We start from the raw sequence: 57,671 nt of genomic DNA, 5'->3' as shown, positions 1-57,671 counted from the left end.
CGCCAGCGACCATGCCGATGTTCACATGCGGGTCGGCGATATAGGTGTCATCGGCGATAAAGCTGATGTCGGATAACACGGCAATTGTCGCTCCGAGGCCAACGGCCGGACCATTTATCTTGGCGATGATCGGCTTTTCGCAATCAATCATTCCATAGACGATCTGCTTCGCTTCCCGTACCGTTTGCTCGAACATGAAGGGCCGACGGGCGGCGTCTTCCTGCCAATCAAGGTCGCCGCCCGCGCTGAATGCCCGCCCGGCGCCCGTCAGGATGATCAGATCGCTTTCCGCGTCATGGGTGGCCAGCGAGATTGCGTGTGGGAGCTCCGTATGCATCTGCGCATCGAACGCATTCAGACGGTCTGGCCGGTTGAGCGTGATCGTCAGCGTCCGGTCGCGCCGGGTCATCAGCAGCGTATCAAAATTCATGGTGATGCCTTTCGTTGTGATCGAATGTATACCAAACGGTAAAATCACACAGTCAAATCGTCTTTTCGCTTTAAAAGGAGATTTTGTTGCGTAAAGAGATGTTCCATCCTGCTCGCTCGGTTTGGCCGGGATGCGACCATGTCAGGGAATGAATGGACCCCAATGCCCAAGGCAGCCCCCACGGAGATTGCAACTTTAGACCGCCCAGCCTTCGAGGCCAAAAGGATGCAAATTCTGCACAAGGTCGCACTCGCATTTGCTGCGGATGGTTACCACCAGACGTCCGTCAACAGCCTCGCAGAGCGGATCGGCGTTTCGAAGCCTGTCCTCTATTATTATGCTAAAAACAAAGATGACCTGCTGTTTCAGTGCATGATGGTTACCCATGTCGAGCTGATGGAGGTTATCGAAAGTGCGCGCCGCACAAAGATGAGTGCGGTTGGCAGGATTGCGAGCTTTTTCGTGTCCTATACGGAAGTGATGTGCGGGGATTTTGGCCGTTGCGTCGCGTTGGTTGATCATAAGGCGCTGAGCCCCGATACGGGTGCCAAGGTGGTTACAATGCTGCGCAAGATCGAGCGGGCGGTGGCGGACATGATCAGCGAAGGACACACGGATGGGTCGGTCGCACCGTGTGATCCGCTCTTGGCTGCAAGGGCGCTGTTCGGAGCGTTCAACGGAATACCGCGGTGGTTCAACAACGAAGGGTCTCTTCGTCCACGCGAAGTGGCAGAGGCCTATCTCGACATTGTTTTGCGCGGCCTTCAACGAAGCTAGCTCTTCGCCGTCAGTATAGGCTCACGTGCGGCGGTATAAGCGCTGATTACGACAATCGGAATCGGTTGACAGCCCCAGTTCGCGCATTTATTGAAGACCCTACCGAACGGTAGATATAGGGTTCTGTATTTGTCAAAAGTCTCATGGATTGGCGAAGATCTTGTCATGCTACAAGACAGCGTCGCGCGATTTATCGCGACCGAGCTTCTGCCAAAGGCGGAGCAGTGGGAGCGTGAGCGGCAAATAGACAGGGCGTCCTGGGCAAAGGCGGGGCAGGCGGGCCTTCTGGGCGCCAGTATCCCCGAAGAATTTGGGGGAAGTGGCGGTACGCTGGCGCATGAAGCGGTGATCCAGCATGAGCTCGCCCGGGCCGGTCTGGCGGGCAGTTTCGGGATCGCGCATGGCATCCATTCGGCCATCGTGGCCCATTATATTCTGAGTTACGCTACCCCGGCGCAAAAGGAGCGCTGGCTGCCCGATATGGCAAGCGGGCGCAGCGTCGCCGCCATCGCGATGACGGAACCCGGCGCGGGGTCGGATCTGCAAGCGATCCGCACGAAGGCGGTGGCCGAAGGCAATGGCTATCGCCTGAACGGGCAGAAGACCTTCATCAGTAACGGTCAGACGGCGAATCTCATCTGCGTCGTCGCGAAGACGGACAATGCCAAGGGTACCGGGAGCATGTCTCTGCTCATGGTCGAGGCGGACAAGGTCGACGGATTTCGGCGCGGGCGCAATCTGGAAAAGCTGGGGTTGCACGGTCAGGACACATCGGAGCTGTTCTTCGATGACGTGTTCGTCCCCGCCGACAATCTGCTGGGCGGAGAGCCGGGGCAGGGCTTCGGACAACTCATGTCCCAGCTGGCGTGGGAGCGGCTGATGATCGCGCTGAATGCCCAGACCAATATGGAGCGGGCAGTCGAATTGACGATCGAATATGTCAAGGATCGCAGCGTTTTTGGCGGGCGGCTGATGGACCAGCAGAACACGCAGTTTGTGCTTGCGGATGCCAAGACACAGGCCGCGGTGGGGCGTGAATTCGTGGACGCGCTCATGGTGCGGCTGCTCGACGGCGAGCTGGACGCAACGACGGCGGCGATGGCGAAGCTCTGGACCACCGACACGGCGTTCCGGGTGATCGACGGCTGTCAGCAGATGTTCGGCGGATATGGATATATGCAGGAATATCCCATCGCGCGGCTGTTCGCCGACGCACGTGTGGCCCGCATTTACGGCGGTGCCAATGAAATCATGAAACGGATCATCGGGCGCTCCCTCTGAGCGGGGCGGCAAGGAGAAAGTCGTGAATATCAAAGCCAGAGTAGCGGGTGTCGGCATGATACCCTTCAAGAAACCCGGCCAGTGCGAAGACTGGGATGTCATGGCCGAAAAAGCCACACGGCTCGCGCTGGAAGATGCAGGCTTGTCCTACGACCAGATCCAACAGGCCTATGTCGGCTATGTGTACGGCGATTCTACAGCGGGCCAGTCTGCCCTTTATCGTGTCGGGATCACGGGCATTCCGATCGTCAATGTCAACAACAACTGCTCGACGGGATCGACCGCCCTGTATCTGGCCCGCCAGATGGTGGCTGCCGGTGTTGCGGACTGTGTGCTGGCGCTGGGTTTCGAGCAGATGGTGCCTGGAGCACTGGGCATGATTTTCAATGACCGGAAGCGCACGCTCGATTTCCATCTGACGAAGCAAACGGAAATTCAGGGGTGGGACGATGCGGCGCCGATGGCGGCGCAGCAGTTCGGCGGCGGTGGGGTGGATCACCAGCAACGCTATGGAACGAAGAACGAAACCTTTGGCATGATTTCGGTCAAGGCCCGCAGGCATGCCGCCAACAACCCGTTGGCCATCTTTCGCGATCCGCTGACGCTGGAAGAGGTGATGGAATCCAAGCCGCTTTATGGGCCGCTGACCCGCTTTCAGGCGTGCCCGCCGACATGTGGCGCGGCGGCGGCCGTACTGGTGTCGCCCGCCTTCGCCAAGAAGCATGGGCTGGATGCGTCGGTGGAGATCGTCGCCCAGTCGATGACGACCGACTATGCGCAGACATTCGAGGGCCGCTCCATGATGAGCGTCATCGGGTTCGACATGGCCAAGGAAGCCGCGCGGCAGGTGTATGAGGAAGCGGGCGTCGGTCCCGATGATGTTCAGGTCGTTGAGCTTCATGACTGCTTCACGGCGAACGAGCTGATCACCTATGAGTCGCTCGGCCTTTGCCCCGAGGGTGGAGCGGAAGCCTACATCCTCGACGGGCAGAATACCTATGGTGGGAAACACGTCACCAACCCCTCCGGCGGCCTACTGTCCAAGGGGCATCCGCTTGGCGCGACCGGACTGGCGCAATGCTATGAACTGACTCATCAGCTTCGCGGCTCGGCGGACAAGCGGCAGGTCGACAAAGTACAGCATGCGCTTCAGCATAATCTGGGCTTGGGCGGCGCGTGCGTCGTCACTATGTACGGCAAAGCGAACTGACCATGGCCATCGATCGCAGCCATATCGGCGTGGTGTCGGAGCCGAGGGAAATCGATGTGGAGAAAGGGCAGCTACGCTTCTTCGCGAAGGCGACGGGCGAAATTAACCCCGTTTATTTCGATGAAGAGGCCGCTCGTGCCGCCGGTCATCCGACCATCCCCGCTCCACCGACGTTTCTCTTTTCGTTGCAGCTTGGCGCACCCGCCAAGCGAGGCGATATCTTTGACCCCGAAAACGGGATTGGCGTCGATGTCCGTCGCATTCTGCACGGCGAGCAGCGCTTTACCTATCACCGGCCCATCTACGCTGGGGATCGGATGACGCTTACGACCACGACCACCGACATTTACGACAAGAAGGGCGGGGCGCTGGAGTTCATCACGCAAAAGACGCAGGGCGTGAATGCTGCGGGTCAATTATGCGTGGAAATGCAGGTCGTGACGGTGGTGCGCAATGGTTAGCCCCGTTCAATATGTCGACACGGCCGCGTTGGCAGTCGGTGATCGTTTGCCCGACCATGCGATGGGGCCTCTCAACCGTGGAACCTTGGCGCTCTTCGCCGGTGCCTCGAACGATCATGTGCCGCTGCATATCGACAGCGACTTCGCAAAAGCCGCCGGGATGCCCGATGTGTTCGGGCACGGAATGCTCTCGATGGCGTACCTTGCCCAGATGATCACGCACTGGGTACCGCAGGAGCGCCTCCGAACGTGGAATGTGCGCTTCATGGCCATCACGCCGCTGTATGCCACGGTCATATGTCGCGGCGAGGTGACGGAGATATTTACCGACAATGGCGAGCGGCTCGCGCGCCTGTCGATAGGCTCCTGGATCGATGACGCCACGCAAACGCTGGGCGGCGAAGCCATCATTGCTCTGGATTAATACGAGGATAAAAATGGGTAAGCTCGACAAGAAAGTGGCGCTGATATCGGGTTCGGGCCGGGGGATCGGCAGAGCGCTTGCGCTCAAGCTGGCGTCAGATGGTGCGAAGATTGTGGTGAATGATCTGGATGACGCCCCGGCTGCCGAGGTCGTTGCCGCGATCAAGGCTGCGGGCGGCGATGCGGTCGCGTGTGTCGGCAATGTCACCGCACCGGACTTTGGCGAGCGCTTCGTTCAGACGGCATTGGACACGTTCGGGGGACTCGACATCATTGTCAATAACGCCGGGTATACGCGTGATGGCGTGATCCAGAAGCAGACCGACGAGCAGTTTCAGGCCATGCTCGATGTGCATGTCGTGGCTCCCTTCCGAATACTGCGCGCGGCGTCCGAATATCTTCGCGTACAAGCCAAAGTGGAGGCCGCTGAGGGGCGAGAGGTTATCCGCAAGGTCGTCAACATCTCTTCAATGGCGGGCACCCATGGCAATGCGGGCCAGATCAACTATTCGTCTGCGAAGGCAGCACTTGTCGGCATGACCAAGACCATGTCGAAGGAGTGGGGGCGCTACAAGGTCTGCGTGAATTGCGTGGCCTTCGGGTTCATCGAGACCCGGCTCACCAAGGCGATGGATAATCCCGAAACAAAAATCGAGATCGAGGGCAAGGCCATTCAGGCAGGCGTACCGGGGGCTGTTCTCGAAAATCTCAAGCACATGGTTCCGCTGGGCAGGGCTGGCCATGCAGAGGAGGCGGCGGGCGGCGTCTATCTGATGTGTATCCCGGAAAGCGATTACATCAGCGGTCAGGTCCTCATTGTTGGCGGCGGCATCAGCATATGACGGCTGTGCGGCCCGGCAGAGACGTCCGGCTGTGTACTCCATGCCGGGGATGACGATCGACCTGAAGGGAAAGGTCGCGCTTGTCACCGGCGCGGGCAGTGGCATCGGACTTGGTATTGCGCGTGGATTACTGGCGGCGGGTGCTACGGTCGCGATCAACGATATCGTCGTCGAGTCCGCCGAGGCGCGGGCGGAAGAACTGGGCGACCGAGCGTTCGCGCTGCCCGGTGACGTTACGTCCGAAGCAAGCGTGGCGGAAATGATGGGGCGGATCGAGCGCTCTCATGGTCTCGATTGCCTGATTAACAATGCAGGCATTCCCGAGCCTCTTATGGCCATCACACGACAAAACCCTCAAGACTGGCAACGCGTGATGGATGTCAATCTCAAAGGGGCGTATCTCATGAGCCGGGCCGCAGCGGAAAGTTTCAAAAAGCGGCGGTCGGGGAATATTGTCAACATAGCGTCGATCGCCGGGATGACAGGTTTTCCTGGCTCGCACGCCTACGGCGTTTCGAAGGCAGCTCTCATCATGTTGACCAAGACTTTGGCTTGTGAACTTGCCCGCTACACCGTGCGCGTCAACGCTGTTGCGCCAGGGGTGATTGAAGCGCCGATGCTGGGGCATATGACCGGATCAGGCGGCACAACCGACAGTGTTGCGGCGCGCGTGCCGCTGGGGCGGGTTGGGAAGCCGGAGGATATTGCGAACGCGGTCGCCTTTTTGTGCTCGGATTTCGCGGCCTACATTACCGGAGCGGTCCTGCCGGTTGATGGCGGCTGGACCGCCTTTGGCGGCGTCGGCGATGCGGCGAGGCTCTCATGACCTTCGCGGCGTCCTCCGATAGCAGCGCTGGACCCCTCACCGGTTTGCGCGTTGTGGAGTTGACCGGAATCGGGCCGGGTCCGCATTGCGCAATGCTGCTTGCCGATCTCGGTGCCGAGGTTCTCAGGATCGACCGTCCGGGCGGCAATGGATGGCCGAACCCGGTTGTCGACAGGGGACGGCATTCCATTGAACTGGATCTCCATGCCCCGGCTGGCCGGGAGCGATGCCTTGCCGCTCTGGATAAGGCCGACATACTGATCGAAGGCTATCGCCCCTGTGTCATGGAACGGCTCGGGCTGGGGCCGGATGTCGTGCTCGCCCGTAATCCCAAACTCGTTTACGGACGAATGACCGGCTGGGGACAGACTGGCCCCCGGTCCGCCAGAGTGGGGCATGATATCAACTTCATTGCCCTGACGGGCGCTCTTGCGGCCATGGGGAAAGCCGACGAACCGCCGTTGCCGCCCTTGAACCTGGTGGGCGATTTCGGAGGCGGATCGATGATGCTCGCCTTCGGCATCATGGCGGCTCTGTGGGAACGCGAGCGATCGGGCCTGGGCCAGGTTATCGATGCCGCGATCATCGACGGGACATCTTCGCTGATGGCGTTGTTGGTCGGTGCCCATGCTGCCGGTGCCATCTCGCTGGAACGCGATCGCAACCTGCTTGCCGGAGTGGCTCCCTTCTACCGCTGTTATCGTTGTGCGGACGGCAAGGACGTGGCCATCGGTGCAATCGAGCCGCCCTTCTATGCCGAACTGATCCGCCGCATGGGAGCGCCGTCGCACCTTGTAGATGAACAGGGCGCAACGGAGAAATGGGGAGCGCACTGCCAAATTCTGGAAGCGATTTTTCTCCAGCGAACGCGAGCCGAATGGCAGGAGTTGCTGGACGATCACGACGTCTGTTTTACGCCCGTGCTGACGGTGGGAGAGGCCATGGTTGATCCGCATATTGTGTCTCGTGGTGGGTATAGGGATGTCGGTCCTTGCACCCAGAACGCACCGGTCCCGCGATTTTCCCGAACGCCCGGTGCGATCGGCAAAGCCGGCGATGGCGAAAAGCTTTTGCAGAAGTGGAGCCAGGGATGAGCGGCAAGGGTGCCCAGTCCACACATCATAACGACGGCGCGGACCGGACGGCGCACGATGACGTTCTCCTCCTTACGGAGGGCGATCTCTCGATCATCCGACTCAACCGGCCTCATGCACGAAATGCGTTCGGAGCCCGTTTTCGTCACCAGCTCGCCGACGCGGTCAACCGGGCCAATGACGATGCCGATACCCGCGTGGTCATCATCGAGGCAGCAGGTGCGGGTTTCTCGGCGGGCGCCGATTTATTAGAAGACCTGCCCGAGGATTTCGATGCCGGCCGGGAAATTGAAGAGCGGATAAAGCCGACCTTCATGGCAATTATGAACGCGCCAAAGCCATATATAGCGGCGGTAAACGGGGGTGCCGTGGGCGTCGGCTGCGGGCTTGCGATGGCATGTGACCTCACGCTCATGGCGTCCGATGGATTTTTTCTGTTTGCCTTTGCTGGCCTCGGGCTTGCGCCGGATGGGGGAACGAGCTGGCACCTCGTCCGGCAGATAGGCCGTAAGAGGGCGTTCGATATCTTGACCGGCGGTCAGCGCATAACTGCGCAAGAGTGCCATGCTTTGGGTCTCGTAAATGCGGTTGTGGCCCCCGACGAGCTGTCGAAAGCCGCCAGGGAGCGCGCGCGCAATCTCGCCGACAAGCCGTGGCGGGGAGTGGCCTTTGCGAAACAGGCTGTCGGGCAAGCCGCATTGTTGAGCGTGGGCGACCTGATGTCCCTTGAAGCTCGATTGCAAAGCGAGGCTTTTGCCAGCGAGGAATTCAGGGCGGCGGCGCAAGCATTTCGTTCCGCCCGGCCATGAAGTGATCTGGTTACGCTTACGACACGAACACGGCGGATAAGACAAAGGAGATGGCGATGCAATTGACACAGGGATTGCGCCGAAGTGCGCGCCTTTATGGTGAGCGGCCAGCGACCATCTTTGGCGAACGCACAACATCCTGGAGCGAACTGGCGCAGCAAGTGGCCCCCCTAGCGGGGGCCTTGCGGGCCAAGGGAGCCAAAAAAGGCGACCGTATCGCTATCCTTGCTCTGAACAGTGACCGCTATATCCTAGCTTATTACGCCATTGCCTGGGCCGGCTGTGTGGCGGTGCCGTTCAACACCCGCTGGGCACCAGCAGAACTCGATGAAGCCATTCGCGACAGTCTTCCGTCCATCATAATAGTGGATCGGGTTTTCGCCGAACAGGGCAGGATGCTGGCTGCCACGGGAATGACGGTCATCGGCCTGGAAGACGATCTGGAGTTTCCCTCCGTCACGTCGCTCCTCGGCACGCATGAGGCTATCGAAGACGCATGTGGTCACGGAGACGATCTCGCCGCCATCTTCTATACGGGCGGAACGACGGGGCAATCGAAGGGGGTCATGCTCAGCCACACCAATCTTCTGACCAACTTCCTGCTGGTAAACGCCGCGGAGCCCTATGGTACCAATGCCGTTTTCCTGCACATCCCCCCCATGTTCCATCTGGCGGATGCTTTTCATATCTTCGGGATGAGCCTGATAGGCGCGACCCATGCCGTACTTCCGAGCTTTGATCCGGACGCGGCCATTGATGCCATGGAAACATATAATGTGACGGCGCTCGTGTTGGTGCCGACCATGATTGGCATGATCTGCGAGAAACTGCGGGAGCGGAAAACCAATCTCGCGGGCATTCGCAGACTGACCTATGGTGCCTCGCCGATTTCCGACACGCTTCTCAAGCAGGCGCTGGCAGCCTTCCCCAACGCCACGCTGTGCCAGAGCTACGGGCAGACGGAGCTATCGCCCTGTGTCACGGTGCTGGACCACGCCGACCATATGAAAGGACTGTTGCGGTCGGCCGGGCGGCAATTGCCTGGCGTCGATCTGAAGATTGCCGACGCAGACGGAATGGAGCTCGAAGCGGGCCAGGTCGGAGAGATCGTTGCACGCGGCCCATGCGTCATGAAGGGCTATTGGGGCAAGCCGGAGCTGACCAGCGAAGTATTGGTGAACGGCTGGATACGGACGGGCGATGCCGGATATCTGGATGCAAACGGCTATTTGTTTCTCGTCGATCGCGTAAAGGACATGATCGTTTCGGGTGGCGAGAACATCTATTCGGTCGAAGTCGAAAATGCGATCATGCGCCATGAAAATGTCGTGCAATGCGCGGTTATTGGGGTGCCCGATCCGGTATGGGGCGAGAAGGTGCACGCCATCGTGCAGCTAAGAGAGGGCAGCGTCCTGACCGATGCCGAGCTTGTGAGCCACTGCGCGCCTCTTATTGCGAATTACAAGAGGCCCAAGTCGTGCGAGTTCCGCTATACGTCGTTGCCTCTGTCGCCGGTCGGCAAGATTCTGAAAACGGAACTGCGCAAGCCTTTCTGGGAGGGGCATTCGCGCAGCATCGGCTAGCGGTTCTGCGCCTCGGAGGCGAAATGTGCCGGGCGGCTCAGAGCGCCGCCCCAATATTCGACAAGCGCGTCGTATAACTCCTGGTCGAAAAGTCCGGGGTCGGCACCGCTCCAGGTGCAATGGTCCGACATATCGGCCGATCGAATGCCCACGCCCGATTGCCATAACCCGCGCATCAGCGCGTAGGAACGCATCAATATCTGTAGTCCGCGTGGGGAAACGAGAGAAAAAGCGCTGTCGATCAGCGCTCCAGACTGCCCCAGTCGCTGCAGAAACGTGTGCTTGAGGCGCTCAGAGATCTCCCGGTCCAAATTCCGATCGAGCATTCCATAGCCGAGGGCATCCAGTTCCAGAAGCTTTCTGCGCTCGCTCAAGGCACCGATCCAGGCTCGCAGAAATACGTCTATCTTATCCTGCCGGGACCCCGCCGCCTTACTCCAGGCGGCATCGATTTCGTCCGCGACGCTCGTCCATCCGTTTAGCAGGAGGGTGGCGAATATTTCTTCCTTGGTCTCGAAATACAGGTAGACCGTCCCTTTGGCGAGCCCGGCGGCCTCCGCTATTTCCTTTGCGGTCGGCAGGGCGCCGCTTTCTTCAAAAAGGCGCGCGGCCGCCGCCAGAATAGTCTGGCGACGCGCCAATTTGTCCTCGTTGCCATACGCCCATTTCGTCATGTATTCAGCGATTTTTGTGCCATTCTGTACGTACCTTTGGCTGACACGTGACGCGGAAGCAAGCGGCTGCTGAACACGATGGCCTTGTTCATTCGGCCCGCAATGACGGTCGGTTTTCCGGCAAACAAGGCATCGAGGCCTATCTCCGCCACCCTGTCCGTGCTGAGAATGGTTGCCCGAAGCGAAGCCGGAGTCTGATATCCCGATACGTCGTTGAATTCCGTCTCCATCAGACCGGGCGACAGCACCGTCACTCCCACTTTGGGTGCGAGTTCGACGTTCAGTGCTTCGCCCAGCGACAATACATACGCCTTGGCCGCAGCATAGGCCGCCATGAGGGGAGCGGGTTGGTAGGAGGCAAGGCTCCCCACGAGCAAAATATGCCCGCTGCCCTGTTCGCGCATGTCCCGACCGAAGATCTGCGTGAGTTCCGTCAGGGCGACGATATCGAGTTGCAACATGGATTGAAGACGGGCCGGATCTTCGTCCAGAAAGGGATGGTTCAGGCCGAACCCGGCATTATTGACCAGCACCTTGGGCGAAATGCCCTGCTTCCCGAGGCGGGCATGCAACTCCGCCGCACTGCCGATCTGGGCCAGGTCCAAGGCCTCGATCACGCTGGACGTTCCGAAGGTATCGCGCAGCCGATCCGCCAGCTCCTGCATGGGCTTTTCCCGGCGGGCGACCATCACCAGATCATAACCGCGCCGTGCCAGCTCCGTCGCCAGCGATACCCCCAGTCCGCTCGAAGCGCCCGTCACCACAGCATAATCGCGTCTCATCGTCCGTACTCCTAAATGACCAATGGTCATATATAATGACTATTGGTCATTGTCTAGGGTTGTCGGGCGGGACGCCATTCGCAGGGCGGGGAGGGTTTCATGAAGGCGATCACCAACGCACGCGAAGCAGGAAGCTCCGCCAGCGCGCAGGAACCACGATCTCAGAAGGTTACGACCGAGCGGATTCCTTCGTGGCGCCGCATCATGTCGAAGCCGGTGTTGATATTCTCGAGGGTAAGGTGGGACGAGATAAGATCCCTCACGTTGATTTTGCCGTCCATCATCCAGTCGACCAGCTGGGGGATCTGGGTGCGGCCCTTTACATCGCCCGCCGGAGATCCCTGGATCTTGCGCCCGGCCAAGAGGCTGTAAGCGGGGACTTCCACAGACGCTCCGTCTTCGGCGAGACCCACCACGGTACAGACGCCCCATCCGTAGCGCGCGGCTTCGAATGCCTGCCGCATCAGGGCGGTGCTTCCCACGGCTTCGAACGTGAAATCGGCCCCGCCGCCCGTCAGTTCATTGAGATGTCCGACGATGTCGCCGGCTATTGTCTTGGGATTGACGAAATGGGTGGCGCCCATGAGCATGGCGATCGACTTCTTGTCGTCGTTGATATCGACGGCGATGATTTGCCGCGCACCCGCGAGGCGCGCGCCCTGGACAATATTCAGTCCCACGCCACCCATACCAAACACGATGACGCTGCTGCCCGGCTCCACTTTCGCCGTGAATAATGCCGCGCCGATTCCGGTGCTCGCCGCGCAGCCAAAATAAGACAACTGGTCAAACGGTGCATCTTTGCGCACTTTGGCCAGGCACACTTCCCGGATGACGGAATATTGGGTGTAGGTGCCGAGACCCTGAAAAGGGAATGCTCGCTGACCGTTTACCGAAAATCGCGACCGCGCGACAAAGTCATCTATCACGACCTGATCACACAGGTTGCTTTTGCCCGACAGGCAGGTGGGGCAGACTTTGCATTCCGCGAGAAACGAGACGACATGGTCGCCCGGTGCAACACTTGTCACGCCCGGCCCGACTTCGCGCACAATGCCGGCGCCCTCATGACCAGGTATGCCCGGAAACGCGATCCCGGCGGTAGATTTCCCCTCCATGGCGTGAAGATCCGTGTGACAAAGGCCGGTCGCCTTCATCTCGACCAACACTTCCCCAGCCTGCGGTGCATCGACATCAATCAGTTCTATTTTGAGCGCCTCATGGGGTTGGAAGGCGACCGCGGCCATACTCTTAATTGACATACACTCTCCATTTGCGCCGCCGACGACCCTGCGCAGCGCTATCGTCCTAACCGCAGCTGTGCGCAGGCCTCTTCGAAGCCCTGAAACCGTTTCAATCCGGCCTTTTATTTAGCAAGAAGCTATAGCAGCGTCAGTCGCCTTGCTCACATAGATTATATGGCGTTCGTTTATCGAACGCATAAGGTCCGCATTCGCGGATCAGAAATATCCCGGATGTGGGTCGTCATTGTGCCCGCAACGCGCTCCAACGCCAAAGCGCTGCGATCCGACGCCCCGAAAAGCGCATTTTCCGGCGTGGCGCGATCAGTTTCGTGGATGAAGTGATCGTTTTGAGAATGCGCCCGTCTATTATGTTCAGGGTTACCTCGTGGTAGATCCTGAGCATCGCTTTGGGCGCGCTCTATCCGTTTGGCGCCTATCACAACCGAAAACAACGTAAGGGGAGGACTAACGAAATGAAAAAAATAGTAATGGCACTCATGGCTTCAGGCAGCTGTCTGATTTCAGTGACGCCGGTTCACGCGCAACAGGCCGCCGCGGCCTCTACGGCAGCGGACGATGGCTACCAGATCGAGGACATCGTCGTGACCGCGCAAAAGCGCGCACAGAATTTGCAGGACATTCCACTGGCTATCTCGGCGTTCAGCGGCGAAGATCTGGCTGACAGGGGAATCAAGGAAATCGCTGATCTCACGAAGATCACTCCGGGCCTTCAGATCGGCAACCAGAATGGCATCGCCACGCCGTTTCTTCGCGGCATTGGCAACGCCTCTGTGGCCGTGGGCAATGAACCGAGCGTCGCAACCTATATCGACGGGGTGTATTACGCCACTGTGGCGTCTGGCTTCTTTTCCATGGGCAATGTTGACCGGGTCGAGGTGCTCAAGGGGCCGCAGGGCACTCTGTTCGGCCGTAATTCCAGCGGTGGTGTGATCCATATCATCACCAAGGATCCCGGCAAGGACCCTGGGTTCGAAGGCAATTTCTCCTATGGAAATTACGACATCAAGGAAGGGTCGGTCTATGGCCACACCGGTCTTGGCGACAACTTGGCTGTTGGCGTTTCGCTTAACGGTCGTCGTCAGGGCAATGGCTACGGCAGGTCGATCACCAACGGTCATCGCCACAGTTATAACGACTATTTCACGGCTCGGGCGAAGCTGGTGTATGAGCCGAGTGATCTGACCAAGGTTACCTTGTCGGGGACTTATGGCTGGTCAAAGGCCAGTGTGCAGGCCAACATCTATCCTGGTACAACGCGTAGCTATGTGTTCAACACGCCCGTCGGTACGCCTGTTGGGACGAACCCACGCACCGTTCAGGTCGCCCCTGCCGGCTTTTACGATTCCCGCAATAATCGCGATAGCTACACCCAGTACAGCCTCTGGGGTACGTCGCTACGGATCGACCAGGAACTTCCGTTTGCAACTCTCTCCAGCATAACGGCATATTCCACGACCAACTCTTATGCTTCCATTGACGTCGATTTCACCGAGTTCGACGATTTTTATGTGCTTCAGCCCGCCAAGATCAAGCAGTTCACGCAAGAATTTCAGCTGACGTCCTTGAAAGGAAGTTCGGTTGATTGGGTCGTGGGTGCTTTCTATTATGATGTGAAGCAGACTTACGAGAGCGTCAAATTCCGCGGCCCGGCCGTGGGTGGCGGCTTTGATGGCTATTTCCAGCAGAAGCCGAAATCCTACGCAGCTTATGGCCAGGCGAGCTATGAATTCTTGCCGAAACTGACCTTTACCGGCGGCCTGCGGTTTTCGCACGACAAGGTATCTGCGGATGGTTTCCTGACGTTGCCGGGTAATGCCGCGGTGGTTATTGCTCCACGAAACCCCCAGTCTAAGTCAGGTGACAAGCTGACCTTCAAGGCGGCGCTGGACTACAAGGTGACGGACGACGTGCTGGCCTACGGCTCCTTCAGCCGCGGCTACAAATCGCAATCATTCAACTTGCTGGTTTACAGTGGCATTGCAAACAAGCCTGAGGTTATCGATGCTTATGAAATCGGCATCAAGAGCGACCTCTTCGATCGTCGCGTTCGCCTCAACCTCTCAGGCTTCTATTATGATATCACCGATCCGCAGATTCAGCTGCTCCGTGTCGGATCCATCGTTTTGTCCAACGCTGACAGCGCGCGCGTATATGGTCTGGACGTCGACTTCACGGCCGTCCTCACGGAAGGCCTGACCCTCCGGGCAAGCGGAACCTTCCTGGATTCGAAGTACAGCAAATATGGAGAAAATTGTGGTACAGCGCAGGCTGTGAACTGCGCGCCGAGCGGTCCGCCGCTTTTTGGCCCGCAATTTGGTGCGCAATCTCCGTTGCTAGGCATCGATGCGGCTGGAAACTACACCACGCGCGCGCCGAAATTCTCGGGCAATATCGGAATTGACTATGTCATTCCTGTTGGGGACGGAAAACTCACTCTGTCTGGCGATTATTACTATAACGACGGTTACTATTTCGAGCCGGACAATATCATCAGGCAGCCTAAATATGGCCTGCTGAACGGCCAGATTAAGTATGCCCCGACTGAAAATGTTTCTGTCGCGGTTTGGGGCAAGAACCTGAACGACAAGAAATATGCGGTCTACTCCGGCACGCAAGCGGGCGCGGCGGGCAGTCCCTACATCGCAGGGGCACCGCGGACCTACGGTGTGTCGGTCGGGTTTAATTTCTAAACCGGTCGCTGTGAAAACGGAAATGGGTCACCCGTCTGGGTGGCCCATTTTATTGGTGCTCTGGGGCGGTTAGTATTGAAGGACGGAGAAAATCGGGTGCCTTATTTTGACAGAAGAACTACCCTGGCAGGGGTTGCATCTCTGCCGTTCTCGATGATGATCTCCCACGTCGCCAGGAGCGCTACTCAGATGAAAACCATCGATAAAACGAGACTTGCTCAGATTCCTGCTGCCCTTCAACCGTTCATCGACAGGCGAGAGCTTGCCGGAATTGTCCTCCAGACATGGCATCGCGGCGAGCTGGTGCAGGCCGAAAATCTCGGTTTCCGCAATCTGGAAACCCAAACGCCGATGACATCGGACACGCTGTTCCGCATCGCGTCGATGTCCCGCGTGCCCACCTCCGTTGCCGTCATGATGCTGGTCGAAGAGGGCAAACTGGCGCTGCAGGACCCGGTCAAGCGCTGGCTTCCCGAATTGGCGAACCGGCAGGTCCTGCGGAACGCCGAAGGTCCGGTGGATGACACGGTGCCCGCCAACCGGGATATCACCATCGATGATTTGCTGACCCACCGGTCGGGCCTCGCCTACGGCATTTTTTCCCAAGGCCCGATCGCGGGCGCCTATTTCGCTGCGCTGGGCGATCCCCGGGTCATGGGACTGCCATCGGACAAGTGGATTGCCGCGCTCGGCACGCTACCCCTGAGTTATCAGCCGGGAGAGCGCATGAACTATGGCCATTCGACCGACGTCCTGGGCGTCCTGCTGGAGCGCATCGAGGGCAAGCGGCTGGGCGTGATTTTGAACGAGCGCATTTTTGCACCGCTGGGAATGAAGGACACTGGCTTTTTCGTGCCGGAAGGCGCGCAAGGCCGGATCGCAACAACCTATGGGTTCGACAAGGCAGCCGGAAAGCTTGTCCCTTCCGCTATGCCGGTGTCGGCTACTCCTCCGGTTTTCGATGCAGGAGGCACCGGGCTTGTTTCATCCGCGCCCGATTACGCCAGACTGGCGCGGATGCTTCTGAACGAGGGCACACTGGACAAGGTGCGCGTGCTGCGCCCGGAGACGGTGCGCACTATGGCATCCAATCACTTGACGGCACAGCAGCGCACATATCCCTTCATCGGCAGACCGATCTGGGACGGCATGGGATTTGGGCTGGGGCTGGGGGTCGTCGACATCCCTGAAAAGAGCCTGCTGGGCTATGGGAGCCGGGGGGCGTTCGGCTGGCCGGGTGCATGGGGCACGTGGTGGCAGAGCGATCCCGCCAACGACCTTGCGATGGTCTATATGATCCAGCATGAAATGCCATTGAGTCCCGACGCGGGCGATGTAATCGCCGGTGGCCAGGGAATGGCCGGACGCATGGCGCTGCCCGTCTACCAAAAGCTGACGTACGGAGCGTTATCGGGTTAATCGTGCTCTTGGGAAAGCAGTGGCCGTTGAAGCGAGCCCACGGAATAATCTGACCATTGCCGGAGGGCGTCGCGCTGGCGGTTCTTCAATCCCCTGTCGGAATGACGAGATGCAGAAGCGTTGATCGGGCGGATGGGGATTCCAGCGGCCGCGGTCACGAGCCGATGGGGTATGCCATCGACAGGCGGTAAGATAGGCCTTCGCGCAAACAAGAGGCAGCCGCCTGCCACTCTATTCGGCGTTCGCATACGCGGTTCTCAACTCATGCTTCAGGATCTTCCCCCCGGCGTTGCGAGGGAGCGGGGCCAGTGCAACATGATAGGCGGCGGGTGCTTTCTGGCGACCGACCGTCGAATGCATATACAGGGCGACGCCGTCGACGTTGGTTATCCCATCCCTCAGTACGAGGATCGCGATCGGTTCTTCACCCAGACTGGGGTGGGTGCGTCCGATGACCGCACAGTCAAGCACGTCGGGATGCGCAAGAAGCGCGTCTTCGATTTCAACGCTCGAGAGGTTTTCGCCTCCCCGGATAATGATGTCCTTGAGGCGGTCGACGATCGTGACGAAACCGTCTGCATCCCTGATGGCGACGTCACCTGTGCGGAACCAATTGCCATCGAAGGCGGCTTTGGTCGCTTCCGGGTTGCGCCAATATCCCAGCGTGATGTTGGAGCCGGAGACTTGTAACTCTCCGGGTTCGCCTGGTGGCAGTGCCTTGCCATCCCGATCAACAACGCGCGCACCATTGACGAGGGACGCCACGCCGCAACTGGTCGGATTACGAAGATAGTCTGCGCCGCCATTGTACAGGAATGTCGCGGATGTCTCGGTCATTCCCCAACCCGTCGCCGCGATCGCGCCGAGGCGTGAACGAATGCTCTCCGGCAAATGGGTGGGCGGTGGGGCGCCTCCATAGAGTACCCCGCACAATGACGCGAGGTCGCGTGTATCAAGATCGCCTTGTTGAAGAAGCTGCAGCGGTAAAGTGGGAACACCGCCCAGGCTCGTCGCGCGCTCTTTTTCGATGATGTCCAGCGCCTGTGCGGGATCCCATTTGTGCATCAGAACCAGCTTGTCTCCCATTCCCGCAAACAGGACGACACCCGCAACGGCGCCCGTGACATGAAAGAAAGGGATAGGGTATAATCCCACCTGCTGCCCCGCCGCGTTCATGCCGATGATCGAAGGGAAGGTGGGGTAGCGTAACTGCATCCGGCTGATCTGAAAATCGGCATTGCGTACGGCGTTTGCCATAGACCTGTGGGATAGCATGGCCCCCTTGGGCTCCCCGGTCGTACCCGAAGTGTAGAATATGGCTGCCAGATCATCAGGATCGGGCGCAGCGAGCTTCATGCTCGGGACAGCAAGGGTATCCCACCTGTCATGAGGCGGTAAGGGAACCGTTCCGCGGTAGCTGGGCTCGGAAATGCTCCAGACGGTTTCAGCCTGAGCGAAGGCGAGCGTTTCATCCCGCCGATCATGTATGAGAAAGCGGGGCTCCGCGTTAGCGAAAGCGGTGCGCTTGTAAGGGTCGCTCGCCCATGCATTGATCGGCACGATCACGCCGCCAGCGGCCACAGTCGCAAAGAAAACGACCGGCCATTCCGGCCTGTTATGCATCAGAAGCGCAACGCGATCTCCCTTGCGGAGACCGGAAGTGCGTAACTTTTCAGCCAGATGCCGAACCGCGTTGCCGAACGCCCCAAACGTCACGCGCACATCATCGATCACCAGATATTCATTCTCCGGATGAGTCTGGCTCATTTTGAAGATATCAACGAGGCTTTTTGGCCCGCTTTTCCATGCCAGAAAGCTGCGGCTTCCCCATTGGCAATGCTCGGTTTGAAACCGCTCTTCACGGGCTAGCAGGCGGTTCGCTTCCTCAAGCGTGCAAGCGGGTTGCGGGAGAATGACGGTCATGGTGTTTGGATGTCCTCGTCGCGCCAGACGCCTTGGTCAGGCGCAATAGTCCGACACGAAAGCGCGGATGGCAGCTGCAACCTGTTCTGGTGCCTCAATCGATACGGAGTGGCCAGCTTCGGGAATGACAACCGCCTTTCCGTGTCGCGCGGCGCGCGCGATATTTTCCGAAAGAGACGGGGGGAAAACATGGTCCTGCGCACCAGCAATGGCGAGGACTGGAACATTGCAATGACGCAGTTCGGGATTGACGGCGCTTCGGTGCGCTACCGCCGCTCCCGGAAGGGCGTAAAAGGTCGAAAGGCTGGTAAGATGGTTGAGCCAATAGTTTCGCAAGGGCGCGAAGCTCTCGCTGGTGAGGGACGCGTCGCCAAAGAAAATAAACGAAAATCCGTCTTCGAACCCTTCGCCGCCACGTGCTCGCAATTGTTCGAGTACCGGGTCGAAGGCGTGGACATCATCCTCGTCATCGCCCGTGGAACCCATGGCAATGGCCGAGCGGATGAGGTCAGGGCGCCGCGCCGCCATGCGCAGTGCTACCCAGCCTCCCATCGAATTGCCTGCGAAATGCACCGGACCAACATCGAGGCGTTCCACAAATTGTGCGGCCTCATCATAATAGGCCTCCATGTCGTAACGATCGTCAGTTGCGGTCGAACTGGCACCGTGACCCCGCGAATCATATGCGACCAGCCGGAAATCGTCGGCCAGGGCACCCATCAACGGCTTGAACATATCCTTGTTGAGAAACAGAGAGTGGGCGAGAACCAGCGTCTCTCCATCGGCTCGGCCTGTCTCGTAATAGGCCAGACGCGCCCGGGGCAAGTCGATATACTTCTCTGCGAACGTCATTCTGGCTCTCCATTACCAATGCATCTTGTTGCATCGGTGCATCCATCTATATCGTGCTGATACGACCGTGCCAATAATAATGATGCGATTGTATCAAAAGTGGTCCAAGCTATATGGTCTTCCATATCCGGCACGATAGCGGCACGCCGGTAGTCACTCGGGGAGCCAAAACGTGGCGGCGAAGAAAACCATCGCGAAGAGCGCCGAAGCGGAGGCGCGGATCGCATCTCGGCGGAATATGCGGCTGGTGGGGCGTCCCGCACCGGACGATGGCTTGAACGTCGCACATGTTCCCGAAGGTCCTGAACTCGTCGGCACCGTCACCGAAATTCCGCAGCGTTCCGGCCGCGCCGAACCCATCCGCAGGCATATCCTAGACGCAGCAGAACAGCTCTTTGCGAAATGGGGCTATACTGGTGTTTCCGTCCGCGATGTCACCGACCTTGCGGAACGGCGCCTCGCCGACGTCACCTATTATTTCGGGAGCAAACAGAACCTCTATTTCGAGGTCCTGCGCCGTCGCGCCGCTCCCCTTGGCGAAGCGCGGCTGGCCGAACTTGGCAAATATGATGATCAGAAACTGGAGGGGCAGGCCTATATCGAGGCTTGGGTGAACGCCTATCTCGACCCCCCGTTACGCCTGCTGGAAACGCAGGACCCAGGGTGGAGCCACTATCTGCGCCTAATCGGGCATGTCGCTTATTCTCGGCTGTGGCCTGATCACTGGGGATCCTTTTACAACGAACCCGCAGAAAAGTTCATGGCTTCCCTCCATACGAAGTTTCCGGCGGCGTCGGACGCGAATATCCAGCAGGCCTTTCTGATGCTCACTGCCTCGACGATGTACACTCTGGCGCGCACCGGCCGCGTGGAAACCTTTGTAAAGCCGGCATTTTCGTCCGATGACATCGGGCTCCTGGCGCAGCTGACAAGGGATTTTATCGTCGCTGGCGTCGCAAAGCTCGTCATGGGCTAACTTGTCAAAAAAGATACGACCGTATCATTTTTGTTGCCTACTCATCTTTCAAGGGTATAAGCGCGCGGAATGGCAAGAATCGAGCCATAGCCAGCATGGAGAATCTGATGTCCGCTTCCGTCCCCGAGACGAACAAGGCAATATCATCCCTGGTCATGGAGCATGGCGAACTGGAAGTTTCGCTTGTTTCTGCGCAGATGCCAGTCCTGCGCGACCATGAAGTGCTCATCAAGGTTCAGGCCGCGCCGATCAACCCGTCGGACCTGTTTCTGCTTTTGCCGGGCGCAGATATGGAGCAGGTGGTCTATTCGGAGCGGGGCGGCTTGCCCGTGCTGACAGCGCCCATCGCAAACAATGCCCTCAAGTCGCTGTCCGGGCGGTTCGGCCAGCCGATGTCGGTGGGCAACGAAGGCAGTGGTGTTGTTGTCAAGGCGGGTGCCTCACCGGAAGCTCAGGCGCTTCTCGGCAAAGCGGTAGCGGTGGTTGCAGGGGGCATGTATGCGGAATATCGTCGTGTGCCCGCGTCGATTTGCATGATCCTGCCCGGAGGGACTGATCCGCGCGATGCCGCGTCCTGTTTCGTCAATCCGTTGACAGCACTGGGCTTTGTCGAAACCGCGAAGCACGAGAAGCATTCTGCCATCATCCATACCGCGGCTGCGTCCAATCTGGGCCAGATGCTCAACCGCATTTGCATTGATGACGGCATTCCACTGGTCAATATCGTACGAAGTGAGGAGCAGGTGGCGATTCTCAAGGGGCAGGGTGCAGCCATTGTTCTGAATTCCACGGTGCCATCGTTCATGGATGACCTGATCGAAGCGATCCAGCGGACAGGGGCGTCGATCGCCTTTGATGCTATCGGCGGTGGCAAGATGGCGTCGTACATACTGGCGGCGATGGAAAGCGTCGCGGTCAGCCGGATGACCGAATATAATCGTTATGGCTCTAACGAGTTCAAGCAAGTCTATATCTACGGTGCTCTTGATCTGGCACCCATTGTGTTGAACCGCACCTTCGGGTTTCGCTGGTCGGTTTCCGGCTGGCTGCTCACCCAGGTCCTGCCGACATTTGGCCCGGAAACCGAAAAGCGCATGCGCAATCGGATCCTGGCCGAGCTTACGACCACGTTCGCCAGCACCTACAGCCATGAGATTTCGCTGGCTCAGGTGCTCGATCCACAGGCGATTGCGCACTACAATGCCCGCAAGACTGGCGATAAATATCTGATCGTCCCTTAATTCAGATCCATGATTTCGGCTGGGGGCTCAACATTCGATCATGCCACTCCGGTCTCTTGGAACCGGAACGGCATCGTACAGGCCGTCCCCTGCGCCTGACCCGAAGGCTCCAGGCAAGATCAGTTGCCTATTGATTTGCCGCTTGCTGCGCAATCCGCCAGGATCGGGGACAACCGGAAATCCTTGCCCAGGCGGTTCCGATAGGCGGTCAGGCCGTCGACGATAGTCTTGAGGCCGATCGCATCCGCCCAGTGCATGGGACCGCCCGTCGAACGGGGCCAGCCATAGCCGTAGAGCCAGACCAAATCGATATCCGAAGCGCGTTGGGCGATGCCTTCCTCTAGGATGAGCGCGCCTTCATTGATCACCGTATAGAGCGTGCGAACGGTGATCTCCTCCTCGCTGATCGCGCGGGGGGCACGGCCCTGCCTGTTGCGGAAGTCTTCGATGATCTGTTGTGTGACCGGCGAGGGGTGGGGTTTGCGTTCTTCGTCATAGTCGTAAAAGCCCGCCTTTGCCTTCTGGCCCCAGCGCTCCCGCGCGCAGAGCGCATCGCGGATGCTTTCGACACGGGCCGGGTCGCGGTGCCAGCCGATGTCCACGCCCGCCAGATCGGCCATCTGGAACGGGCCCATGGGCATACCGAAATCGGTGTGCACCTGGTCGACCTGCGCCGGTGTTGCACCTTCGAGGAGCAGTGTTGTGGCTTCCCCCTGCTGCGGAAGGAGCATGCGGTTACCGATAAAGCCGTAGCAAACGCCCGCCACGACCGGCACCTTGCCGATCTTGCGGCCGATCAACATGGCTGTGACGAGCACATCCGCTGCGGTCTTGGCTCCGCGCACGACTTCGAGCAGCTTCACAACGTTGGCGGGTGAGAAAAAGTGCATGCCCACGACATCTTGCGGACGCGCCGTGACCGAGGCGATCTCATCGAGATCGAGATAAGATGTGTTGGACGCCAGTATCGCGCCGGGCTTGGCCACGGTGTCCAGCCGGATGAAGATATCCTTCTTGACGTCCATGTTCTCGTAGACCGCCTCAATGATGAGGTCGCAGTCAACCAGTGCCCCGAAATCGAGGGTCGGGGCGAGCAACGCCATAGCGCTTTCCACCTGCGCGTCGGTGATGCGACCCCTGATGGCGGATGCCTCGTAATTGCGGCGCATGACGCCGGTGCCGCGATCCAGAGCCTCCCGGGTCTGCTCGAACAGGGTGACGGGAATGCCCGCGGACAGAAAGTTCATCGCAATGCCCCCACCCATGGTGCCCGCACCGATCACGCCAACGCGTCCAATAGTGCGGGGTTTCGTGTCCTTCGGCAGGTCGTCGATCCTGGCCGCAGCGCGCTCGGCGAAGAAGGCATGGCGCAGTGCTTTCGAGGATTGCCGTTCATCAGCTCCATGAACAGCCCCCACTCTTTCCGCAGGCCCTCCTGCAGCGGCAGCATCGTAGATGCCCGCACTGCATCGATGCAGGCGAGCGGGGCCTCCACCATGTCGATCAGGCGGGCATTGTGGTCCATGAACGTCTCGAACACGGCGTTGTCGGCCTGGGCGGTTCGTTCACCGGTGCGACGAACCTGAGTTTGGGCACGGGCAAAGGTAATCGCCTTTTCGACCCACTGGCTTTCGTCGACCAGAGCATCCACCAGCCCTAGCTCTAGACCTTTTGTCCCCGTTACCGGTTCACCGAACACGATCATTTCCAGCGCGCCGTCCACACCGACGAGGCGCGGCAGCCGCTGGGTTCCGCCGGCGCCGGGGATGATGCCCAGTTTCACTTCGGGCAACGCGAGTTTGGCCGAAGGTGTCGCGATTCGGTAGTGACAGCCCAGCGCCAGTTCGAGACCGCCGCCGAGCGCCATGCCGTGGATCGCGGCGGTAACAGGTTTTGCGCATGCTTCGACCCGGTTGACCAGCTCGGGCAAATTCGGCTCGAGGAACGGCTTGTCGAGTTCGGTAATATCGGCCCCTCCCGAAAATAGCTTGCCGCTTCCACGGATCACGATCGCGTGGACGGCTGGATCGTTTTCGGCCGCGTCCATCGCCTCTGCCAGATGGCGCCGCAGCGCTCCGCCCAGGGCATTGACGGGTGGATGAGAGAGAATGATTTCAAAGACATCGTCGTGGAGATGGGTCGTGATCATGGCACCCTCTTGGGTAAGGTCTGAATGGATCGCGCCGGTAGGAAAGCATGAACGGGCATGCGAACGCGGGTTAGGCGCGAAGGCAAAGCAGCAGGGAGAGGGTAACTCCTCCGTCGCGTGCCCCAGCGTCGACAATCATATGGCTACCGTCCATTGCCAAGAGGGTCCGCTCAATCCCGTAAAAGAAATTACTCATAAATATATGAATTAATTGGATAATATCAGAGAGTGGCTGCTGCATCGTCCTTTAGCACTTCCCGAAAAAATTTCTATATATAAATTTATTCCATATATTGACACAAATAACCGTAATGATACGATCGTATCGATTTTGGAGTCTGGTGCAAAACCACACTCCCGAAGCGCGCTTAAGGAGAATTTGGACGCTCATTCCGGTCAGGGAAAAAGGGGACTGAAGATGAAAATATATCCGAAATACCGCAACGCCGTTTTGCGCAACTGTACAGTCCATACATTGGTGGTTGCCGCCGCTGTCATGGGTCAACCCGTTTATGGGCAGGAAGCGGTGCAGTCGGCAGAAGAGCCGACAAATGCCGGAGAGATCATCGTCACCGCGCAGCGCCGCAATGAAAATCTTCAGGATGTTCCCATTTCGATCAGCGCATTGAGCGACCAGACGCTGAAAAACAGTCGCCCGTTTGACAGTGTCGACCTGTCCCGGAGTGTGCCGAACCTTAATGTTCGAAACGTGGGCATCCCCGTCGCCCATGTCTTTATCCGGGGTGTCGGCAATTCGGACTTCAATCAGAATACCGCCACTTCGGTAGGGACCTATGTGGACGAAGTGTTCATCGCATCGCCCATTCAGCAGGGCTTGCCGGTTTATGATCTGGAACGCGTCGAAGTGCTCAAGGGGCCGCAGGGAACGCTTTATGGCGCAAATACGTCCGGTGGCGCGCTCAACTATGTCTCGAAAAAGCCATCGGTGACGGGTGATATCAACGGCTATTTTTCCGCGAGCTACGGGCGGTTTAACGAACGGCTGATCGAGGGCGCTGTTGGCATGCCGCTGGCGGAGGACAAGGCCGGTGTCCGAGTGGCCTTCATTTCTAATGTGCGGGACGGGACCTCATTCAATACGTTCAACGCGATGCCGATCAACAACCGGAACGAGTTTGGTGCTCGGGGCCAGTTGTTGCTGAAGCCTACGGAAACGCTATCGATCCTCGCCAGCGTATCGACCCGCCAGCGGGACGCCGATTTCGGGACGGGGACCGGGCGGACGATTTTCGACACCCAGAACCGGTTCAGCCACGCGCCGGGATCGGGCTGTACGCCGCTGGATGCCAGCAATCCGGGTGGTACGGCCGATTGCAGCGCCTTGTATGAGCGTCCCGGCGCACCCTTCCAGATCGATGGGCTTACGACCGTGGGGGGTGGCGCTGATACTGATCCCGATCCGTTCCGCAATCCCGCAGACTATCCCAACCTCAAGGATCGGATCAATGATTGGGTCGGCTCATTCCGGGTCGATTATGATCTGGGCTGGATGACGCTGACCGGTATCAGCTCCTATATTTACGAGAAGTATTTCTGCAACGAAGATGCGGACTTCACCGGCGACAATGTCGTCTCGCTGACCCGCCACCACACCGATAAGTCCTTTACCCAGGAAGTGCGCCTGTCGACCAACGGTAATGGCCCCCTCAAGGCGGTGCTCGGCGCCTATTATCTCCGCCGCAATCTCAATGCGAACAACTACTTCAACCTGTTGGGCGATCAGGGCTTCACCATTCGCCAGCATTACATCGACAAGACCAAGGACTTCGCCATTTTCGGACAAGTCGGTTATGACGTGACGGAGCAGCTGACCGTTACGGCGGGTGGGCGTTACACCATCTCGAAGAAAGATTTCTTCCAGACGAACAATTTTACAGCTGGCACATCCGTATTGAACCCCGGGCCCGACATCGGCACCGTCATTCCGCCCACCTATCTCGACAGCAAGGACAAGGTTTGGTCCGGGCGTCTGGCGGTGGACTATAAGTTCAACCGGGATGCCATGGTCTATGCCAGCATCGCGCGCGGTTTCCGGGGCGGTGGGGTTACCGGTGGCGAACTGTTCAACGTACAGGCGCTGGTCCCGTATAAGCCCGAATTCATCACCGCTTATGAAGTGGGTACGAAGACAAGCTGGCTCGACCGAAAACTGACGGTCAATCTCGGTGCATTCTATTACGACTATAAGGATCTTCAGGTCTTCGTGTTCCGTCCTGCGGATTTCAACGGGGTGCCGGGCTCTGTGCAGCAGACGACCAACGCTGCCAAGGCGGAAGTCTATGGCGTCGAGCTGGAAGTGAATGCGCGCATCGGGGAGCGCCTGACGCTGAACGTCGGCGCCGGCTATACCCACGCGCGGTACAAGGACTATATCGATACGATCGCCGGGGATGATTTCAGCGGCAACAGGCTGGTTAACGCGCCCACATGGGATATCAGCACCGGCTTTGTCTACAAGGCGCCGGTCAGTGAAACAACTGACGTCGAGCTGAGGGGCGATATCTCGTACCTGTCTGCGCATTATACGGATCAGAGCAATCTGCGCGCCTTCCGCATTCCGTCTGACACGCGGGTCGATCTGGCGGCTGCGGTCCTCACCAAGATTGCAAACACCAAGGTACGATTTGAAATCTGGGGCCGAAACGTGTTCAATCATGTCCAGCCAGTCGACATCGTGCCGTTGCGTGCATTCGGCTATGATCTGGTGTGGTTCAACGATCCGGTCACCTATGGCGCCAAGGTCGCCGTGGAATTCTGACATCGATAGCACCGGCTCGACCGGCCGGTGCCCCATTTTCCCTTATTGCGGAGACCTCCATGACGCTTCCCCCACCCACGCTCGATGACATGAGGGAACATGCGGCGGTGCTCCGCCTCCATCTTAGCGATGCGGATCTGGAAATATACCGGGTCCTGATGGATGGCAGCCTCGACGTGTATCGGGCGCTCGACGAGATCGAGGACGAAATCCTCGCGCCTTCCTATCCCCGTGGTACGTGGTATCGTCCGGCGCCGGAGGACAATATCTACAACGGCTGGGCCACGAAGGCCGAGGTCAAGGGCGCGCCCAGCGGACCGCTTTCGGGCCGGACCATCGTGCTCAAGGATAACATCGCGCTGGCCGGGGTTCCTCTGCTCAACGGCACCAAAGTCCTTGAAGGCTATATCCCCCGGAGTGATGCGACGGTGGTTACCCGTATTCTCGACGCGGGGGGCACGATCGTCGGCAAGGCTCATTGCGAATTTATCAGCGGATCGGGCGGAAGCCATACCTGCGCCTGGGGGCCTGTCCGCAACCCGCACAACCCCGCGCATATGGCGGGGGGGTCCTCCTCCGGCTGCGCGGTCCTGGTCGCGGCGGGCGATGTCGATATGGCGATCGGCGGCGATCAGGGCGGCTCCATTCGCATCCCTGCGAGCTTTTCGGGAATTGTGGGACTCAAACCTACGCACGGTCTGGTTCCCTATACCGGGATTGCCCCAGTCGATCCTACTCTCGACCATGCCGGGCCGATGACGGCGACCGTCACGGACAACGCCTTGCTGCTTAGCGTGATTGCGGGCGCGGATGGCCTAGATCCGCGCCAATATGCGCCCGAGGTGAGGGATTATCTGGCAAACATCGATGCCGGTGTTGCGGGGCTGCGTGTGGGAATCGTGGGCGAAGGCTTCGGGCAGTCGACATCTGAGGCGGATGTCGATGTCTGCGTGCGCGCCGCCGCGGACGAGATGCGCGCGCTCGGTGCCGTTGTTGAAGAGGTGTCCATCCCGATGCATACCAACAACGCGATCGTGTGGATGCCGATCACCGCTGAGGGAGCGCTGCGTACCGTCTTTGAAGCCCATGGCTTCGGATCAATGCCGCGCGGCTTCTACGCCGTGGACTTTCTGGAGCAGACCGCCCGGTGGGACGATCTGGTGACCGAGATGCCTGCCAATGTGAAGGCGGTGCTGCTGATGGCCGAGCATGTCAATGCGCGGTACAAGGGGCGCTATTACGCCAAGGCGCAGAACCTCCAGCGCAAGGCAAGAGCGGCCTACAACGCGGCGCTGGAGCAGTATGACATCCTTGTCATGCCAACGATCCCCAACAAGGCACCGACGTTGCCGCCCGAGGACGCTTCCATCGAGCTGGTCCTGGATCGCGCGTTTGGCACCCATCCCAACACAGCCATTTTCGATGCCACCGGCCATCCAGCGCTCAGCATGCCGGTCGGCTTCGGCGATGGCTTGCCGATCGGGTTGATGATGATCGGCAAGCATTATGACGAGCCGACCCTCTACCGCGCGGCGCGAGCACTCGAAAAGCACCTGAACCTCGATCTGCAACCGAACACCAACCGCCGCTGAGTGGCCTGATAACAGGACCGGGAGAATGTTGATGAATTTCGCTCAGGCTGTCTCTCTGGTGGCATCCATCCTGTGTACGATCGCGCCGGGGCTTCAGGTGCTCCACATCTTGCGAACCCGCTCGGTTGCGGGGCTGTCGGTTCTCACCTGTGTAGCGCTCGTCATGGGCAATTGCCTCGCTATCCTGATCGGCGTGCAATATTCTCTTGGGCTGACCCTGGCGATCATGATCCTGTCGCTTATCATCCAGTCCGTGATGCTCCATCTCGTCTCCCCTCGAGCCGCGCTGGCAACCGGGGCTGCGGTCATCGCCGCAATTGCCGGGACGACTCTTCTTGCGCCGGGGCTCGCGGCCGACATATTGACGACACGCTATCACGAACAGGTCGCCTTCCTGTGGGGTATCATCGCAGCAACGACATTTATCCCGCAGGTGCTGGTGACGCGCAGAACCCGGCAGACGAAGGATCTCTCGTGGCTGACCGTGATCACTTTTGCCGTGGGCTTCACTCTCTGGACCACGTTTGCAGTGATGGTCCGCAACTGGTCGCTCATGCTCTGGTGCGGTATCCTAACGCTCTCCGTCTATGAACTGGTGCGGCTCAAGCTGGCCGAAAAGGGCGCGCGTGCGGTGATGTAGATCCTGATGCCTCGTGGCGTGTCTGGCGATCAGCTATCGGAGGGCGCATCCCGGCTAATGCGGATCGGCAGGTCGCTGAAGTGGCGGGAGGACAGCAGGGCGTCGATAACGCGCTTTTCGCTGTCGCGCACATGCTCTTGCGAAAGGGCCGCTGCCGCTTCCACATCCCCGGTGTCCAGCGCTTCGAACAGCGCCTCGTGATCGTCCATTGTCACATCGCTTCCGGAGTTTCCCTTGCCGCCAACCTTGGCAACGAAATAGGCGATGCGGTTGGACTGATCGAGAAGCTGGTTCAGGACCTTTTCCATGATGGGATTGTTGCTCGCAGCATAGATGATGTGGTGCATCTGGTTGTGCACGGCCATCATACCATGTTCGCCCGCATTGGCGCCCGTTACATAGCGCTGATTAAGGTTCCGCAGCGCCGCGACATCGACCCGCCCCATACAGGCGCGGGCAGCGACGCCTTCCAGGGAAGCGCGCATTTCAAATGTCTGCCGTATGGACACGAGGCTGATATCGGAAATATGAAATCCGAGCCGGGGGATAGGCATTATCAGCCCATCGTGAGCGAGTAGCGCCAGCGCGCGGCGCACCGGGCTACGACTAAGCCCGTAAGTGTCGCACATCTGCGCCTCGGTAATGTCCTGTCCCGGCAATATCCGACACCGAATGATCTCGCCGTACAGAAGTCGATACGCCTGCTCACCGAGATCTGATCTCTCTTCTTCCGGATGGGCGACTCTGACTTTGTGCATTTCGCTCCCTTAACGTTGGGGTGAAACCGAACCGCCGAAAGGACAGGTTCGTTGGCTTCGTTCGGGGCCAGAATAGAAGGTTGCCCGGTCCGCGTCAAAGCCGTTCCCCTGCGTTCATCGGCACCGCACTTATCCTGCTTCTGTTGTGAAATGTCAAAAATGGTCATTGACATCCAAACAATGCAGAATAAAAATGTCATAAGGCGAACAAAAGGGGTTGTGAACATGCATTGGCGAAATAGGCTCCTGATTTCCGTTATGACGTCGGCTGTTGCGATTGTTTCACCATCGTACGCCCAGTCCGTACCGACCGATAATGCCAATGCAGCGGAAGAGCGACCTGACGAGATCGTCGTGACCGCGCAGCGACGGGAGACGGTTCTTAGCAGAACGGCGGTTTCGGCCACGGCTTTCAGCGGCGAGCAATTGCAGAATGCGGGCATCGGCACGCTAGACGATCTGGCGACGCAGACTCCCAACTTCAGCTATGTCGATACAGGGCTGATCCCGCGCTACCGCATTCGTGGCGATGGGCTGCAGGTGTTTAACGACACATCCGATTCGCCAGTCGGCTTTGCGGTGGACGATATATTCTATGGTGCAGGCGCGTTGCAGCGGGTTCCGCTCTATGATGTCCAGCGCGTGGAGGTTCTTCGCGGTCCGCAAGGCACGCTCTTTGGGCGTAACACGACCGCGGGACTGGTGCAGGTCACAACCAACAAGCCCGGCGCCGAATTCGGCGGCTATGTGCAGGGGCAGCTCGGTTCCTTCTGGCAACGCCAGATCGAGGGCGCAGCCAACATTCCTCTCGCCGAAGGCATCCGCGGCCGCGTATCCTTTTATTATGATGAGGATGATGGTTTCCAGCGCAACGTCGCCATTCCCGATGGCAAGCGCTGGTCTGCGCGGGATGTGCTGTCCGGACGCGCCCAACTGGGCTTTGACCTTGGCGCAGATGCCACGATGGTGCTCAAGGCCGGTTTTACCCGAGACCGCAGCGTGGCGCCGTCCTCCGGCAGTCAGGGTGCGCTCGATCCTGTTACGGGCGATCCGTGCAGCACCGGCCGCATTCTAGCCAATGAATGCGTGAACGGCACCGGCTTCAATTTCGGCAAGCCCAGTCCGAAAAAGATCTTCAGCGAATATGACGGGATGCCGAACCATCTCGATTTCGCGGAATATAGTGCCCGGCTGAACTGGAAGCTTTCGCCGTCGATCGAGCTGGTCGCGATCACCGGCTATCTCGATTATGATCGCATTTTCTCGGAAGACGCGGACGGAAGCGCCGTGGGCGGCTTCCTCGGCAATGCTGCGGCAATTTATACGCTCGATGCGCGGCAGTTCAGCCAGGAAGTGCAACTTCGCGGCGGCAACGAGGGCGCTCTAAACTGGGTGCTCGGCGGTTTCTATTACAATGACCGCCGGACAGCGACCAGCACGGTGCCCGAATTCTTCGGCACCGCGATCGACACAACCGGTCGCGTGCGCACGGAAGCCGGGGCGCTGTTCGGCAATGTCGATCTCCCGCTGGGCGAAACGGTCGGTGTCGAGTTGGGTGGGCGCTATACTAAGGAAACCAAGAAACTCGACCTCGTCTTTGCAACCGCGCCCAGCGCTGATTACAAAGTGTCGGTTGATGAGTTCACATGGCGGGCGGGCGTCAACTGGCGGCCGGATGATGCCCTGTTTCTCTATGCCAATGCTGCCACCGGGTATAAATCCCCCGATTTTAACACGACGCTGCTGTTCGGCGATGCCTCGGCAGCGGCACCCACCGATCCGGAAACAAGCTTCTCGCTCGAAGCAGGCGCGAAATTGCGCCTGAATGGGGGGCGGTTGCTCTTTTCCGTCGCCGGTTTCCGCAACAAGGTCGAGAACAAACAATCGACCGTTGCACAGCTCGTCAATGGCCTTCCGGTGTCGCGCCTTTTCAACTTCGGGGATGTGAAACTGTATGGAGCGGAGTTTGAGCTGACAGGTAAGGTGACGGACCGGCTGACGACGCAGCTTGGTTTGTCACTGCTCGATTCCAAGATTAGCGCACCGGCAACGACGACCTTCCGATCCGGCCCGGCGGCCATCGAAACACCGGTGGACGGCAAGCAATTGACGGCGACCCCGCACTACAAGATCAACGGGTTGCTGCGCTACGATTTCGCGCCGTCATCTGTCGGTAGTTTCGCTGTGCAAACGGATTTCACCTATACGGGCCATCAATATTTCCAGCTCGACAACAATGATCGCGATGCGCAGGACGCCTATGGGATAGTGAACTTCCGGCTGTTCTGGCGTAATCCAAGTGATCGCTTCAGCGTGCAGGCGTTCGTTGAGAATGCGACGAACACCGCCTATGCCTCTTATGTCGTTACACCCGGCGGCTTCGATACGCGCTATATCTGGTGGGGCAAACCACGGACATGGGGCGTACGCGTCGGCATGGATTTTTAAAGGCGCGCGGCCGGCTGTCCTTCTGTGGGCGGCTGGGTGTGCGGTCGCACGGGCTGGATTGTCGGAGAATATGAAATGAACGACACGACAATCGGCACAAGGCGGCTGCATATCAGCGTTTCGCCCATGGTCAAAAAGGCGCTGGCAGGCTTCAAGATCAGCCGTGCCGTTCGCGCGGGCGACTGGCTGTTGACCAATGGCCAGATGGACATGGGTGATGGAGGGAAAGTGCTCAACCCCGATGACCTTATGGCGCAGACGGTCACCTGCATGCGCAGCGTTTACGAGGTCTTCGCGAAGGCCGATTGCAGCCTCGCGGAGCTGGCACAACTTCAGATTTTCTATCTCGCGGGTTCGGTGGACGATGAGGCGGCCTATCGGCAACGGATTCTCGACGAATTTCCCGAGTGTAGTGATGTGCTGATGATCATGACCCCGGTGCCCAGTTTCGCGACCGTCGGCAGCGAAGTCGAGATTGATGCGATCGGCGTAAAGGGCACGCGCGCCGTCGCAAATGATGCTGCGGGCGTGGTAAAAGCTGTTCGACGCGGTGATTGGGTCTTCGCGAGCGACCGGGTGACGGCCGGCGTGGGCGGGCTTGTCGCGGGTCTGCAATCCACTTTGTCAGAACTGGGTTGTGGCCTGCCGGACATATGCCGCCTGTATGTGTATTACCCGGAAGACCTAAGCCGGGAAGAGTGCGTCAGGACAGAGCGAGAGCTGGCCCACGTCTTCGCCGATGCGCCACCGGCCTTCCATGCGACGCTGTTGCCGGCGGACGCAATGCGGACCTCCTCGGTCGAGCTTGAGGTCATCGCCCACCGTAACGGCGAGCAGCAGAAGCGCGGATATGGCCGGATCGAACCGGGCACGATCGGCCTTGACTGGCCTTTCGCACGGGCATTGTGTTGCGCAGAAGTGATTTTCGCGAGTGGCCAGTTTCCACTCGACGAGGCCGGAGCGATCGCGCATCGAGGCAAGATTGCTGATCAGGCCCGCACCGTGATGGCCCGGCTGGAAGATGCGCTCCATGAGGCCGGGGCGAGCATGGCGGACCTGGCAAAGATCAAAACCTACTATGTGGGCGCGTGGGATAAGGACAACTGGTTCGACAATCTGCGTGCGCGCATGGAGCGGCTGAGCGATCCCGGCCCTGCGTCCTCGGGAATAGAAGGGTTGCCGCCCGTACGGGAAGGGGCGTTGCTTTCCGTCGATGGAATAGCGGTGCTCGATGGCACGACGGGTGCATAAGGAGCGCCGTATGCCATGGCGCGGCACCGCCGTATGATCCCGGTCGTTCAGGGGCTGATCCGCAGGCACGGCGTTTTGCTGGCACTCACGCTCATCATCATTATCCATGCGGTGGATCGGTTGGCGATTGTCATCCTGTTGGAAGACATAAAACATGACTTGGCGCTGAGCGATGCGCAGCTCGGAGTGTTGTCCGGCTTTGCGTTCGTCGCCCTCTACGTTGTCGCGGGCATTCCCATGGCCTTTCTGTCGGATCGTTCGAACCGCAGCCGGATGATCGGCCTTGCCCTCACGGCGATGGGCGGCATGACGATGTTGTGCGGTATGGCACAGAATTTTCTGCAACTCATCGTTGCCCGCTGCGGCCTTGGCATCAGCGCGTCGCCTTGCGTCCCGGCAGCGCACTCCATCATCGCGGATCTCTACCCCCCCACCCAGCGGACGACGGCATTATCAATCACGGAATCCGGCTTTTTCGTGGGTTCGTTCATAGGCCTTTGGGTGTGTGGGTGGATCGCGACGGATTTTGGCTGGCGCACGGCTTTTTTCGCCATCGGTTCGCTGCCGCTACTGCTTGGCGTGGGGGTGCTGCTGTGGTTACGCGATCCGGTGCGCGGCGTGCGGGTCCAGAACGTCAGACTGGGCTTTCGCGCCACCATGCGCACGATCATCAGCATCCGATCCGTACGCTGGTACGTGGCGGGGAGCGGATTTGCCGTGTTCGCTTCGGCCGGGATGATGACCTGGCTGCCCACGCTCATGATCCGCTCCTATGGCATGACGCGCACAGAGGCGGGCGGGACGATCGGCGCGATCAACGGTGTTGGTGGCCTCATCCTCACCATTGTCGTTGGTATTCTGGCGGATCGTCTGGCGCAGCGTGAGGCGCGGTGGAACCTGTGGCTCCCCGCCATCCTGTTCGCGCTCAGCGCGCCCTTCGCTGCCCTTGCTTTCCTCAGTCAGTCCGTGCCCGTACTGCTTGGCTGTTTCGCTATTGCGGCGTGCCTGATTACCGCCTGCGGCGCTCCAGTGATAAGCTATTCGCAGCAGATTACACCCTCCAATGTCCATGCGATGGTGACGGCATCCATTTTTTTGGTCTTCAATATTCTGGGCTTTGGCCTTGCCCCTCTGGCCGTTGGCGCGCTCAGCGATTATCTCACGGAACATCAAGGCGCGGAGAACGGCTTGCAGCTGGCGCTGCTCTATCTGACGGCGCCTTCGCTGGTCATTTCTGCCGTGCTGGTGTTCATGGGCTCGCGCATGAACACGCGGCCCACCGCGATACTCGTTTAAAGGAAAATTATGAAAGCTCTGCTGTCCGTTCGACCCGGTGGCCCGGATACGCTCCAGCTGTCCGACATTGAAATGCCCCGGCCCGCTCCCGGTGAGCTGTGCGTACGGGTGCTGGCGTGTGGTATCAATTACCCTGACGTCCTGATCATCGAGGACAAATATCAATTCAAACCCCCGCGCCCCTTTGCCCCTGGCAGCGAGATCACCGGCGAAGTCGAGGAAGTTGGCGAAGGGGCAGGCGATTGGCGCCCTGGCGACCGGCTGATTGCGCTGCTCCGTGATGGTGGCGGCCTGGCAGAGCAGGCCGTGGTGAAGGCCAATACGGCCATCCGGTTGCCGGAAGGGTTCGATCCCGTGGAGGGTGCCGCACTGATGTTGACCTATGCCACGACGATCCACGCGCTGGTCGACCGCGGACGTCTCCAACCCGGCCAGACATTGCTCGTGCTGGGAGCGGCGGGCGGCGTGGGCCTTGCTGCCGTCGAGATCGGCAAAGCGATGGGGGCAAAGGTTATCGCGGCTGTATCGGACAATGCGAAGGCTGCGGCGGCAGGTGATGCTGGGGCCGATCATGTCATGATCTATTCGCGCGGTCCCTTCGACAAGGATGGGCAGCGCGCGCTGGCCGCCTCGTTCAAAGAGGCGGTGGGGCCAGAGGGCGCGCATGTCATCTACGATCCGGTGGGCGGCGATTACAGCGAAGCGGCGCTGCGCGCCATCGCATGGGAAGGGCGGCATCTGGTCGTCGGCTTTCCCGCCGGCATTCCCCGCTTGCCGCTCAATATTCCGCTGCTCAAGTCCTGCGATGTCTGCGGCGTATTCTGGGGCGCATTTATGGAGCGCGACCCGGAAGGGCATCTTCGCCATGTTGCGCAGCTGCTCGACTGGTGGGCGCAGGGCCGGATCCGGCCGCGTGTTGATACCGTCTATGCCTTGGCCGAAGGAGGGCAGGCGATTGCGCAGCTGGCGGCGCGCTCGGCGATCGGCAAGCTGGTTGTCTGTCCCTGAGCGGCTATTCGATCCCGCTCATGTCGAGCTCGGTCCATTGTCGCGCGAGATAGGCGACGCTATCGCCGCAATGGACGACAGGGTCCTGCCGAATGGCGATCACGAGCACATCCATCGGCATGGTCACGGTAGACAGGGTCTCGCCGGTGAAATCGATGATCGTACCAATGGGATCGCCCGCCTTCACGAACGCTCCGGGTTGGAGCGGCGATTGCCACATGCCTCCCACATCCGTGTTGCAGTGGCCGCGCGCTGTCACAAGATGAGATGATGTCGCCCAGGCCGCGCGCTTTGTGGCAGGCAACATGCCCAGTTCCGCGCATACCCCGCGATAGCAGGCAACGCCGCGTTGTACCTCGTCTGTCGTCGATCTCTGCGCGACGCCGAATTCGACCATGAACGCGGGAATGCCATGGGCCATTGCCTGATAATCGAGCGCTCCGGCATGGTTTCCCGGATGCTCGCCCGCACCGGGATCGACGCGCATGAGGCAGACCGCGAATGGTTCGAACGCGCGCAGGAAGGGATAGAGCTGGCGCGCTTCCACCGTGCAGTTCGGCGGCAGCTTGTAAACGCCATAGACCTTGCTTGCGAAATCGGTTCCCTGCGCGTGCATACTGAGCAGCAGGGCTGGTCGGACGGCGAGGATTTCATTGAACAGCCTGTGTGCCATGCGCTCGGTAATGAAGCCCTCCGCGCGGCCGGGGAACGATGTATCCATATTCTGCCCGAAATCCTGCTGCGTTGCCCAGGTCCGGCTTTCGAGCGCAAGGGGGTTTCCGCTGGCGGTGAACACTATGGTGCCCGCCAGCCCGGTGGGGTCCAGCCCGCGGCAGAATTCGATGCCGGCCACAATCGCGCAGACTTCCGTGCCGTGGACCTGCCCGTTGATCCACAAGGTTGGCCCGGGTTCGCTGCCGTGCACAACAATATAGCTGATGGCAATTTCGGCTCCGGTCGCTCTGGTGCCGATCAGGATGCGGCCCCGCTGGGTCGTGCCGCGGGGCGCCTTGGCGATTAACCCGGCGATCGTTCCGGTCTTGGTGTCGATGGAGTCGTGCATCGTTCTATCTACCTATATGCAACCGATATGGCTTGCGGCGGCGGGAATGTTTCAAGCCTGATCGGCCAACTGCGGTTCGCTAAAATATCATATGTTCATATTTAAAATGTCAATATCTCGCAACCCTGCGTGCGGCGGGATACGGATAAATGGCGATTAACGGCCTTCCGATGCAACGCTAGGCAAGATTGGCGAACGTTTCGGTGTGCCGCACAGATGCAAGATGGAACGTGGATTACCGGTAATTTCCACTTGAACTCTATATGAAATGTCAATAACCATATAAAAAAATGTCAGATGAGACATGGCGAATGAGGACGTTCACAGTGCTTAGCGGATGCAAGAATGTTGAGGTAAGGCAGGCGGATTTTGTGAGTCCCAGCGCGGATATGGTCGGGTTTCGTCTCAAGGCTGTATCATGATCCTCGAGAGCCCCCTCCCGCCGCCGATCTTGCATGATGTCCGCGACGGGGTGGGCACCATCACACTCAATCGCCCGGAAAAGCGCAATGCGATGATGCCGGAGATGTTTGCCCTGTTCAACGCGGCCATGCGTGCACATCAATCCAACCCCGATGTGCGGGCGATCCAGATAATGGCCGAAGGTCCGGCGTTCTGCGCGGGTGGCGATCTGCAAATGATCGATAAGGCCAATCTGGGGGAGGTGGACGCGGACACGCTCGATCTCGATTTTTTCATCCCGGGAACGGTGACCAAGCCGATCGTGTGTGGCGCCATCGGTCCTTGCGTGGGCGAGGGGGTGGCGATGATGTTGGCAAGCGATATAGTGATCTGTGGCCGCTCGGCGCGATTTGCGCTGCCGGAAGTGGGGCTAGGCATTGCCCCTGTGGATATTCCGTTGTTGGCCGCGCGCAGGCTCGGGGCCAACCATATCCTTGAAGCCCTGCTTTCCGGCGACTGGATGGGTCCAGACTGGGCGGAAAAAGTGGGGCTCGTCAACCGGGTTGTGGATGACGGTAACGTGGCGCAGGAGGTCTCTGCGCTGGCACGGAAAATTGCCGGTTCGCCCGCACCCGTCGTCGCACTGGTCAAGTCGCTCGTCTATGAAGCGCGGGCGAGCGTTGACCCTGCCGCGCTCCGAGCCAGCGGTGCCGAGCGCCGTTCCCGCTTGCGTCGCGGTTTGCAAGGCTGACAGAATAACGACAGGGCTGCATGGGCGGCCGTAATGGTGGATGTAATGGCACGATTTCTGCACCAACCGCATCTGGAACAGTTGAGTGGCGAGACACTGCGGGATCTGCAACTGCTGAAGCTGCGAAAGCAGCTTGTCCGCGTTTACGAAAGCTCCCTCTATTATCGGGATAAATTCCGGGCGTCCGGAGTCGATCCGTTGCAGTTTCGCGGCTGGGAAGATTATGTTCGCTACCCTTTTTTCGACAAGGAGGAAGAAAGGCTCAGTCAAGAACGCTCCCGCGAGGAACTGGAGCACCCTTTCGGCATGCATGTGACTTGTGACGTTCGGGACATCAACCGCGTCAGTGCCTCCTCGGGAACGACCGGCGCGCCCACCTACATCGGCTATACGGCCAACGACCGGGCCGTTTCGCAGGATCATGTCGCGCGTATGATGGCGCGAGCGGGCCTGGTGCGCGGGGACAGGGTGCTGTTTGCGGGGGTGATGAGTATGTGGATCGTCGGCATTCCCGCGGTCGATGCGTTGCTCAATCTCGGCTTCGGCGTCATTCCGATCGGGGGCCTTGCCACGACCGAGCGCTTTGCCCAGACGGCGATAGACACGCGCCCGGATATGCTGATGTGCACGCCCTCTTATGGCCTGCACCTTATCAAATCGGTGCCGGAAAAGACGCGCTGGCGTACCGAGGACTTCGGTATCCGCAAGCTGATCGTCTTCGGCGAACCGGGTGGGGGCATTCCGGAAATCTGTGCGAAGCTATCTGCCGGTTTCGGGGGGGCGGAAATATACGATATGTCCGGGGGGACGGGCTGCAACAATCCCCTCGGCCTGTCCTGCGAAGCGCACGGCGGGATACACATGTTCGCCAGCGACAATGCGCTGATGGAAATTTTGGACGAGGATCTCATGCCCATGCCCCTGGAAAATGGGGTCGAAGGGGAAGTTGTGTTCACTGGACTGGTCAAGGAATGCCAGCCGCTGATCCGTTGGCGCGACAAGGATCTAATCCGTGTCTTCACCGATCCTTGCGCCTGCGGCAGGCCGGGCGCGCGCATCGAGTTTCGCGGGCGTATCGACGACATGCTGCTCGTCAAGGGTGTGAATGTCTTTCCCAATGCCGTGCGGGATGTCGTGGCGGCCAGCTCCGACCTTGTGAGCGGGGATATCCAGATTCTGCGCTATTCGTCTTCGGCGGTGGTTGAAGCTCCTGTCGATGTGGAAATAGGCCTGAAACCGGGCGTCGGCGCGGAGCAGCATGCCGAACTCACCATCCTTCTGGAAGCTGCCATCCAGAACCGCCTGCGCTTCCGCTCCCGCGTGCGCCTCGTCAATGCGGAAGATTTCGCCATGGAGTATGGCGCAACGGGCAAGGCGAAGCTGGTGCGTACGGTCACCGAATAGCGGTCTCGAAAGTGCACCGAGCATACTGGAAAGCTGCCCGCGGCGTGTTCAGAAAGACGTCGCTCTCCTACGCTCCCTCGTTACCCATCGAGTGACGATGATTGAGAAGCATTTAGCTTTCTTCTGATTGGTTCAAAATCTATGCTATTCTGAACCATTCTGACGACATCCGCCCATCCTATGGTCCCGGTTTACATCCATCGTGTAACGGCTTCGCGCCTCGGCGGCTCTTTCAGTGTCTCGATGTCGGTCAAGGGTTTTCTCCATGACGGGCGGCCAAACACCCTCTTGGTTCTTCACCGCCAAAGCAAAGCCGGCACGCACTTTACGCAAAAGCGGAAAGGGAGTGGGCAAGGAACGGCACGGCCGTAGAGTCGAGAGGATGGAGGCAAGGGGCGTATTGTGGCGGGAAGAGAATCCTACCGTTTAACAACCCGCCCAATTCTATTTTTCGGAACGCCGCCACTAACTGATTGAAAAGTATGGTGATCCCTGGTAGATTCAAACCAGCGACCTGCTAATTAGAAGTCCCGGATTTGTAACTCAATTGGCCTGGGCGGCGGACCCATGTTGACCGGCCTGCTCAGCGACAGGTTCGGAGCTGGGTATGGCTCGGCGATGGGCTTGCGCATCGCAATGCTGATGGCCGTCAAGTTGACCGGCGAGTTGATTGGCTCTGGCGAAATAGAGACTGCAAAATCCGGCAGTTCAACTTTGATACCTCATCTGCCTTTAGAAAGACCGGCTAGGTGAGGGGGGGGTAATCGAGATTCTTTGACGACCGCTGTGCGCCCTCATTGCCGCCATTTTGTTCTCAAGCCTTGATGCGCGAAAACGGGGACCCTGTGCTAGAGCGAACTATTCCGGGACGGCTACCAGGGGAATTTGGGCTGTTCGTTCTTACGGCCACTCACAAAGCAAAAACGCTGGTGAAGGGACGTCTTCACCAGCGTTTTTCTCCTGTTTACTGGTCGATGTTTCTGCGGAACGTTTCCGGCAGGAATATCAGTCCGAGGATTGCCGTTGCCGCGGCAACCACCACGGGATACCAGAGGCCGTAATAGATGTTGCCGGTGGCCGCGACCATTGCGAAGGCCGTTGTCGGAAGGAAACCACCGAACCAGCCGTTGCCGATATGGTAGGGCAGTGACATCGAGGTGTAGCGAATCCGGCTTGGGAACAGTTCGACCAACATCGCCGCAATCGGCCCATATACCGCCGTCACCAGCAGCACCAGCGCGAACAAAATGGCGACCACCTTCGGCTTGTTGATCTGGGCCGGGTCCGCCTTTGCCGGATAACCAGCATCAGCCAATCCCGCTTTCAACGTATCCTGAAAGCCCGTGATCGCGGCCTTTTTGTCATCTTTGGAAAGCCCGACGGGGTTCGGCGCGGTGAAGACGGTGGACCCGACTTTCACCTGAGCCTGTGTCCCGGCCGGAGCATCGACGTTCGCATAGTTGATGCCAGTCTTGGCCATAAAGGCCTTGGCGACGTCGCAGCTGTTGGTGTCGAACTTGTTCTTGCCGACCGGATCGAACTGGAACGAACACTCGTCCTGATTGGCTGTAATCGTTACCGGCGCCGATGCCTGCGCTCGTGCCAATACCGGGTTGGCGGCGGTGGTGAGAGCAGCGAACAACGGGAAATACGTGACCGCTGCGATCGCGCAACCGCCCAATATGATCGGCTTGCGGCCGATCTTGTCCGATAACCACCCGAAGAAGACGAAGAACGGCGTTCCCAGGGCCAAAGCAATGGCGATCAGGATGTTTGCTGTGGCGCCATCGACCTTCATCGTTTTTTCTAGGAAGAACAAGGCGTAGAATTGCCCGGTATACCAGACGACGGCTTGCCCCGCGACCGCACCTACCAGCGCGATGATGACCCAACGCAGATTTCCCCATTTCGCAAAGGCTTCGGTAAGGGGTGCTTTTGAGGTGGTGCCTTCGTCCTTCATCTTCTGGAATACAGGGCTTTCGTTCAGCTGCATGCGGATCCACATCGACACGGCGAGTAGAACGATGGAAATCAGGAACGGCACCCGCCAGCCCCACGCCGCAAAGCTCTCTTCACCGATTGCCGTGCGCAAGCCGATGACGACCAGAAGCGCGGCAAACAAACCGAAGGTCGCGGTGATCTGAATCCAACTGGTGTAGAGCCCGCGCTTATTATCAGGCGCATGTTCCGCGACATAGGTTGCAGCGCCGCCATATTCGCCCCCCAGCGCGAGACCCTGCAACAGCCGCATGACGATCAGGATGATCGGCGCCGTGACGCCGATCGATGCATAGCTGGGCAGCAGACCGACGGAGAAGGTCGAGAGGCCCATGATACCCATAGTGACCAAAAATGTATTCTTGCGGCCGACAATGTCGCCGATACGCCCGAAAACCAGTGCACCGAACGGACGCACGGCAAAGCCGGCGGCAAAGGCCGCCAGCGCGAAGATGAAACCGGTCGTTTCGTTCACCCCGGAAAAGAACTGTGCCGAGATATATGTCGCCAGCAGTCCGTAGAGATAGAAATCATACCATTCAAATACGGTGCCAAGCGATGATGCGCCGATTACGAGCTTTTCGTTCTGGGTCGCGGTGTGATGCTTTGGCATTGTGTCATACGCAGTAGCCATTTGCCCTCTCCTTTCTCATGTTATCAGAATGAATATTTGGCGGCGAATTCCAGCCGGTCGAGCTGGCCTTTGGCGCCGCTGCCCAGCTCGCGCTGGCCATGGCGATATTCGGCACCGAGATCGAAACCTTTGGCCGGCGACCAAAAGATGTTGCCGGCAACACTCAGGGCGCTGGCATTAAAGCCATTAAAATATCCCGGCGCGAACCCGCTCGGATAGTTTACGTCCTGATAGCTTGCCATGAGTGTCGTGCGGACAGTGGGTGTCAGGCCGATCTTGAGCGCGGTGAACGCAGCAAAGACTTCCGGCATTTCGAGTCGATTGGCGCTGTTGATGACTGCGTCCGGCGCGAAGTTGAGGCCAACATAGCGGCCAATTCCCTTGCCATAGGTCGCCATGAATTTAAGGTCATGGCGTTTGTTTGAACCGAAGCTGATTTTGCCGGAGCCGCTCACACCCCAACCAAATGCCGTGTCGCTCACCGTGCTGCTATCGACGCGAAGCTGGCGTGCCACGCCGGCCAGCGCCAGTTCCGCAGGCCCTGCGGACACATTCAACCGCGTAGCGAAGTCCGGGATCTTGTCCTGATCATTTTCCACCAGACCGGGCGCCGCCGATTGCGTTTCGGCATTTTCCGCCGCCAGATGAAGCACGACGTTTTTGCCGAGTTTCTTGCTGAAGCGCACAAGAGGTTGCCGCACGAATACCGTGCCTTCGGTCGGGCCCACGAAGTCCGTGCTTTCGGGGAGTACCGAGGCATTCTGGAACGTCGACCAGTCCTGTCCGACCGTTAGATTGTCGAACTGGACATAGGCACGGCGCAGCGCGAGATTATAGCCGTTGGTGGTCCGCTCGGACCCTTGCGTGCCAGCCGATGTCTGGAAGTCGGTTTCGACATAGCCTTTGAGTGTGTGACCAGCGAGTTTCGTTTCGAGGTTCAGCCACAGGCGGGTCTGCTTCGCCGAGAAATCGTTGTTGGTGGTCGATTTGCCGCCGGTCGGGATAGCCTGGGGCAAATAAAAGTCACGGCCCAGCGAATTGGCGGCAACCGTGCCGTCGTCCCAATGGCTGAACGTCACAACTGACTTCAGGAAGCCGCCGATCTTCACGCGGGTGGTGCCGTTACCGACGGTAAAACCGTCCTGGCTCGCTGCCGCGAGGGCAGGACGGGCATCGTCAATGGCCTTGGTTGCCTGCACGGTTGCGGCTTTCGTCTCGGCGACGACTTCACGAAGCTGAGCGTTCTCCGCTTTGGTGGTTTGCAGTTCAACCGTAAGGGTTCCGAAAGCCTTTTCCAGCGCCACGATGCGCGCTTCAAGTTCCTGCTCTTTCTGGGTTGCCGCCTGGGCGCCGGTAACCGAAAGTGCGAGTACTCCTGTACCAATCATTAGCCCGATTGATGCTCGGTTTTTATTTCGCATCAGCCCTCTCCCTATTTCATTCTGGATCCATTCATTGTCCATTGTTGGGATCCATGGTCCTCCATTCCGCGCAGCAAGACTACATAGACCTTGGTCGTGGGTCGGTTAGACCTTAGTCTAGGATGTGAAAGTTCCGGGGCTGCTATACGATTGCCGGTGATAAGCATGTGGGTGAAGGAGCAGGGCAATGACCATCTATCCGGTGCCGTCGAAATGGGCCGCAAAGGCCAAGATCGATGCGGCGCGTTATGAGGCGATGTATGGTGAGGCGGCCAGCGATCCCGACAGCTTCTGGCGGCGAGAGGCGCAACGCCTGGAATGGATGACCCCCTTCACGAAGGTGAAGAACACCAGCTTCGACGAAACAGATTTTGGCATCAAATGGTTTGAGGATGGCGCACTGAATGTGGCCGCCAACTGCATCGACCGGCATCTGGCCGAGCGCGCTGACGCCGTTGCCATATTGTGGGAGGGAGACTCCCCGGGCGAAGAGCGCCGTATCACCTATCGCGATCTGCATGAGGAAGTGGGCCGTCTTGCCAATGCGCTCAAAGCCAATGGTGTCCGCAAGGGCGACCGGGTAACGATCTACTTGCCGATGATCCCCGAAGCGGCCTTCGCGATGCTCGCTTGCGCGCGAATTGGCGCGATCCATTCTGTGGTGTTCGGGGGCTTCTCGCCCGATGCGCTGGCGGGCCGGATACAGGATTGCGACTCATCCCTCGTCATCACCGCCGATGAGGGCCTGCGCGGTGGCAAGAAGGTGCCACTGAAAACCAATGTGGATGAGGCGCTGGCGCGCTGCACCAGCGTTTCGCGCGTGCTCGTGGTCAAGCGCACGGGTGGCGATGTCCGCATGAAGGACGGCCGCGACATCTGGTATCATGACGCGCTCAGGGCCGTTTCCGCCGACTGCCCGCCCGAAGCCATGGACGCGGAAGACCCGCTGTTCATCCTCTACACCTCCGGCTCGACCGGCAAGCCCAAGGGTGTCCTGCACACATCGGGCGGCTATCTCGTCTGGGCGTCAATGACGCATGAATATGTATTCGATTATCGCCCCGGCGATATTTTCTGGTGCGCGGCGGATGTCGGCTGGGTCACAGGGCACACCTATGTCGTTTATGGCGCACTCGCCAATGGCGCGACAACGCTGATGTATGAAGGTGTACTGAACTATCCGGATTTCAGCCGTTTCTGGCAGATTGTCGACAAATATCAGGTCGACATCTTCTATGGCGCACCGACAGCTTTGCGCGCGCTGATGCGGGAGGGCGACGAATGGGTGAAGAAAACCAGCCGTAAATCGCTGCGCTTGCTGGGCAGCGTCGGTGAGCCGATCAACCCGGAAGCATGGGAATGGTATTATCGGGTGGTAGGCGAAGAACGCTGCCCGATTGTCGACACTTGGTGGCAGACGGAAACGGGTGGTACAATGATGACGCCTTTGCCGGGCGCGCATGCGCTCAAGCCCGGTGCGGCATCCATGCCGATGTTCGGAGTAAAGCCAGTGATCGTCGATGCGGAGGGTTGTGAACTTGGTGGCGCAACCGAAGGCAATCTGTGCATTACCGATAGCTGGCCAGGGCAGATGCGGACGGTCTGGGGTGACCATGAACGCTTTTTCCAAACCTATTTCAGCGCGTATCCGGGCAAATATTTCACCGGCGACGGATGCAGACGCGACGAGGATGGCTATTACTGGATCACCGGGCGCGTCGATGATGTCATCAACGTATCGGGCCATCGCATGGGCACGGCGGAAATTGAAAGCGCGCTTGTTGCCCACGCCAAGGTGGCAGAGGCGGCGGTTGTCGGATATCCGCATGACCTCAAGGGGCAGGGCATTTATGCCTATGTGACCTTAAATGCGAATGAGGTGGAAAGCGCAGAGGTGCGCGCCGACCTTGTCCAATGGGTACGCCACGAAATCGGTCCCATCGCTACGCCCGATGTGATCCATTTCTCGCCGGGCTTGCCCAAAACGCGATCCGGGAAGATCATGCGGCGCATCCTGCGGAAAATTGCCGAAAATGATGTGTCCAACCTCGGAGACATTTCCACCCTCGCTGATCCGTCAGTCGTCGAAACGCTTATCGCTTCCCGCGCGGTGGACGCGTGACGTGACACTGTCGGGCACCATCCTTATCGCCGACGATCATCCGTTGTTCCGTCAGGCGCTAGCGATGGCGGCGGAAGCAGTGATGCCCGATGCGCGTATCGCCGAGAGCGCAAATCTGGCCACCGCTTTGGCCGAAGCGGTGGCAGCGGATGATCTGGTCCTGATCTTGCTCGATCTCAAGATGCCGGGGGCCGAAGGTTATTCGGGTGTCGCGCTTCTCCATGCCGAAAAGCCAGGCGTGCCAATCCTCGTCGTGTCGAGTGCCGACGCCGCGCAGGGTGCGCGTGAAGCCGTGCGCTTCGGCGCGGTCGGGTTTGTCGGCAAGGACGCTGACCTCAGCGCAATAGAAGATGCGATACGAGACGCGTTGGCGGGCAAGCGAATGGAGCCGCCAAAGGACGACATCATTGATCCCGTTGCGGCGCAGATCGCATCGCTGACCCCGACCCAGCTTAAAGTGATGCTGGGCGTGATGGAGGGACGGCTCAACAAGCAGATCGCTTACGATCTCGGTGTCAGCGAAGCGACAGTCAAAGCGCATATGACCGCAATCCTGAAAAAGCTCGACGTTCGAAATCGCACGCAGGCCGTGCTTGCAGCTAAGGCTCTTGGGATGTCGCTCATTCACGCTTAAAGCCATGATCGACTGGTTCCCCCGTTTCGTTTAAACTCGGGTTCATTCGGCGGCGGATTTTGTCTCGATCTGCCTGAGCCATAGCTCAAGCGTCAGGGGTGACAGGGGTTTGCGCATTACCGATATGCCAAGCGCCTGAGCCCGTGCCGCATAGCTGCTTTCGCGGGCGGCGGTGACAAGCGCGAAGTGGGTCGTGGGGGAGTTCAGGCGTAATGCCTCGATCAGTTCAATACCGTCCATGTCCCCGCCAAGATTGAAATCAATCAAGGCCACATCGAACAACTCCTGACAGGACATCGCAGCGGCTGGGGAGGTCACACTCTTCACGTCATGGCCCAGACGTCTCAGCCAGCCCTGCAATGCCTCGCAATTGGTGGGGTCATCGTCGGCAACGAGAATAGAGAGGGGCGTGGCGGAATATCCCTGTTCCGGCGGCACGGGGGAAGGCGCGGCGAGACTGGGGCGCCCGAGCGGCAAGGCTATACTGAAACGGCTGCCTCTCCCTTCTCTCGATCGCAGGGAAATGCGCCCGTCGAGCAGCCGCGCCGTGCGTTCGACAATCGCCAGACCCAGGCCGATCCCGCCTTCACTGGCGTTGGGCAGGCGCTCAAACTCACGAAAAATGACTTTGTGCTTTTCCTCGGCTATGCCCGGGCCAGTGTCTATCACGTCAATTCTTGCGCGGCTGCCCCGGTGTCGAACCCCCACGATCACGCCGCCCGATTGGGTATAACGGATGGCATTGGACAGAAAATTCTGAACGATCGATCGTAATAGCCCGGGATCAGTTTCGACACTCGCATCACCCGGGCCAATACGAATTTCCAGCCCCTTTTCGACGGCGAGCGGCCGCATCGTTTCGACGAGTTCGACGAGCATCCCGCGAAGCCGTAGCGGCTGAGCTTCAGGGCTGACGCCCCCTGCATCCAGCTTTGATATGTCGAGCAGCGACCGCAGCAGCGTTTCAGCAGAAAGGATCGAACGATCGAGCTTTCCCAGCAACTCAACTGGGGCGCCAACGAGGTCACGGCCCAGGGCAGCGGAAAACAGCCGGGCTGCATGCAGCGGCTGGAGCAGATCATGGCTCGCGGCAGCAAGGAAGCGTGTCTTGTCTTCGTCTGCCTCGGCCAGGGCAACATTGGCAGCGCGCAGTTCGCTGGTCCTTTCTTCGATCCGCATTTCGAGTTCCGTCCGCGCCATTTCGAGCGCGGCGAGCGCCTGTTCTTCGACGGTCACGTCCGTAAACGACATCACATAGCCGCCGCTCGGCATCGGGCCGCCGACCGTTTTGAGAATGCGGCCGTCCGGCCTCACCCGCTTGAAGCTATGCGGCTGGCCGTGTCGCATATGGTTCAGCCGCCGTTCGATATGCGCTTCTACTTCACCCGGCCCACATTCGCCGCGCTCCGCATTATAGCGGATAAGGTCCGCCACAGGTGCGCCCACACGAACCATGCCGGGCGGGTAATCGAACAGCTCGAGATATCGTCCGTTCCAGGCAACCAGATTGAGCTGACGGTCAACGACGCTCACACCCTGATCGATATTTTCCAAGATCGAGGCAAGCAAACCCTTTGAAAATCTTAGGCTTTGACCCGTATCGTCAAGAATTCGCGCAACCTCTTCGTGGGTTAAATTGGAACCGTAAAGTGCCGAACTCACAACCGCGCGAGCAGACGGCACGCCTACGACGCTGGCGATCAGGCGCTCTGCCTTGCGGCGATCGGAGCGATCGACGGTCTTGGACTTGCCCACCCCCGCAAAGGCTTCTGCCGTAATCTCCGGTCCGACAAAACGCGCCACAAGTGCCTTGAGTTCGGTGATGTTTGAAACCGCCGCCGCGCCACTGCTGGGCGTCCTCAGCAAGGCTGGAAAGGCCCCGGGCTGCACGCGGCGCATGGTCGTCAGTACAAAGGCTGCTATGTTGACGCCCAGGCTCCAGAAGGTGCCGTGGCTGATAGGGCTCAGGCCGTCGACCCCGAACAATGCATGCGGATTGAGCGGCGTCTGTTCGAGCCAATCCAGTATTTCAGCGGAAGCGAGTTGCGGCAAGGCAAGTGTATAGATCCAGACAACCAGGCCAGCACCAAGACCAGCCTTTGCTGCCAACGCATCTCGGTTGCCGCCCATGACCGCCAACACCAGCGCCGGTGAGAATTGCGCCATGGCCGCAAAGGCGACCAGCCCGATCGAGGCGAGCCGCTGATTATCCCCTATGCCGAGCGCCCATGCCACCGCGGCACCCATGATGCAGCCGATCGCCGCCCGACGTGTGGTAAGGAGCGCCTGACCCAGATCGCCTTCCCCCGAAAACCGGTTGCTTCGCACCAGGAAGGGAGCGATCAGGTCGTTCGAAATCATCGTTGAGAGCGCGATCGTTTCCACCAGCACCATCGCGGTCGCAGCAGAAAAGCCCCCTAGGAAAATCAGCAGCGCGGCAACAGTCCAGCCATGCGATAGCGGAAGCTGCAAGACAAAGAGGTCGGGCCGGTCATCACCCGGCAGCAGCGTTAGTCCTACAGCTGAGATCGGCAGGACAATCAGCAGGGTGACCAGCATATAGGCCACAAATGGCCAGCGTGCGGCGGATATATCCGCGCTCGATCTCGCTTCAATTACGGTCACATAAAATTGGCGCGGCAAACAGACAATGGCGGCCATTGACAGGGAGGTGATAACGAAGAAGTCGATGCCAATCCTGGAGGGTGCGAAATTTGCCGCCAGGTGCGACCAACCGTCAGCTCCGACACCAACGGGCGCATTAAAGAGCAGTATGAGCGCAATGATTCCGGCGAACACCAAAGCGCCAATCTTGAAGATAGATTCGAAGCTGACGGCAAAAAGGATGGCGTCATTGCGGCTCCCTGGCTCATACCGCCGCGTGCCATAGATCATCGCAAACAGCGCAAGCATCGTTGCGGCGAGTCCGATCGTTATGGGCCGGACCTGCGTGCCCGCAATCAAGGCATAAGTCGTGCCGAGTGACCGTAACTGCAGCGCCAGATAGGGAATGCTGCCCAGAAGCGCGAGTGTGGTGACGAGCGCGGCCACGCCCTGACTGTTACTGAACCGCCCGCCGATAAATTCGGAGATGGAGTTGGCGCCATCCGCCTTCACCGCATCAATCAAGCGGCGTAGAAAACCGTGCCCGAAGATGAAGACGAGGATGGGGCCAAGATAGATCGGAAGATACGACCAGCCACCGGCCAGGGCGCTGCCCACCGCTCCATAATAAGTCCAGCTTGTGCAATAGACGGCAAGCGCGAGCGCATAGGCCGGGGGGCGCAGGCGACTTTTCAGTTCTGGGTGGCTGTCCCCATCCGCCCAAGACGCGAATAAAAACAGAACAGAGGCATAGAAGAGCGCGACTGCCAGCGGCAGCATTTGTGGCATCCTGCTCTCCCTGTATATTGTCTTACAGTAGGGAGTATCCTGAACCGGAATCTCGCTATTAGCAACGAATAGTGGCTGGCAAAAAAGATCACCCGACGACAGCTGGAGCGGCCGATGAACCGAAGGTTGCTTTCGCGGGTAGCCGTTTGGCACACCAAACTAACGGCAACTACTGACTGCGGGCACGCAAGGCCATCACGGCCGCTTTTGAGCGGCTTTAGCCCAGCCGCGCGATTAACGTCTGCGCAGCAACAGGGTTGCGGACCTTCGCCCCGCCAATCAGGAACATATAGACGTCGCGGCCCTTGGCTGCCGTCTTCTCGCGCGCGGCAGCGTAGTGGAGACCATCGGGGGCGTGACCTTCGGCCCAGCTCTTCGCGATCCGCGCCCAGTCCTCAAGCTCCGCCTCGCTATAACCGGCAGGTATGTCCTCCCGGCTTTTCTGCACGCGGGCGTAGACGAACCCGGCTGTGAGATCACCGATCTGCGGATATTCAGGGTGATCGGCGATCACGATGGCGACGTCATGTTTGCGGGCGAGGGCAACGAACTCCGCGCAGGCGAAGCTCGCGTGCCGCACCTCCACCGCGTGGGACATGGCGAGACCGTCCTGCTGGGCGGGCAACAGCGCGAGGAAGGCGGCAAAGTCCGCCGGGTCAAACCGTTTGGTCGGCGCGAACTGCCACAGGATCGGCCCCAGCCGGTCGCCCAACTCCGTCAACCCCTGCGACATGAACTTCGCGACGCTGGCCTCCGCCTCTGCCAGCACCTTGCGGTTGGTGCAGAAGCGCGAGGCCTTCACCGCATAGCGGAAGCCCGGCGGGGCGGCATCGCGCCATTTGGCGAAGCTCTCCGGCTTGAACGTGCTGTAATAGGTGCCGTTGATCTCGATCGCGGTCAGATGCGCGGCGGCATAGGAAAGTTCGTCTGCCTGCCGCAGCCCCACCGGATAAAAGGCCCCGCGCCATGGCTCAAATGTCCAGCCGCCGATGCCGACGCGTATGTCTCCGCGCATATGCGCCATAGTGCCAGTCCTCCAGGCTTCACTCTAGCGGGTCAAGGCAGCGGCTCAAGGGCGATGCGGCGAGGGGTTTCCGCCACGGACCAGAGGCAGCCCGGAAGGGGCGCTCTTCCCGCCTGCCTATTCTCGATGAGCTCCGCGATGGCTCGGTGCGTTCCCGCCCGACACGGGCCGCATTGCGAAGAGAGCACCGATAGTCCATTTGCGAGGGAGATGATCGATTCTGGCGCTATCGTCCTCGCGAGCGGGGCAGGCTTGGTCGGCGGCGCAATGAACGCGCTTGCTGGCGGAGGGACGTTCGCAACCCTGCCGGCGCTGATAGCGCTGGGACTACCCGCCAACATTGCCAATGCCACGTCGAACGTCGCCCTGCTGCCGGGTGCAGCGGCAAGCGCCTGGACCTATCGGGACGAACTCGGCCCGGTAGCGGATTTGTCGGTGCGGCTGCTGGCGGCAATAACCTTTGCGTTCGGGCTCATCGGAAGCTTGTTGCTCGTTGTCACGCCAACGGAAGTGTTCGACCGTCTTATTCCATGGCTGCTGCTTTTTGCATTTGTTGTGATGGCGTTCGGTAAACGCGCTGCCGATTGGCTCCACGCACGCGTCACGATCGGCCGCTATACTCTCCTTGCGACCCAGTCGCTGCTCGGCATTTACGGGGGCTATTTCGGTGGGGGTGTCGGACTGATCCTGACGGCCGTTTACGGCCTGCTTGCCAATATCCGCCCGCGAGAGCTTTTCGCGATCCGCACGGCGATGCTGGCGGCGGCGAACCTTGCGGCCGCCTCCGTGTTTATCTCGTTCGCGATGGTATGGTGGTCGGCCTGTTTTCCGATGTTGCTGGGTTCGATCGCTGGAGGCTGGCTCGGGGCGCTGCTGGGAAGGCGCATGTCTCCCAACCTCGTGCGTCTTTGGACCTTACTCGTAACCGGAGCGACAACGGTGGTGTTCTTCGTTCGCGCATATGGCGGTTAGAATGGAAAGAGGATGACCCCGCCTCCAAAATGGTCACACCAGAGGGCGTCCGGCGCTCTTTCTGGAGAAACAGAGTGGGTAAGCGACGTGACCCCCAACTTTCATCCAGTTGCGATTAGAGCTTCGGCATTGTTGTTGCCCACGTGGGCAGGCGAAGGAAGGGGCTGCGTCGCGTAGCCGCCCGGTGTTGGATCGGACAGCAGCCGGATATTCACCCGCAGCCGCTTCCAGAATTAATGCCGCTCAAAAAGCGCCTTGGGCAAGCCGTCGGGTTGGAAGCCTCCGCCGGCGCTCTCTACCGACGCCACGGCGTCGAGCTGGGCGCCACCAGCCAGCGCTGGCAGTCGGAAATGGTCATGATTGCCCTTTGAAGTTTGATTTTCGGTGCGCCCCCCACGTCTTGCGAGAGCGAGATTTGTAACGGGTTAAAAATTACGCAGACGGGCTAAGATCAGCCAGTTTGCGACGTTATTTAATACACCTCTGAATTTTCTCAGATATTTGGGGCAAGCTTATTTCGAAACTCGTGCGGACGAAAAGCGCTGCCGCGAAGCTGGCATCTGCATCTTTTGCGCAGAGGAACCGATCGTTGACAATATTCGCGGAACTTGTACACTTTGTACAGCAGAAGATCAGGCCGCGCCTCAGGCCGCGCCTTAGTAAGGACACCGCAAGGCGACCAGCAGAACCGGTCTTGCAGACTTTCTAGATCAAAGACTTAATTTCGCACGCGAGCGACGAACGAAAAATGCCGTCGCATATGCAAGACCGGCTTTTCAATCAGATGCCAAGAGAACGCCGCGAAAATCAGAATCGCTGGCATTGATACCAGGAAATTGATCAACGCGGATTCGCTGTGCACCAACGCTCGCATGGCCTGCTGAATTGGCGCCCCATAAAGATAAATACCATAGGAATAGTCACCCTTACGGAACAAAGCTGCCGTCGGTATTTCCGAGGCTCCCAAAAAAACACAAATATAAACAGCTACTGGACCTATAACTACGTTCAGCAGCGGATAGCTTTCAAGATCAGGAGGACTGAGTAAGGACAATCCCGCGAGATAAACACAACAACCAAGAAAAAGCGTCTTGCTGTAAGGGATCTTGTAACGAAAAAGATAGGCGGCAATTCCCAAAAGAAAGCAAATCAATAACCGGGAAGCTCGCCCCACAAACACGGCATACGCCCCTCGTTCAATAAATAGAGAGGATTCCTGCTGAATCCCAATAATCCACAGAGCAATGCTCACAAACGCGAAGATTGCAGCGGCCAACACAACAAGCCACGGTCTCTTCAATGCGCCAAATATTATAAATACCGACATTATGAAATAACATAGAAGCTCGTAAGGTACAGTCCAAAGAGACAGGTTGACTTGTGGTATTGGATTGTCATTGAATACGCCGGGAAGATAATACTTTATATAACCAAATAAACTGGTAAAATACTCCCATGTCTGATGATGACTGAAATATTCCGAAAGTGACAATGTTGTGAATATTGTACCTAATATTATTGCGGATAGCGCTGTTTCTACAATAAGCGCCGGAAATATTCTTAGTCCTCGGTTGAGTAGAAAGTTTCCTAGACTCAAACGTTGAGCGCTACCTGTGATAAGAAAGCCGCTCAGCCCAAAAAACACCGCAAGTATTGCGTATCCAGGAACCCAAGCGACCCGGGCATCATCGAACCAAGCGGTGTCTCGCGACGCGATTGGCACAGAGTGCCATGCCACTACCGCAACCGCTAACACCACACGAACAATGTCGAAACCCGGAGCAAGGCCGTTATTGGCGTCGATCTTTGCCCCGATGGAAAACATTTTGGCCGTTGGACCAACTTCGCGCCCGACTTGCGACAATTGAGTATCCACTTTTGCCCCTGCAATCTTCACTAATTTTGTGCGGCGCATCATCAGTTTTGTCAACAGGGCGTTTGGGTTTAAACGTCCGCTTTCAGCACATTATTTGACCTAACTTTTAGTCGCAAACCTTGCGAAACGGTATGATACCGCGCGCTTAGCGTGGGATGTCCGGTGATGTGCCCCCTGATTTCCGTCTAAGATTGATTAGAGTCCGGCCCTGGAGAGGACGGACGATGAAGCGACTGAGATTTACGGAAGAGCAGATTATCGGGGTTCTGCGGGAAACGGGGGCAGGTGCGACGACGGCTAACCTTGCCCGCAAGCATGGCGTGTCGGAAGCGACGCTTTACAACTGGAAGGTCAAGTAGGGCGGGTTGGAGGTGTCCGAGGTGAAGCAGCTGAAGGCACTTGAGGAGAACGCGAAGCCCAAGCGATTGCTGGCCGACATTATGCTGGACAATGCGGCGTTGACGGACCTTCTTTCAAAAAAATGGTGACGCCTGCCGCGAAGCGGAAAGCTGTGGCAGGCTCTAATCCCAGCTGGCTGAAAACTGGGGGTCACGTCAAAAATATCCATACCATCCCAATCTCCAGGCGCACCACCATATCGCGAGCCAACTGGTCCTAAAGACAGTCGCACACTAAATTCGTAAACGTTCAGCCCAAAATCAATCGGAGACAACGATCCGCTGCATTAATCGTCGCGACGTCGGGCTACAGCCGCAAGCGAAACACCGAACGGGAATCGAAATCGAGCAGCCCAATAGCGTTCGAATCCGAAGACCCTTTCGAGCATTGCATTTACGGGGGGCGGGGGTACGTTATCGTCGCCCCCGGTCCTTTTGGTCAGCTTACCGATAGCGCGAGTTGCCACGATAATCGGAAGCAGCAGGCTGTTAAAATGGGTCAGGTGCTCAACTTCGAATCCCGCCCCATCCAGTACACTCCGCAGCGATCTTTCCGTGTATCGGCGCTGGTGATGATGCGCGACGTCATGTTTGGACCAAAGCCAGGGTATCGCGGGAACCGTGATCAACAATACCCCCCCTAAGCTAAGCTTTTTGCGCAGCAGCATAAGAGTGCCAGCGTCTTCAGGAATGTGTTCCAAAACGTCCAGCAGCGCAATGAGATCGTAGCGATCGTCTTCAAGATCGACGCCGTCGGGCAGAAAACCGGATTTGATATCAATCCCGGTGCGATGACTGGAAAATTCGCGCGCGCCGTCGTTCGGCTCCAATGCCTCTACTACGCCGTATCGCTGCAAAAGACGTATGTTAGATCCTGTCCCACAACCGACCTCGAGTAGCTGGAGCGGGCGGCGAGCAGGTGCATACCGATCCAAGAGCGTCGCGATGATCCTCCGTCGGGCCCGAAACCACCAATGCGTCTCATCAATCTTTGTCATTCGGTCGTAGATAGCTGCATCCATTACTCGCGCTCCTCTAGTCCGAATGAGTCTCTTACGATGTAGACAGGGCGCTGTTTTACCTCAATTAATATCCTGCCAACATACTCGCCAAGTATTCCCAGCGAAAGTAGTTGGATGCCCCCAAAAACCAGCACTGCTACCATTAGAGATGAGTATCCTGGAACGGAGTTGCCTCGAAGAATTGTGTCCAATACTAGCCACCCAGCAAACACGAGGCCCACCGCAGCTAACACAAAGCCAAGGTAACTCCAGATTCGAAGAGGAACCGTGGTAGTGGCCGTAATCCCGTCAAGGGCCAATCGCCAAAGTTTGAAGTAGTTGAACTTTGTTGTCCCAGCCTCCCGTTCGTTTCGTTGGTATTCAACCGTTGTCTCCCGGAATCCTGACCATGAAAAAAGCGCTTTCATAAACCGATTTCGCTCAGGGAGCCGGCGCACGACTTCAACAACGCGTCGATCCATAAGCCTGAAATCTCCCGCATGCTCTATTATTTTGTGATCAGACAACCAATTGTGTATTCTGTAATACAAATTAGCGGTGCTCCGCTTTACAAACCCATCGGTCTGCCGATTTGTCCGTACACCACAAACAACTTCAAATCCGGCGCGCCATTTTTCGACCATGGCCACAATCACTTCAGGTGGATCTTGTAGGTCAACGTCGATTGGAATCACTGCCGCCCCCCTTGCGTGATCCAGTCCAGCCGAAAGAGCGGCCTCTTTTCCGAAGTTGCGTGATAGTTCCACAGCACAAATTCGAGAGTCTTTGGAGCGAGAAGAAAGAATTTCAGCAAGAGTCCCGTCGGTACTGCCGTCATCGACGAATATAATTTCCCACGCGGGCTTTTTTGGAATGTTCTCTAAAACAGGGACAATTCGATTCAGAAAGTGCTCTATTCCATCGGCCTCATTCTTCACTGGAACAATGATAGTCAGAACCACAGGGTAAGTTGGAGATTTCATCGAAACACCCATGTACGGTTGAACCAGAACGCCAAAGCCGGAGATAAACCGATTACAAGCGGATATGGGGACCAGACTGGCATGCCGAAATGACGCACCATGAGCCATACCCAAAAGCTGTTGAGGGCAAACGAGGAGAGGGAGACGACAGCGAAGCGTCGCGCCATCGGAATCTTTTGTGATCGAGCAGTTGGCGTGCGAAAGCTCCATCGGTCGTGGAGGATAAAGGCAATCGCAGAGGCCGCTATAAACCCCGCCGTCCAGGCCACATTTGGGTCGATCCCGCCCAACACTACGCCTGCATGATAGACGGCGAGGTTAATAAGGCTTGCGACCAAGCCAGAAACGGCGAAGCGCGACACCTGTCCCGCCAGGGTTGCATAATGAAAAAAATCAATGCGCCGAAACATTCGTTTTCAAACTCTGTGGGTGGCCGACCTCAAAGATGACCGATCCTTCCTTGCTCCAGATCCGCTTTAACCGGCGATCCTGCGGCAAGTGAATGCCGACCGTGTCAATGATCCACAAGTAGTCCACCTGATCCAAATTGAGCTTAGCGTATGCATTATCAAAAGTTGCGACATCACCCCTTAGGCACCCTGGATTGCGCACATCTTGCCCGGGCATTTCCCGGTTAATTTCGGTAGGGGTAAGGTTCATGATCTGCCCGGAGGCTTGGGCGAAATTGTCGTTCACCATGGCATCCCGGCGAGTTATCGCCATGCTCTGAATATGGTTCAGATAGCGGGGCTCCCACTGACGATCACAACCCGTAATGTGGAAAGCCGCGATGCGGGAGCCCGGCCTGACATGAGTAAGTCCGGTCAGTTCAAGATGCGCGCGCGAACTGGCCGTTTGGATTGCAAAAAACAGGATAGCCGACCGAACTACAAAAAATGTGTAACCAGCCCACGCCAAAGGCAAACTTGGGCGCTTCGGGTGCACCGCCAACAGTACGAGAGCAACGGCGACGGGGATAAGGCGCAAGGAGCCATAGTCCGAACCATTGATTAGCCGGGGCAAAAGCACCCCGAATATTGCCAACAAAATCCCTGGAATCAAAAGACTTAGGGACCACTTAAACGAACGACGCAGCAACAGGGGCAATGACGCGCCACATAACACGATCAATGCGGACAAGATGTCGATCGCCATCCATCGCGTACGCAGCATGCCGACAGTCCAAAGTAAGATACCGTCTATGTCAAACCAAATCCCAGTGAACCCCGCACTCGGTTTTCCTGAGAGTATAAGGACAACAAGCGGCCAGGTAATTGGCATGCACGCGACGATGGCGCGAATTATGCTATGAAGAAGAGACTCACCCTTCTCCAAGGCGTTTCCTAAGACACCCCCAAAACAGAATATGCCGAAAACTCCGAAGCCCGCCATATGCGATACCAAAACGAACGGAGCGTAAGCAGCCAGCGCAGCTGATCGAGCAAGCGGCCTTTCAAGTCTACTAAAACGCAAGCAGATAAAAAGGCCGATGAACGCCAGCCCAATGGACAGCCAATAGTTTACAAAACCAAATATAAATGGGTAGGAATAGGCGAGCGGCAAAGCGAATAGCGACGTCCATGGCAGTTTTTTGTGCACTTCTTTCGCGACTAACAACATTCCTAGGACAAAAATCCCAGGCAACAGTGCTACAATCATATGGGCGGCGCGCTCTGTGCCCAGTAACGGACCAAGTGCTGCAACGAGGATATCCACGCCTAAATTGGGTATCAACTGCCAGTCGTAAACAAAATAATGACTTAAATAGGAGGAGGTATGGATTTCTTGCTGCGTGTGATAGCGGGAAACATGCGCTGGCAGATCGACCAACACGGGTTCCGCCATCGGCCATAAGGGAACCGTAGCCAAGGCCGCCAGTACGATAGCGGACCTGCCGCTCTGCAACCAATCGGCTTTAGCAATGTCTGTAAGCCGAATGATGCGACTCCCTGTGAAATAGAGAAACTGTGGATATTCAGCTTTGTTCGCAATTGCAACAGATATGCCCGTCATACCCGGTTCATTCTCCACCAGACCTGCGCGGCAATCGGTAACCTATCGTGGCGGCGTGCGGCAGCATGCTGGAAGTTAGTATCCGTATCAACACTTTAAGAGG

At 58.5% G+C, this 57,671-nt stretch carries 45 protein-coding genes and 2 pseudogenes (1 of these 47 only partly in view); 28 read left to right on the top strand and 19 right to left on the bottom strand.

All coding sequences use genetic code 11. The annotated features are described in order from the left end of the window. A protein-coding gene (locus FHS92_RS15270; RefSeq protein WP_184081612.1) for an enoyl-CoA hydratase-related protein crosses the window boundary here: on the bottom strand, window positions 1-430 show its 5' portion. 362 nt of this gene lie to the left of the window's left edge; only the first 430 of its 792 coding nucleotides appear in the window; the start codon lies at window positions 428-430; the stop codon falls past the left edge of the window. A 225-nt stretch (window positions 431-655) separates the two neighbouring features. Between FHS92_RS15270 and FHS92_RS15265 the strand changes: the two genes are divergently transcribed. From FHS92_RS15265 to FHS92_RS15220, 10 genes are all read left to right on the top strand, one after another. Next, window positions 656-1,207, top strand: coding sequence for a TetR/AcrR family transcriptional regulator (locus FHS92_RS15265; protein ID WP_184081611.1), 552 nt, complete (start codon window positions 656-658; stop codon window positions 1,205-1,207). Window positions 1,208-1,372: 165 nt separating this feature from the next. Next, window positions 1,373-2,488 carry an acyl-CoA dehydrogenase family protein gene (locus tag FHS92_RS15260; protein ID WP_184081610.1) on the top strand — a complete coding sequence of 372 codons (1,116 nt, stop codon included), beginning with the start codon at window positions 1,373-1,375 and terminating at the stop codon, window positions 2,486-2,488. A 22-nt stretch (window positions 2,489-2,510) separates the two neighbouring features. Next, a complete protein-coding gene (locus FHS92_RS15255) occupies window positions 2,511-3,698 on the top strand; it encodes a thiolase C-terminal domain-containing protein (protein WP_184081609.1) in 1,188 nt (395 codons plus the stop codon). 2 nt (window positions 3,699-3,700) lie between these two features. Further along, window positions 3,701-4,159 carry a MaoC family dehydratase N-terminal domain-containing protein gene (locus FHS92_RS15250; RefSeq protein WP_184081608.1) on the top strand — a complete coding sequence of 153 codons (459 nt, stop codon included), beginning with the start codon at window positions 3,701-3,703 and terminating at the stop codon, window positions 4,157-4,159. Further along, the gene (locus FHS92_RS15245; RefSeq protein ID WP_184081607.1) at window positions 4,152-4,583 is read left to right on the top strand and encodes a MaoC/PaaZ C-terminal domain-containing protein; all 432 of its coding nucleotides are present in this window, start codon (window positions 4,152-4,154) and stop codon (window positions 4,581-4,583) included. The genes FHS92_RS15250 and FHS92_RS15245 overlap by 8 nt, the downstream gene beginning before the upstream one ends. Window positions 4,584-4,596: 13 nt before the next feature. Then, window positions 4,597-5,424 (top strand): SDR family NAD(P)-dependent oxidoreductase, encoded by an 828-nt coding sequence (locus FHS92_RS15240; RefSeq protein ID WP_184081606.1) that lies wholly within the window; start codon window positions 4,597-4,599, stop codon window positions 5,422-5,424. 40 nt (window positions 5,425-5,464) lie between these two features. Beyond that, entirely contained in the window at window positions 5,465-6,250 is a 786-nt protein-coding gene (locus FHS92_RS15235; RefSeq protein ID WP_184081605.1) for an SDR family NAD(P)-dependent oxidoreductase, read from the top strand. Continuing rightward, entirely contained in the window at window positions 6,247-7,344 is a 1,098-nt protein-coding gene (locus tag FHS92_RS15230; RefSeq protein ID WP_184081604.1) for a CaiB/BaiF CoA transferase family protein, read from the top strand. The genes FHS92_RS15235 and FHS92_RS15230 overlap by 4 nt, the downstream gene beginning before the upstream one ends. Continuing rightward, entirely contained in the window at window positions 7,341-8,153 is an 813-nt protein-coding gene (locus FHS92_RS15225; RefSeq protein ID WP_184081603.1) for an enoyl-CoA hydratase/isomerase family protein, read from the top strand. The genes FHS92_RS15230 and FHS92_RS15225 overlap by 4 nt, the downstream gene beginning before the upstream one ends. A gap of 56 nt (window positions 8,154-8,209) precedes the next feature. Next, window positions 8,210-9,736: a class I adenylate-forming enzyme family protein gene (locus tag FHS92_RS15220; RefSeq protein ID WP_184081602.1), complete on the top strand. Its 1,527-nt coding sequence runs from the start codon at window positions 8,210-8,212 to the stop codon at window positions 9,734-9,736. On the opposite strand, the gene FHS92_RS15215 is transcribed toward FHS92_RS15220, so the two are convergent. The 3 genes from FHS92_RS15215 to FHS92_RS15205 form a co-directional block, all read right to left on the bottom strand. Further along, window positions 9,733-10,410 (bottom strand): TetR/AcrR family transcriptional regulator, encoded by a 678-nt coding sequence (locus tag FHS92_RS15215; protein WP_184081601.1) that lies wholly within the window; start codon window positions 10,408-10,410, stop codon window positions 9,733-9,735. The genes FHS92_RS15220 and FHS92_RS15215 overlap by 4 nt on opposite strands. Then, entirely contained in the window at window positions 10,407-11,192 is a 786-nt protein-coding gene (locus FHS92_RS15210) for an SDR family NAD(P)-dependent oxidoreductase (protein WP_184081600.1), read from the bottom strand. The genes FHS92_RS15215 and FHS92_RS15210 overlap by 4 nt, the downstream gene beginning before the upstream one ends. A 161-nt stretch (window positions 11,193-11,353) precedes the next feature. Next, the gene (locus FHS92_RS15205) at window positions 11,354-12,448 is read right to left on the bottom strand and encodes a zinc-binding dehydrogenase (protein WP_184081698.1); all 1,095 of its coding nucleotides are present in this window, start codon (window positions 12,446-12,448) and stop codon (window positions 11,354-11,356) included. 461 nt (window positions 12,449-12,909) lie between these two features. On the opposite strand from FHS92_RS15205, the gene FHS92_RS15200 reads away from it, so the two are divergent. Beyond that, a complete protein-coding gene (locus FHS92_RS15200) occupies window positions 12,910-15,147 on the top strand; it encodes a TonB-dependent receptor (RefSeq protein ID WP_221231103.1) in 2,238 nt (745 codons plus the stop codon). Window positions 15,148-15,336: 189 nt separating this feature from the next. Further along, entirely contained in the window at window positions 15,337-16,566 is a 1,230-nt protein-coding gene (locus FHS92_RS15195) for a serine hydrolase domain-containing protein (protein ID WP_184081598.1), read from the top strand. 231 nt (window positions 16,567-16,797) lie between these two features. Here FHS92_RS15195 and FHS92_RS15190 read toward each other — a convergent pair whose 3' ends face one another. Then, window positions 16,798-18,489 (bottom strand): class I adenylate-forming enzyme family protein, encoded by a 1,692-nt coding sequence (locus FHS92_RS15190; RefSeq protein WP_184081597.1) that lies wholly within the window; start codon window positions 18,487-18,489, stop codon window positions 16,798-16,800. Window positions 18,490-18,525: 36 nt separating this feature from the next. After that, complete coding sequence (locus tag FHS92_RS15185) at window positions 18,526-19,341, bottom strand: alpha/beta fold hydrolase (protein ID WP_184081596.1); 816 nt, start codon at window positions 19,339-19,341, stop codon at window positions 18,526-18,528. 172 nt (window positions 19,342-19,513) lie between these two features. On the opposite strand from FHS92_RS15185, the gene FHS92_RS15180 reads away from it, so the two are divergent. Further along, a complete protein-coding gene (locus FHS92_RS15180; RefSeq protein ID WP_184081595.1) occupies window positions 19,514-20,317 on the top strand; it encodes a TetR family transcriptional regulator in 804 nt (267 codons plus the stop codon). 107 nt (window positions 20,318-20,424) lie between these two features. Next, entirely contained in the window at window positions 20,425-21,558 is a 1,134-nt protein-coding gene (locus FHS92_RS15175) for a zinc-binding dehydrogenase (protein WP_184081594.1), read from the top strand. Window positions 21,559-21,677: 119 nt separating this feature from the next. On the opposite strand, the pseudogene FHS92_RS15170 reads toward FHS92_RS15175, so the two are convergent. After that, window positions 21,678-23,707, bottom strand: a pseudogene (locus FHS92_RS15170) (3-hydroxyacyl-CoA dehydrogenase NAD-binding domain-containing protein). A 418-nt stretch (window positions 23,708-24,125) separates the two neighbouring features. Between FHS92_RS15170 and FHS92_RS15165 the strand changes: the two are divergent. Genes FHS92_RS15165 through FHS92_RS15155 form a run of 3 tightly spaced genes read left to right on the top strand, consistent with a single transcriptional unit; the run spans window position 24,126 to window position 28,718 of the window. Beyond that, entirely contained in the window at window positions 24,126-26,486 is a 2,361-nt protein-coding gene (locus tag FHS92_RS15165; RefSeq protein WP_184081593.1) for a TonB-dependent receptor, read from the top strand. 59 nt (window positions 26,487-26,545) lie between these two features. Next, window positions 26,546-28,078 (top strand): amidase, encoded by a 1,533-nt coding sequence (locus tag FHS92_RS15160; RefSeq protein ID WP_184081592.1) that lies wholly within the window; start codon window positions 26,546-26,548, stop codon window positions 28,076-28,078. A 31-nt stretch (window positions 28,079-28,109) separates the two neighbouring features. Next, complete coding sequence (locus FHS92_RS15155; RefSeq protein ID WP_184081591.1) at window positions 28,110-28,718, top strand: PQ-loop repeat-containing protein; 609 nt, start codon at window positions 28,110-28,112, stop codon at window positions 28,716-28,718. Window positions 28,719-28,747: 29 nt separating this feature from the next. Here FHS92_RS15155 and FHS92_RS15150 read toward each other — a convergent pair whose 3' ends face one another. Then, window positions 28,748-29,476 carry a GntR family transcriptional regulator gene (locus tag FHS92_RS15150; RefSeq protein WP_184081590.1) on the bottom strand — a complete coding sequence of 243 codons (729 nt, stop codon included), beginning with the start codon at window positions 29,474-29,476 and terminating at the stop codon, window positions 28,748-28,750. A gap of 258 nt (window positions 29,477-29,734) precedes the next feature. On the opposite strand from FHS92_RS15150, the gene FHS92_RS15145 reads away from it, so the two are divergent. The 4 genes from FHS92_RS15145 to FHS92_RS15130 all read left to right on the top strand — a co-directional run bounded on the left by FHS92_RS15145 (window position 29,735) and on the right by FHS92_RS15130 (window position 35,479). Further along, complete coding sequence (locus FHS92_RS15145) at window positions 29,735-31,924, top strand: TonB-dependent receptor (RefSeq protein WP_184081589.1); 2,190 nt, start codon at window positions 29,735-29,737, stop codon at window positions 31,922-31,924. Between the two features lie 75 nt (window positions 31,925-31,999). Next, window positions 32,000-33,175, top strand: coding sequence for a RidA family protein (locus FHS92_RS15140; RefSeq protein ID WP_184081588.1), 1,176 nt, complete (start codon window positions 32,000-32,002; stop codon window positions 33,173-33,175). Between the two features lie 15 nt (window positions 33,176-33,190). After that, window positions 33,191-34,471: a spinster family MFS transporter gene (locus FHS92_RS15135; RefSeq protein ID WP_184081587.1), complete on the top strand. Its 1,281-nt coding sequence runs from the start codon at window positions 33,191-33,193 to the stop codon at window positions 34,469-34,471. Between the two features lie 9 nt (window positions 34,472-34,480). Then, complete coding sequence (locus tag FHS92_RS15130; RefSeq protein ID WP_184081586.1) at window positions 34,481-35,479, top strand: NADPH:quinone oxidoreductase family protein; 999 nt, start codon at window positions 34,481-34,483, stop codon at window positions 35,477-35,479. Window positions 35,480-35,483: 4 nt separating this feature from the next. Here the strand turns inward: FHS92_RS15130 and FHS92_RS15125 are convergent, their stop codons facing one another. Beyond that, window positions 35,484-36,542, bottom strand: a complete 1,059-nt coding sequence (locus FHS92_RS15125) for a M14 family metallopeptidase (protein ID WP_184081585.1) — start codon at window positions 36,540-36,542, stop codon at window positions 35,484-35,486. A gap of 418 nt (window positions 36,543-36,960) precedes the next feature. Between FHS92_RS15125 and FHS92_RS15120 the strand changes: the two genes are divergently transcribed. The 3 genes from FHS92_RS15120 to FHS92_RS15110 all read left to right on the top strand — a co-directional run bounded on the left by FHS92_RS15120 (window position 36,961) and on the right by FHS92_RS15110 (window position 39,852). Next, a complete protein-coding gene (locus FHS92_RS15120) occupies window positions 36,961-37,695 on the top strand; it encodes an enoyl-CoA hydratase/isomerase family protein (RefSeq protein ID WP_184081584.1) in 735 nt (244 codons plus the stop codon). 45 nt (window positions 37,696-37,740) lie between these two features. Then, window positions 37,741-39,099: a phenylacetate--CoA ligase family protein gene (locus FHS92_RS15115; RefSeq protein WP_184081583.1), complete on the top strand. Its 1,359-nt coding sequence runs from the start codon at window positions 37,741-37,743 to the stop codon at window positions 39,097-39,099. A gap of 567 nt (window positions 39,100-39,666) precedes the next feature. Next, on the top strand, window positions 39,667-39,852 hold the full coding sequence (locus FHS92_RS15110; RefSeq protein ID WP_184081582.1) for a hypothetical protein: 186 nt from the start codon (window positions 39,667-39,669) through the stop codon (window positions 39,850-39,852). Window positions 39,853-40,063: 211 nt separating this feature from the next. Here FHS92_RS15110 and FHS92_RS15105 read toward each other — a convergent pair whose 3' ends face one another. Together FHS92_RS15105 and FHS92_RS15100 are read right to left on the bottom strand one after the other, a co-directional pair. Then, a complete protein-coding gene (locus tag FHS92_RS15105) occupies window positions 40,064-41,731 on the bottom strand; it encodes an MFS transporter (RefSeq protein ID WP_184081581.1) in 1,668 nt (555 codons plus the stop codon). A gap of 23 nt (window positions 41,732-41,754) precedes the next feature. Next, a complete protein-coding gene (locus FHS92_RS15100) occupies window positions 41,755-43,152 on the bottom strand; it encodes a DcaP family trimeric outer membrane transporter (RefSeq protein WP_246352035.1) in 1,398 nt (465 codons plus the stop codon). Window positions 43,153-43,339: 187 nt separating this feature from the next. Here FHS92_RS15100 and acs point away from each other — a divergent pair, with 187 nt between their 5' ends. Together acs and FHS92_RS15090 are read left to right on the top strand one after the other, a co-directional pair. Then, the gene (acs, locus tag FHS92_RS15095; protein WP_184081579.1) at window positions 43,340-45,274 is read left to right on the top strand and encodes an acetate--CoA ligase; all 1,935 of its coding nucleotides are present in this window, start codon (window positions 43,340-43,342) and stop codon (window positions 45,272-45,274) included. A gap of 7 nt (window positions 45,275-45,281) precedes the next feature. Continuing rightward, window positions 45,282-45,908 (top strand): response regulator transcription factor, encoded by a 627-nt coding sequence (locus tag FHS92_RS15090; protein WP_246352052.1) that lies wholly within the window; start codon window positions 45,282-45,284, stop codon window positions 45,906-45,908. 42 nt (window positions 45,909-45,950) lie between these two features. Here FHS92_RS15090 and FHS92_RS15085 read toward each other — a convergent pair whose 3' ends face one another. After that, window positions 45,951-49,301 carry a hybrid sensor histidine kinase/response regulator gene (locus tag FHS92_RS15085; protein ID WP_184081578.1) on the bottom strand — a complete coding sequence of 1,117 codons (3,351 nt, stop codon included), beginning with the start codon at window positions 49,299-49,301 and terminating at the stop codon, window positions 45,951-45,953. A gap of 217 nt (window positions 49,302-49,518) precedes the next feature. Continuing rightward, window positions 49,519-50,325: a DUF72 domain-containing protein gene (locus FHS92_RS15080; protein ID WP_246352034.1), complete on the bottom strand. Its 807-nt coding sequence runs from the start codon at window positions 50,323-50,325 to the stop codon at window positions 49,519-49,521. A gap of 210 nt (window positions 50,326-50,535) precedes the next feature. Between FHS92_RS15080 and FHS92_RS15075 the strand changes: the two genes are divergently transcribed. Continuing rightward, complete coding sequence (locus tag FHS92_RS15075; protein ID WP_184081577.1) at window positions 50,536-51,297, top strand: sulfite exporter TauE/SafE family protein; 762 nt, start codon at window positions 50,536-50,538, stop codon at window positions 51,295-51,297. Between the two features lie 233 nt (window positions 51,298-51,530). Here FHS92_RS15075 and FHS92_RS15070 read toward each other — a convergent pair whose 3' ends face one another. Next, window positions 51,531-51,632, bottom strand: coding sequence for an N-acetylmuramidase domain-containing protein (locus tag FHS92_RS15070; RefSeq protein ID WP_246352051.1), 102 nt, complete (start codon window positions 51,630-51,632; stop codon window positions 51,531-51,533). Between the two features lie 383 nt (window positions 51,633-52,015). Beyond that, on the bottom strand, window positions 52,016-53,215 hold the full coding sequence (locus FHS92_RS15065) for an acyltransferase family protein (protein WP_184081576.1): 1,200 nt from the start codon (window positions 53,213-53,215) through the stop codon (window positions 52,016-52,018). Between the two features lie 182 nt (window positions 53,216-53,397). On the opposite strand from FHS92_RS15065, the pseudogene FHS92_RS15060 reads away from it, so the two are divergent. Further along, window positions 53,398-53,690 (top strand): annotated as a pseudogene (locus tag FHS92_RS15060) (transposase); the annotation flags it as partial. Window positions 53,691-53,858: 168 nt separating this feature from the next. Here FHS92_RS15060 and FHS92_RS15055 read toward each other — a convergent pair. The 4 genes from FHS92_RS15055 to FHS92_RS15040 are packed head-to-tail and all read right to left on the bottom strand — an operon-like array spanning window position 53,859 to window position 57,568. Beyond that, window positions 53,859-54,593 carry a class I SAM-dependent methyltransferase gene (locus tag FHS92_RS15055; RefSeq protein WP_184081575.1) on the bottom strand — a complete coding sequence of 245 codons (735 nt, stop codon included), beginning with the start codon at window positions 54,591-54,593 and terminating at the stop codon, window positions 53,859-53,861. Beyond that, complete coding sequence (locus tag FHS92_RS15050) at window positions 54,593-55,555, bottom strand: glycosyltransferase family 2 protein (RefSeq protein WP_184081574.1); 963 nt, start codon at window positions 55,553-55,555, stop codon at window positions 54,593-54,595. The genes FHS92_RS15055 and FHS92_RS15050 overlap by 1 nt, the downstream gene beginning before the upstream one ends. Further along, complete coding sequence (locus tag FHS92_RS15045) at window positions 55,552-55,965, bottom strand: GtrA family protein (RefSeq protein ID WP_184081573.1); 414 nt, start codon at window positions 55,963-55,965, stop codon at window positions 55,552-55,554. Before FHS92_RS15045 ends, FHS92_RS15050 begins: the two co-directional genes overlap by 4 nt. Beyond that, window positions 55,949-57,568, bottom strand: coding sequence for a hypothetical protein (locus FHS92_RS15040; RefSeq protein ID WP_184081572.1), 1,620 nt, complete (start codon window positions 57,566-57,568; stop codon window positions 55,949-55,951). The genes FHS92_RS15045 and FHS92_RS15040 overlap by 17 nt, the downstream gene beginning before the upstream one ends. Window positions 57,569-57,671 lie beyond the last annotated feature (103 nt).

Origin of the sequence: Sphingobium subterraneum (genome assembly GCF_014199435.1) — a bacterium.
GTDB classification, from domain to species: Bacteria; Pseudomonadota; Alphaproteobacteria; order Sphingomonadales; family Sphingomonadaceae; genus Sphingobium; species Sphingobium subterraneum.
This window is presented reverse-complemented; position numbering and strand designations above follow the sequence as displayed.

What these genes read in the sequence shown, in the direction of transcription:
- FHS92_RS15265 (WP_184081611.1), top strand. Translation starts at nt 656, where the DNA reads ATGCAAATTCTGCACAAGGTCGCACTCGCATTTGCTGCGGATGGTTAC.
- FHS92_RS15260 (WP_184081610.1), top strand. Translation starts at nt 1,373, where the DNA reads ATGCTACAAGACAGCGTCGCGCGATTTATCGCGACCGAGCTTCTGCCA.
- FHS92_RS15250 (WP_184081608.1), top strand. Translation starts at nt 3,701, where the DNA reads ATGGCCATCGATCGCAGCCATATCGGCGTGGTGTCGGAGCCGAGGGAA.
- FHS92_RS15245 (WP_184081607.1), top strand. Translation starts at nt 4,152, where the DNA reads ATGGTTAGCCCCGTTCAATATGTCGACACGGCCGCGTTGGCAGTCGGT.
- FHS92_RS15240 (WP_184081606.1), top strand. Translation starts at nt 4,597, where the DNA reads ATGGGTAAGCTCGACAAGAAAGTGGCGCTGATATCGGGTTCGGGCCGG.
- FHS92_RS15235 (WP_184081605.1), top strand. Translation starts at nt 5,465, where the DNA reads ATGCCGGGGATGACGATCGACCTGAAGGGAAAGGTCGCGCTTGTCACC.
- FHS92_RS15230 (WP_184081604.1), top strand. Translation starts at nt 6,247, where the DNA reads ATGACCTTCGCGGCGTCCTCCGATAGCAGCGCTGGACCCCTCACCGGT.
- FHS92_RS15225 (WP_184081603.1), top strand. Translation starts at nt 7,341, where the DNA reads ATGAGCGGCAAGGGTGCCCAGTCCACACATCATAACGACGGCGCGGAC.
- FHS92_RS15220 (WP_184081602.1), top strand. Translation starts at nt 8,210, where the DNA reads ATGCAATTGACACAGGGATTGCGCCGAAGTGCGCGCCTTTATGGTGAG.
- FHS92_RS15215 (WP_184081601.1), bottom strand. Translation starts at nt 10,410, where the DNA reads ATGACGAAATGGGCGTATGGCAACGAGGACAAATTGGCGCGTCGCCAG.
- FHS92_RS15210 (WP_184081600.1), bottom strand. Translation starts at nt 11,192, where the DNA reads ATGAGACGCGATTATGCTGTGGTGACGGGCGCTTCGAGCGGACTGGGG.
- FHS92_RS15200 (WP_221231103.1), top strand. Translation starts at nt 12,910, where the DNA reads ATGAAAAAAATAGTAATGGCACTCATGGCTTCAGGCAGCTGTCTGATT.
- FHS92_RS15195 (WP_184081598.1), top strand. Translation starts at nt 15,337, where the DNA reads ATGAAAACCATCGATAAAACGAGACTTGCTCAGATTCCTGCTGCCCTT.
- FHS92_RS15190 (WP_184081597.1), bottom strand. Translation starts at nt 18,489, where the DNA reads ATGACCGTCATTCTCCCGCAACCCGCTTGCACGCTTGAGGAAGCGAAC.
- FHS92_RS15185 (WP_184081596.1), bottom strand. Translation starts at nt 19,341, where the DNA reads ATGACGTTCGCAGAGAAGTATATCGACTTGCCCCGGGCGCGTCTGGCC.
- FHS92_RS15175 (WP_184081594.1), top strand. Translation starts at nt 20,425, where the DNA reads ATGTCCGCTTCCGTCCCCGAGACGAACAAGGCAATATCATCCCTGGTC.
- FHS92_RS15165 (WP_184081593.1), top strand. Translation starts at nt 24,126, where the DNA reads ATGAAAATATATCCGAAATACCGCAACGCCGTTTTGCGCAACTGTACA.
- FHS92_RS15160 (WP_184081592.1), top strand. Translation starts at nt 26,546, where the DNA reads ATGACGCTTCCCCCACCCACGCTCGATGACATGAGGGAACATGCGGCG.
- FHS92_RS15155 (WP_184081591.1), top strand. Translation starts at nt 28,110, where the DNA reads ATGAATTTCGCTCAGGCTGTCTCTCTGGTGGCATCCATCCTGTGTACG.
- FHS92_RS15150 (WP_184081590.1), bottom strand. Translation starts at nt 29,476, where the DNA reads ATGCACAAAGTCAGAGTCGCCCATCCGGAAGAAGAGAGATCAGATCTC.
- FHS92_RS15145 (WP_184081589.1), top strand. Translation starts at nt 29,735, where the DNA reads ATGACGTCGGCTGTTGCGATTGTTTCACCATCGTACGCCCAGTCCGTA.
- FHS92_RS15140 (WP_184081588.1), top strand. Translation starts at nt 32,000, where the DNA reads ATGAACGACACGACAATCGGCACAAGGCGGCTGCATATCAGCGTTTCG.
- FHS92_RS15135 (WP_184081587.1), top strand. Translation starts at nt 33,191, where the DNA reads ATGGCGCGGCACCGCCGTATGATCCCGGTCGTTCAGGGGCTGATCCGC.
- FHS92_RS15130 (WP_184081586.1), top strand. Translation starts at nt 34,481, where the DNA reads ATGAAAGCTCTGCTGTCCGTTCGACCCGGTGGCCCGGATACGCTCCAG.
- FHS92_RS15125 (WP_184081585.1), bottom strand. Translation starts at nt 36,542, where the DNA reads ATGCACGACTCCATCGACACCAAGACCGGAACGATCGCCGGGTTAATC.
- FHS92_RS15120 (WP_184081584.1), top strand. Translation starts at nt 36,961, where the DNA reads ATGATCCTCGAGAGCCCCCTCCCGCCGCCGATCTTGCATGATGTCCGC.
- FHS92_RS15115 (WP_184081583.1), top strand. Translation starts at nt 37,741, where the DNA reads ATGGCACGATTTCTGCACCAACCGCATCTGGAACAGTTGAGTGGCGAG.
- FHS92_RS15110 (WP_184081582.1), top strand. Translation starts at nt 39,667, where the DNA reads ATGTTGACCGGCCTGCTCAGCGACAGGTTCGGAGCTGGGTATGGCTCG.
- FHS92_RS15105 (WP_184081581.1), bottom strand. Translation starts at nt 41,731, where the DNA reads ATGGCTACTGCGTATGACACAATGCCAAAGCATCACACCGCGACCCAG.
- FHS92_RS15100 (WP_246352035.1), bottom strand. Translation starts at nt 43,152, where the DNA reads ATGCGAAATAAAAACCGAGCATCAATCGGGCTAATGATTGGTACAGGA.
- acs (WP_184081579.1), top strand. Translation starts at nt 43,340, where the DNA reads ATGACCATCTATCCGGTGCCGTCGAAATGGGCCGCAAAGGCCAAGATC.
- FHS92_RS15085 (WP_184081578.1), bottom strand. Translation starts at nt 49,301, where the DNA reads ATGCCACAAATGCTGCCGCTGGCAGTCGCGCTCTTCTATGCCTCTGTT.
- FHS92_RS15080 (WP_246352034.1), bottom strand. Translation starts at nt 50,325, where the DNA reads ATGGCGCATATGCGCGGAGACATACGCGTCGGCATCGGCGGCTGGACA.
- FHS92_RS15075 (WP_184081577.1), top strand. Translation starts at nt 50,536, where the DNA reads ATGATCGATTCTGGCGCTATCGTCCTCGCGAGCGGGGCAGGCTTGGTC.
- FHS92_RS15065 (WP_184081576.1), bottom strand. Translation starts at nt 53,215, where the DNA reads ATGATGCGCCGCACAAAATTAGTGAAGATTGCAGGGGCAAAAGTGGAT.
- FHS92_RS15055 (WP_184081575.1), bottom strand. Translation starts at nt 54,593, where the DNA reads ATGGATGCAGCTATCTACGACCGAATGACAAAGATTGATGAGACGCAT.
- FHS92_RS15050 (WP_184081574.1), bottom strand. Translation starts at nt 55,555, where the DNA reads ATGAAATCTCCAACTTACCCTGTGGTTCTGACTATCATTGTTCCAGTG.
- FHS92_RS15045 (WP_184081573.1), bottom strand. Translation starts at nt 55,965, where the DNA reads ATGTTTCGGCGCATTGATTTTTTTCATTATGCAACCCTGGCGGGACAG.
- FHS92_RS15040 (WP_184081572.1), bottom strand. Translation starts at nt 57,568, where the DNA reads ATGACGGGCATATCTGTTGCAATTGCGAACAAAGCTGAATATCCACAG.